Raw genomic sequence first — 56,771 nt, 5'->3', positions numbered from 1 at the left:
TCACCGCCTGCAGCGAGCGCGCGAGGCCGTGCAGGCGCAGGGCGTCGTCGCGCAGCCGACGGGCGACCGCCGCCTGCGGCCGCGGTGCCAGGCTCGCAAGGCGTTCGCGCAGCGCAGCAAGGCGCCGCGCGGGGTGCGTTGCGCGCAGCACGGCATCGGCGTGGCGCAGGCCGGAACGCCATTCGGCGTCGCGCACGCGCCACGCGGCCTGCAGCCGGCGCAGCGCGTCCTGCTGGCGTTGCCCCAGCGCCTGCAGGCGCGCCTGCGGGCGCACGGCGTGCAGGCGCAGCGCGGCGCGGTCGGTGCGCTGCATGGCGTTGCGCAGCTGCTGCAGGTGCAGGGCGCCCAGTCGCTGGTGCAGGCCGCGCAAGCGGGTGCCGACGTCGACGCGGTCGGGCACCAGCAGTTCGGCGGCCACAGATGGCGTCGGTGCGCGCAGGTCGGCGGCGAAGTCGGCCAGGCTGAAGTCGGTCTCATGGCCGACGGCGGACACCACCGGGACCGGCGAGGCGGCGATCGCGCGTGCCAGGGCTTCGTCGTTGAACGCCCAGAGGTCCTCCAGCGAGCCGCCACCGCGCGCCAGCACGAGCACGTCATAGCGGCCGCTCGCCCCCGCGCGCTCGAGCATCGCGCGGATCTGAGCCGCGGCAGCCTCGCCCTGCACGGGAACCGGCAGGACATCCACTTCAACCAGGGGAAAGCGCCGGGCAAGCACGCTGAGGACGTCGCGCACGGCGGCGCCCGAGGGGGAGGTGATCACGGCCAGGCGCCGGGGGTAGGCGGGCAGCGGGCGCTTGCGGGCGTCGTCGAACAGGCCTTCGGCCTGCAGGCGTGCCTTCAGTTCTTCGAAGGCGCGGCGCAGGGCGCCTTCGCCGGCCTCCTCGAGCGAGTCGAGGATCAGCTGGTAGTCGCCACGCGCTTCGTAGAGCGTGAGCCGGCCGCGGGCGATCACCTTCAGGCCGTCACGGGGCTGGAACTTCAGCCATTGGCTCTTGGGGCGGAACAGGGCGCAGCGCACCTGGGCGCGGGCGTCCTTGAGGGTGAAATACAGGTGTCCGGAGGCGGGGCGGGAGACGTTGGCGAGTTCGCCTTCGACCAGCACGACCGGAAAGGCGTCCTCGAGCAGGCTGCGGGCGAGGGTGTTGAGCTGGCTCGGGGTAAGGATGTTTTCGGACGCGGCAGGCATGTGGGCAGGATACCGTGCGCGGGCGGCGGGCCTGGGCACTGTGGGCGGGCTGGCCTTCCGCGGTTTGTGGGAAGAACAGCACCGTTGGCTGACTGGCTGGCTGGCTGGCGGGTTGGTGGGTACTCCGTGGGCTGACCCCCTTTCGGACTGGCGGGTGTTTCCTCGGGGCTTTGGTCGCAGCGGGGGTCTTTAGGCCCACTACGCACCCACCAACCCGCCATGGCGCGCTTCTGGCGGCCGCAGGGAGAGCAAGAGCCGCGCTGCCCCGGCCACGCGGTCCTGCAGCCGCCGGGATGAGGCGGCCAGCGCGACGCTTTCCCCCAAGCCGCAGCGCCGGTGGCAGCGGAGGGTGTACGGGTACGCAGCCGGCCTCAAGGGCCCGCGCTGCGGGACCGCCGCGCAGTACCCGCCCATCTCCCGACCTGCCATGACCCATGCAGCGGAGACCAGCCGGCGGAGTACCCGTACATCCTCCGCCAAGACCAACCAAGTGAAGGCCCCGGAACAATCACGGCGGCAGGGACTAAAATGCCGCAATGAACGCCATTCCCAGCATCCCCCACGCCGGCAGCGCCGGCAGCCTTGAAGAGTGGGCATTCGGCCCGGCGCCGCGGCGCGCCACGCGGCAGGTGCGGGTGGGCAGCGTGCTGGTCGGTGGCGACGCGCCGGTGGTGGTGCAGTCGATGACCAATACCGATACCGCCGATGTCGCGTCCACCACGAAGCAGGTGGCCGAGTTGTGGCGGGCGGGATCGGAGCTGGTTCGGGTCACCGTGAACAATGCCGAGTCGGCGGCGGCGGTGCCGCGGATCGTCGAGAAGCTGGCGATGATGGGCATCGAGGTGCCGATCGTCGGCGACTTCCACTACAACGGTCACCAGCTGCTGGCCGCGGAGCCGGCATGCGCGGAGGCGCTGGCGAAGTACCGCATCAACCCGGGCAACGTCGGCTTCGGCCGCAAGCGCGATACGCAGTTCGCGCAACTCATCGAGTTCGCGATGCAGTACGACAAGCCGGTGCGCATCGGGGTCAACTGGGGTTCGCTGGACCAGGCGCTGGCCGCCGCATTGATGGACGAGAACGCGCTGCGCGCCGAACCCTGGGACGCCGGACGCGTGCTGCGCGAGGCGTTGATCCGATCGGCGCTGGATTCGGCGACGCGTGCGGTTGAGCTGGGCCTGGGCCCCGACAGGATCGTGCTGAGCTGCAAGGTGAGCGGCGTGCAGGAACTGATCGCGGTGTACCGCGACCTGGCGGTGCGCAGCGATTTCGCGTTGCACCTCGGGCTTACCGAGGCCGGCATCGGCAGCAAGGGCATCGTGGCGTCCAGCGCCGCACTCGCGGTGCTGATGCAGGAAGGCATCGGCGACACCATCCGCATCTCGCTCACGCCCGAGCCGGGTGCGCCGCGCACGCAGGAGGTGGTGGTGGCGCAGGAACTGCTGCAGACCATGGGCCTGCGCGCGTTCACGCCGATGGTCACCGCCTGCCCGGGCTGCGGCCGCACCACGTCGGAGTTCTTCCAGGAACTGGCCCAGGTGGTGCAGGAACACGTGCGCGCGAAGATGCCGGAGTGGAAGATCAGCCATCCGGGCGCCGAGCACATGACGCTGGCGGTGATGGGCTGCGTGGTCAACGGGCCGGGCGAGTCGCGGCATGCCGACATCGGCATCTCGCTGCCTGGCACGGGCGAGGCGCCCTCGGCGCCGGTGTTCATCGACGGCGAGAAGGCGCTGACCTTGCGCGGCGGCAACATCGCCGGCGAATTCGTCGACCTGATCGACAGCTACGTCGACCGTCGCTATGGCCGCCCCGCGCACGCCGACTGAGGCGCTCGCCAACCTGTTGTCGGATGCCCGCTTCGGTGCCGGCTTCCTGCAGCGCCATGGCTGGCGGCTGGTGCTGGTGTTCGTGGGCCTGCTGCTGCCGTTGTGGGGCTTCGCGGAACTCGCCGACGAAGTGCTGGAGGGCGAGCCCTTCGCCTTTGACGAGCCGATCCTGCTGTTCGCGCGCGAGGCGGCGGCGGGAGGGCTGGACCAGCTGTTCCTGCTTGCTTCGAAGCTGGGCTACGAGTGGGGCGTGGTGCCGATGGACATCCTGCTCGTGCTCGGCCTGGCGCTGGCGCGGCGGCATCGCGAAGGGCTGTTCGCAGGGGTCGCGCTGCTGGGCTCCGCGCTGCTCAACATGGCCGCCAAGCTGGCTTTCGCGCGCGAGCGCCCGACGTTGTGGGAGGCGATCGCGCCCGAGCACACGTTCAGTTTCCCGAGCGGCCATGCCATGGGTTCGATGACGCTGGCGATGGTACTGGTGCTGCTGTGCTGGCACACGCGCTGGCGCTGGCCGGTGCTGGTGGCGATGCTCGGCTTCGTGCTGCTGGTCGGGCTGTCGCGCGTCTACCTGGGCGTGCATTACCCGTCGGACATCCTCGCGGGCTGGACAGCCGCGCTCGCCTGGACGGCCGCGACCTGGCTGCTTGTCAAGTACGGGGCCGGGCGCGTCGGCAGGAAGGGCTTGCCCCCGCCACTGGAGTGAAGGATGCTCGGCGTCGGTGGACCGTGGCGACATGCACGGCCAGCCGCTGCCGGGGGGCACCACATGGGCCGGGTCGCATCAACACCGGCTGCGTGGACGAGTGTCGAAACACACACGTATCCAGACCACGTTCCAGGGGAGATGACATGACCACGAAGCCAGCAGTGGTGGCGGCAGTCGCCGTCGCCATCGTGGTGTCGGCCGCCGCCGCCGCCACCATCGGAGTGAAATCCAGGCTTGCGACACCCGCGACCACGCAGGCCACGTCCCTCGGGGCCGGGCCCGTCGCGGGCACCGCGGCGCGCGCGCCAAAGGAAGCCGCGGAACCGCACATCGTGCTGTTCAACGAGCCCGCCCTGGCCAGCTACCGCGGCGGTGTGCGCGGAATCGCGGCCCCGGCGCGCAGCGCGGGCGGACGCCTCGACGCCGCCAGCCGCCAGGCCGGTGCCTACGTAGACTACCTGCGCAGCCGCCAGGCCGCGCGCGAGTCCGACATCAGCCGCGCGCTCGGCCGCAGCCTGCAGGTCGGGCATCGCATGCAGCACGCGGTGAACGGCATCGTGGTCACGCTGACGGCTTCGGAGGCGGCGAAGGTGGGCCGCATGCCGGACGTCAGGCTGGTCGAGGGCTATCGCGAGTACGCGCTCGACACCGACACCGGTCCGGGCCATATCGGCGCACCGGCCGTGTGGTCCGGCAGCGCCGCCGGCGGCGCGTTCCAGGGCGAAGGCATGGTGGCCGCGATCCTGGATTCGGGCATCAACTTCGGCAGCCCGTCCTTCGCGGCGGTCGACCCGGCGGACGGCCATGTGCACGTCAACCCGCTCGGCAGCGGCAACTACCTCGGCACCTGCGCACCCGGCGGCGTCGACGCGGGCCGCTGCAACGACAAGCTGATCGGCGGCTACGACTTCGTGTGCGCGGCGCCGGGCAATGCCTGCAGCAATCCGGGTTTCCGCGAGGAGCCTGGCTTCGGCGACACCAACTCGCACGGCAGCCACGTCGCGTCGACGGTCGCCGGCAATCGCCGCGTGGTCGCGATCAGCGGCGCGCAGGCGTCGATCTCGGGTGTCGCGCCGCGTGCCGGCATCGTGGCCTTCGACATCTGCTACACCAACATCTCCACCGGACAGGGCCTGTGCCCGAACGTGTCGGCGGTGGCGGCGATCGACCAGATCGTGATCGACGGCGTCGCCGACGTCATCAACTACTCCATCGGCGGTGGTGCGCAGCCCTGGGGCGAGGCGGTCTCGCTGGCCTTCCTCAACGTGGTGGAAGCGGGCGTGTTCGTGGCGGCCTCGGCCGGCAACAGCGGTCCGGCAGCCGGCACGCTTGGCCACGTGGAGCCATGGGTGTCCTCGACCGCGGCGGCGCGCCACGGGCGCGAGGGCTTCTCGTTCCTGATGCAGGTCACCGGGCCGGGCACCGTGCCCGAGCCGCTGACGGCCATCGAGCTCTCCACCGGCGCCAACGGCGTGGGCCACACCGTGGCGTACCCGGCCAGCACGCCGCTGCGCGTGAGCCCCACCGTCGATGCGGTCGACGACGGCTGCGCGGGTTACCCGGCCGGCACCTTCAACGGTGCGATCGCCGTGGTCCGCCGTGGCGGCTGCAGCTTCACCATCAAGACCAATGCCGCGTCCGCCGCGGGGGCGGTGGCGGTGGTGATCGCCAACAACCTGCCGGAAGTGCTGGTGCCTTCGGTGCCCGACACCACCGTGCCGGCGTTCGGCGTGCCGCAGGCGGTGGGCAACGCGCTGCGTGACTTCAACGCGGCCAACCCGGCGGCCACCGCCACCATCGGCTTTCCGGCGGCGCCGCTGCCCAACACCGCCGATGCGCTGGCCGCTTTCAGCTCGCGCGGCCCGGCAGGCACCTTCAGCCTGATCAAGCCCGACGTCACTGCACCCGGCTACGGCATCCTGGCCGCCGTGTCGGGGACCACGATCAGCGGTTCGGAGAACGCCGTGGGCCTGATGAACGGCACGTCGATGGCGTCTCCGCACCAGGCGGGTGCCGCGGCCCTGGTCCGCCAGGCGCGTCCCGGCTGGAGTGTCTCCGAGGTGAAGTCGGCCCTGGCGATGACCGCCACCACGACGGTCTTCCTCGAAAACGAGGTCACGCCCGCCAACCCGTTCGCGCGGGGTTCGGGCCGGATCCGCGTGGACCAGGCGGTGCGCGCCGGCCTGGTGCTCGATGAGACCGCGTTGAACTACGCCGCGGCCAACCCGGCCACGGGTGGCGATCCCGCCACGCTCAACCTGCCAAGCCTGGCCGACCGCAACTGCGCCGGGGGATGCACGTTCACCCGCACCTTCCGCAACGTCGACGGCCGTACCCAGATCTGGGCGGCAAGCCTGGCTGGCCTGCGTGGGCGCGTGCAGCCAAGCCTCGCGCGCGTGCCGGCCAATGGCAGCGTGACGTTCGTGGTGACCATCGACAGCGGCAACCTGCCGAACAACGGCAGCTGGAGCTTCGGCAACCTGCGCCTGGCGCCCAGTGGCGTGAAGGGTGGCAAGGCGGATCCGGTGCTGAACCTGCCGATCGGCGTGGCGGTGCAGCCGCCGGTACTGGTGCTGCCGGGCGTGGTGCAGGCCAGTGTTGCGGCGGGCGGCCAGGGCTCGGTGACGGTGCCGATGACCAACGCCGGCGGCTCGGCGCTGGCCTGGTCGGCCGACAACACCGGCAATGCGATCAGCAGGCTGGTCGAGACCTGGCGCGGCACGGCCACCAGCGGCTTCCGCGCCAGCCAGTACAGCGACCCGGCATCGGCGGGTGGCTTGCTGGCCCAGTTCTCCAGTGATGACTTCACGGTCGACGCGAGCACGCGCATCACCAGGATCACCGCCGAGGGATTCGTCGTCAGCGGCGTGGCGCTCCCCACGGCGTCGCCGAACCTGCGCTGGAGCATCTACCCGGACGCCGGCGGCATGCCGGCGGGCAACCCGCAGACCAACCCGGGCGCCGCGGTGTGGACGCACTCCAGATCAGCGCTTGCCACGGGCGTGCTGGTCGAGGGTGGACGCATCGGCCTGGACCTGGTGGCGGCCGGCCAGTCCGTCACGCTGGCCCCCGGACGCTACTGGGTGGTGATCAACACCGCCGGCACGTTCGCCAACCGCTGGGCCTGGTACGGCAGCAGCGCCGGGCAAGGTGGCTTTGCCAGCCTCAACGTGGCCGGCGATGGCAGCGGTGCGTGGACCGCCAACGTGGCGTTCCCCTCGCTCGACCTGCAGGTCGACGGCGAGGTGGCGTGTGGCGCCAGTTGGCTGGGCGCGGTCACCCCGGCCTCGGGTTCGCTGGCCGCGGGCGGCTCGCAGTCGCTGGTCGCCACGCTGCTGGGCAACGGCCTGGCGGCGGGCAGCTACTCGGGCTTCGCCTGCGTCGCAAGCAACGACCCGGCGGTGGCGAAGAAGGCGACACGCGTGGCGCTTACCGTCACGCAGTGACCCCGCTCCACGCAGCGTCTTGATGGCAAGGGGCCCGGGAAACCGGGCCCTTTGCTGTTGCGCCAGTCCGCACCGTCACTCGCCTGGCTTGGCCGCCCCGGCCGGGCCGCTGGTCGCGGCGCGTCGCGCCAGCTGCACCTCGCGGTGCGCGATGTAGATGTTGGCGCCCAGGATGATGCCGGCGCCCATCAGGGTCCACTGCGTGGGCGCCTCGCCGAACAGCAGCCAGGCCGCCAGCGCCACCAGCGGCAATTGCATGAAGCTGATCGGCTGCAGCGCCGACACCTCGCCGATCTTCAGTGCCCTGGTCCACAGCAGCTGGCCACCGGTGCCGAATGCACCGAGCAGCAGCAGCCACAGCCAGGTGATGCCCTGCGGCCACTGCCATGCGAACAGCGCCGGCAGCAGCGACATCGGCACCCAGAACACGTAGGTGTAGAAGACGATGGTGTCGGCGGCGTCCACCCGCGACAGCTGCTTGATCTGGATCGCCACCAGCGCCGAAAGCAGGGCGCCGCCCAGCGCCACCAGGCTGCCGGCGCTGAAGGCCTCGCTGCCCGGGCGCACGATCACCAGCACGCCGACCATGCCGATCACCACCGCCGACCAGCGCCGCATGCGCACGGTTTCGCCGAGGATGAACACCGCGGCCACGGTGGCGAGCAGCGGCGTGGCATACGACAGCGCCACCGCCTGCGCCATCGGCAGGTTGCCCAGTGCCCAGAAGCCGCACAGCATCGACGCCACGCCGATCGCGCAGCGCACCAGGTAGCGGGGCAGCTGCGCGGTGCGCGGCAGGCGCCAGCCGCCGCGGAACAGGAACGGCAGCAGGAACAGCAGGCCGAACAGGTTGCGGAAGAACGCGATCTGGGCGGTCGAGAGGTCCGCCGAGGCGATGCGGATCATGACCGCCATGGCGGCGAAGAACGTGGTGCTGCCGAGCATCAGCAGGGCGGCGCGTGACTGCGGGTTGGCGGGCGCGTTGCTCACCACGCGGCGCCGACGATGCGCGGCTCCGGCTCGAGCGCCACGCCGAAGCGCGCCTGCACCGAGGCGGCGATCCGCTGCGCCAGCGCGAGCAGCTGGCCACCGCTGGCAGCGCCATGGTTGACCAGCACCAGGGCGTGGCCGGGTGCCACGCCGGCGTCGCCGTCGCGATGGCCTTTCCAGCCGGCGGCGTCGATCAGCCATGCGGCCGACAGCTTGCGCATGTCGGTGGCGCCGGCCGCGAAACACGGCAGCGCCCGGTGCGCGGCGAGGAGCGCGTCGGCCTGCGTCGCCGGCACGATCGGGTTCTTGAAAAAGCTGCCGGCATTGCCGAGCACGGCGGGATCCGGGAGCTTGCGCCGGCGGATGCGGCACACCGCCTGCGACACGTCGGCCGGGGTGGGCAACGCGATGCCCATGGCTGCGAGCTCTTCGCCGATGCCGGCATAGCCGAGTTCCAGCCGCGGTGTGCGCGACAGCGCGAATTCCACCGCGGTGACGATCCAGCGCGCGCGTTCGCGCTTGAAGCGGCTGTCGCGGTAGGCGAAACCGCAGTCGGCGGGATCGAGCCGCACCAGGCGGCCCGCGTCGCGGTCCCAGGCCTCCACTGCGTGCACGCGGCGATCGATCTCGACGCCGTAGGCGCCGATGTTCTGGATCGGCGCGGCGCCCACCGTGCCCGGGATCAGCGACAGGTTCTCCAACCCCGACAGCCCGAGGGCGAGCGTGTCGCGCACGAACTCGTGCCAGCCGCGACCGGCGCCGGCGCGCACGATGACCGTGTCCCCGTCCCCGTCCCCGTCGATCACGGCGATCGCGCTGTCGCACATGGCCAGGGCAACGCCATCGAGGTTCGCCGCGAACAGCAGGTTGCTGCCACCACCGAGCACCAGCAGTTCGCCGTCGGCGATCCGCGGGTCGGCGAGTACAAGGGGCAGGGCGGCGGCGTCGTCCACCTCGACCAGCCACGCGGCGCGCGCGGGCACGCGGAACGTGGTGCGATCGGCCAGGTCGGCGTCGCGTGTCCAGCGCACGGCGTGCGGGGCGTCGATCGGCGTGGCGCTCACAGGTTGGGCAGGTTTCCGCGGCTGGGGGCTTCCTTGCGGCGGCGGATGGCCTCCACGCACTCGCCGATCAGGCGCGGTCCGCGATACACCAGCCCGGTGTAGAGCTGCACCAGGGTCGCCCCGGCCGCGGTCTTCTTGGCCGCATCGGCGCCGGACATCACTCCGCCAACGCCGATCAGCGGGATGCCGTCGGGCAACCGCGTGCGCAACATGCGCAGCACCGCAGTCGACTTGTTCATCAGCGGCTCGCCGGACAGACCGCCCGCCTGCGCCGCATGCCGATGGCCCTGCACGGCGATGCGCGACACGGTCGTGTTGGTCGCGATCACGCCGTCGACCGAGAGGTCACCAAGCACGCGCGCGGCGGCGTCGATGTCCTCGTCGCTGAGGTCGGGTGCCACCTTCACCAGCAGCGGCACGCGGCGGCCATGGCGCGCGGCCAGCCGCTCCTGCGCCTCGCGCAGCTCGCCGACCAGCCGCCGCAGCGACTGTTCTTCCTGCAGTTCGCGCAGGCCCGCGGTATTGGGCGATGAAATGTTGACCGTCACGTAGTCGGCGAGCGGGTAGACGCGCTCCAGGCAATGCAGGTAGTCGACTGCCGCGGATTCGTTCGGGGTGTCCTTGTTCTTGCCGATGTTGATGCCGAGCAGGCCACCGCGCCGAGTGGCGCGCTCCACGTTGCGCACCAGCGCATCCACGCCGTGGTTGTTGAAGCCCAGCCGGTTGATCAGCGCACGGTACTGCGGCAGCCGGAACATGCGCGGTGCCTGGTTGCCGGGCTGCGGGCGCGGCGTGACCGTACCGATCTCGACGAAGCCGAAGCCCAGCGCGAGCAGCGCATCGATGTGCTCGCCGTTCTTGTCCAGCCCCGCGGCAAGACCCACGGGGTTGGGGAAATCCAGGCCGAAGGCGCGCGTCGGAAACTGACGCGGCCGGGCGCCGAGCACGCGCTGCAGCCGCATGCGGTGCAGCGCCTCCATGGACGCCAGGCCGAGCCGGTGTGCACGTTCCGGCTCGAGTGCGAAGAGGAAAGGCCGTGCCAACCCGTACATCGCGTCCTCAGATATCGAACTTGATGCCCTGGGCCAGCGGCAGCGCGTCCGAGTAGTTGATGGTGTTGGTCTGGCGGCGCATGTAGGCGCGCCAGGCGTCGGAGCCGGACTCGCGCCCGCCGCCGGTTTCCTTCTCGCCGCCGAACGCCCCGCCGATCTCGGCGCCCGAGGTGCCGATGTTGACGTTGGCGATGCCGCAGTCCGAACCGGCCGCCGACAGGAACGCCTCGGCGCGCTTGAGGTTGGTGGTGAAGATCGACGACGACAGGCCCTGCGGCACATCGTTCTGCATGGCGATCGCCTCGTCGAGCTGCGAGTACTTCATCACGTACAGGATCGGCGCGAAGGTCTCGGTCTGCACCACCTCGGCGCTGTTGGCCAGGCCGGTGATGATGGTCGGCAGCACGAAGAAGCCCTTGCGGTCGGTGAGCGCGGTGCCGCCGCTCTCGACCTTGCCGCCGGCGGCCTTGGCCTGCTCGATCGCCGCCAGGAAGGCGTCGACCGCGGACTGGCTGTTGAGCGGGCCCATCAGGTTGGCGGCATCCGTCGGGTCGCCGATCTTCTTCTCGACCTGCGCGTAGGCGGTCTTCAGCTTGCCCAGCACCTCGTCGAAGATCGACTCGTGGATGAACACGCGGCGGGTGCTGGTGCAGCGCTGGCCGGCGGTGCCGACGGCGCCGAAGGCGATCGCCGGGATGGCGAGCGCGAGGTCCGCGGTCTCGTCGACGATGATCGCGTTGTTGCCGCCCAGTTCCAGCAGCGAGCGGCCCATGCGGCGCGCGACGCGCTCACCGACCTGGCGGCCGACGCGCGTGGAGCCGGTGAAGCTCACCAGCGCGATGCGCTTGTCGTCCACGAAGCGCTCGGCGAGGTCGTTGCCGGCATCGTTGAACAGGAAGAACAGGTCGGGGAAGCCGGCCTTGGCCAGCGCCTCGTTGCAGATGCGCATCGATGCGATCGCCGACAGCGGGGTCTTGCCCGAGGGCTTCCAGATCGAGATGTCGCCACACACCGCCGCGATGAACGAATTCCACGCCCAGACCGCGACCGGGAAGTTGAACGCCGAGATGATGCCGACGATGCCCAGCGGATGCCACTGCTCGTACATGCGGTGGCCCGGGCGCTCGGAATGCATGGTCAGGCCGTACAGCTGGCGCGACAGGCCGACGGCGAAGTCGCCGATGTCGATCATCTCCTGGACCTCGCCATCGCCTTCCGGCTTCGACTTGCCCATTTCGAGCGCGACCAGCGAGCCCAACTGGTCCTTGTGCGCGCGCAGTGCGTCGGCGCACAGGCGGATGGCTTCGCCGCGGCGCGGGGCGGGCGTGGTGCGCCAGACCTTGAAGGCGGCCTGCGCGCGCTCGACGATCAGTTCGTAGTCGGCCTGCGAGGTCGCATTGACCTTGGCCAGCACCTCGCCAGTACTCGGATTGACCGGCTCGAGCACACCGGCATCGGCGGTCTTCGACCATTCGCCGCCACCAAGGAAGGTGCCGGACTCGTGGGCCGACAGGCCGAGGGCGGTGAGGACGGGGTGGGACATGGCAGGCTCCTGCGATCGTGCGCCGCGGCGGCGGGCCCAGGGGCGACCGTCCGTCGATGCGATGAGAGTGGTGCCCCCGGCGCGATTCGAACGCACGACCTTCCCCTTAGGAGGGGGACGCTCTATCCAGCTGAGCTACGGGGGCTGCAACCCGCGATTTTGGCACGCCGCGCACGGTGCCGGCAAAAAGAACGCCCGACCGTTGCCGGTCGGGCGTCTGGAATCGTGGTGGAGCGGAGGGGGATCGAACCCCTGACCTTCGCGATGCGAACGCGACGCTCTCCCAGCTGAGCTACCGCCCCACGATCCGCGGATTCTATACGGTGCTTCCGCCGCTCGGCAAACCCTGCGTGGCGCCGGGGAGCAATGGCGCCAGCGTGGGTACCAGCAGCTCCCGGCGCCAGCCGCCCAGCACCGACCAGTCGCCGTCGTCGAGCAGCGATTCCAGGCGACGCCGCGAGGCGAGCACGCCATCGGGAAGGCCGAGTTCGGCGCTGCGCGCGGCCACGGCGTCCTGCAGGCGGCGCACGGCGGCCTTGTCGCGCTCCTCGGTGCGGATCGGAGGCGCGTCGGCCTCGTCGGCAAGCGGCGTGCCCAGGGCGGTCCAGAGTTCGGCACCCAGCTTGCGCGGCGCCTTGGGGTGGGCATCGAGCAGCTGCTTCAGCGCACCGGTATCCGCGGGATTGGCGCGGGCGATGCCGGCGGCGAGATCGTTGTCCAGCACCCAGGTGCGCGGCCGGTCGTGCTCGCGTGCCCAGGCGTCGCGCCAGCGCAGCAGGCGCAGCAGGCGGCGCTGGCCATCGCCGTCGAGGTATTGCGCGGCGCGGATCGGCAAGTGTGGCCAGCGCTCCAGGGCGTCGCTGCACGCGGTGTCGCGCATGCGCGCGCAGTCCTCTTTCAACCAGTCCATGCGCCCGAGCGCTTCGAGGCGCTCGCGCAGATGGTCATGCAGGGCGAACAGGTGGCGCACGTCATCGGCGGCATAGGCCAGCTGCGCATCGGACAGCGGCCGCCGCAGCCATTCGGAACGCGTCTCGCCCTTGGACAGCGTCACGCCGAGGATCTCCGCCACCAGCTTCTGGTAGCCGGCACCGGCGGCCACCCCGCCGATCGCCGCCGCGACCTGGGTGTCGAACAGGCCCTCGGGCACGGCGTCGCAGGCGCGGCGGAATGCGATCAGGTCCTCGCTGGCGCTGTGCATCACCTTGGTGATCGCGGGATCCAGCAGGATCGGGCGCAGCGCCTCGCAGGTGCCGGGTGCCAGTGTGTCGACCAGCAGGATCTCGTCGTGCACGGCGATCTGCACCAGGGCCAGTTGCGGCCACCAGGTGCGTTCGCGGATGAACTCGGTATCCAGGCCGATGCGGGCGGGGCGTGTTTCGAAGCGGGCGAGCAGGGCGGCCGGCTCGGCAATCCAGGTGAAGTCTTGGTCCATCGGCGCCAGCTTACCGACCACGCGGCATGGTCGGCAAACGCCGTCACAGGCGCCCAGCGGCGCGGGCCGCTGCGCGGATGCGGCCGCTTGCCGTAATCTGGCGCCCGTGAATGCCCCGCGCCCAGCCTCCGCCCGCCCACGTTGCCGTGCGCCCGTCATCGCCCTGGTCACGCTGGCGGTCGCGCTGCTGGCCGCCTGCAACCGCGACGCCGGTGACACCGATACCAACGCCGATGCCGCCGGCGCCGCCACCGGCGATGGCAGCGTCACCATCACGGGTGATGACAGCATCGCCGAGCGCCTGACGTGGCGCGCGCCGCACGTGGACCTGCCTGAAGACGACGAAGACATGGCAGTGACCCGTGCGCGCGCGCAGGCGGCGCTTGAAGCCGGCGACCTCGATGCCGGTCCGGGATCGGCGATACCGCTGTATCTCGCCATCCTGGACCGCGATGGCGACGACCGCACGGCGCGGGCCGGCCTGGATCGCGCGCTGCAGGACCTGCTCGCGCAGGGCGACCAGGCGCTGGCCGGTGCCGGCGACGACATCGCGGCCCTGCGCCGCGCGCAGCAGGTCGCTGCGGTCGCGCGCAGCCTGCGTCCGGCTGACAAGGCGGTGCGCGGGTACCTGGCGAAGGTCGACCGTGCCGAACAGCTGTGGGAGCTCAACCGCACCGCCGAAGGTGAACTGCGCGCCGGGCGGCTCGGCGAAGACGGTGGCGGCGCGCTGGCCCGCGTGCGCGAGGTGCTCGCCCTGTCCAAAGGCCAGCCGCGCGCCATGCAGACCCTGGCCGCGGTCGAGAGTGCGCTGATCCGGCGCGCCGAAGACGCCGCGGCGAAGGGCGATTTCGACGCCGCCGAGGCCTGGCTTGCGCATGCGTCCAAGGTGCGCGAGGGCAGTGCCACGATCCCCGATGCGCGCGAGCGCGTGGCCACCATGCGCCGTGCGCGCGTGCTGGCCCTGCGCGACGAGGCGATGGCCGCGCTGCATGCCGCCGACGGCATCGAGCGCGCGCGCACCCGCCTGGCGCAGATGCTCACCCTGGCCGCGCCCGGCGATCCGGCGGTGGTCGAGTTGCGCGAGCGCATCGACCTGGCGGTGCACTACGGCAGCTTCCGGCCCGGCCAGCGGTTCACCGATGCCGCCGGCGGTGGACGCGGACCGCAGATGGTGGTGGTGCCGCACGGCGGCTTCACCATGGGTGCCGGAGCCGATGACCGGGATGCGGAAGACAGCGAGCGCCCGAGCCGCAACCTGCGCTTCGATCGCGGCTTCGCGCTGTCACGGCACGAGGTGACCGTGGCGGAGTTCCGCAGGTTCGTCGAGGCCACCGGTCATCGCAGCCGGGCCGAGCGGCGCGGGTTCTCGATGAGCTACGACGAGCGCAGCGGCAACTTCGTGCGCCGCAGCAAGGCTGACTGGCGCACCGATTTTTCAGGCGCGCCCGCCGATGGGGTGTTGCCGGTGGTGCACGTCAGTGCACGCGACGCGCAGGCCTATGCCGACTGGTTGGCATCAGTGACGGGCCAGCGCTACCGTCTGCCGAGCGAGGCGGAATTCGAGTACGCGCTGCGCGCCGGTGGCAGTGGCCAGTACCCGTGGGGCGACGCCGCGCCTCCCCCCGGCGCTGGCAACCTCACCGGGGCCGGCGATCGCTCGCCGGGTGGGCGCAGCTGGAGCAACGCGTTCGCCGATTACGAAGACGGCCACTGGGGTCCCGCGCCGGTGGGGAGTTTCTCGGCAAATGCATTCGGTCTTCACGACCTCGCGGGCAATGTCAGCGAATGGGTCGCCGACTGCTGGCATGACAGCTATCGGCGGGCTCCTGGTGACGGCGCGGCCTGGGTGAATCCGGGTTGCCGCACGCAGGTGGTGCGCGGCGGTGCCTGGGCGAGCTCGCCGGTGCAGACGCGCAGCGCCTGGCGCGCACCGGCACCGGTCGACAACACCAATGCGCGCGTGGGGTTCCGCGTCGCGCGCGACATCTGAAACCAGGGCAGGAGCAAGGCGAATGCGTCAGGACCCGTTGGGACGTCAACAGCAGCGCCAGTCGTCGCCGCGTCGCGGCTTCAATCCCAGGATCCTGATCCTGATCGCTTTCCTCGGCTATGGCGCCTACTACTACTTCTCCAACCAGACCGTCGACCCGGTGACCGGCGAGAAGGTGCTGATCGACAAGTCGCTGTCGATCGAGGACGAAAAGGCGCTGGGCCTGCAGGCCTACGAGGAAATCCTGTCGACCGAACGGCCGGTGGATCCCAACCTGCCGATCGCGCGCGAGATCCGCGAAATCGCGCAGCGGCTGATCGCCAAGGTGCCTGAAGTGGAGGCGGCGCTGGCGGCGGAAAACGGGCAGCAGGCGCCGGGCTTCTCGGCCGGCTTCGAGTGGGACGTCAATGTCATCCAGTCCGAGCAGGCGAATGCCTTCTGCCTCCCCGGCGGCAAGATGGCGGTGTATACGGGCCTGGTGCCGGTGGCGCAGAACGACGATGCGATGGCGGTGGTGATGGGTCACGAGATCGCCCACGCCCTGCTGCGCCACGGTGCGCAGCGCATGGCGCAGCAGAAGCTGACCCAGGTCGGGCAGATGGCGGGCGCGATGAGCGGCATGGACCCGCAGCAGCAGCAGATGGTGATGGCCGCGATGGGTTACGGCTACCTGTTGCCGTACGCGCGCAAGCACGAGACCGAAGCCGACGTGGTCGGCCTGATGCTCGCCGCCGCCGCCTGCTACGACCCGCAGGAAGCGGTGCCGCTGTGGGAGCGCATGAGCGCGTCCAGTGGCGGCGAAGCCCCGCCGGAGTTCTCGTCCACGCATCCCAATCCCGGCACGCGCATCGAGAACCTGCAGTCGCTGATGCCCAAGGCGATGGAATACCAGAAACGCTTCTGCCCGCAGGGCGCGACGGCTGCTCGCTGAGGGAGGTCCGTGGCCAAGCAAGCTGTTGCCCCGGCCGCGTCTATCCGCGTAAATCCGTGGCCAAAAACGCGCTTCCCAGGCCGCTCAGAAACTCATGAACATGCCGCCGTTGACGGGGATGTTGGCGCCGGTGATGTAGCCGGCATCCTCGGCGGCGAGGAAGGCGACGGTGCGGGCGATCTCGTCGGGGCGGCCGAGGCGGCCGACGGGCACCTGGTCGACGATGCCGGCGCGGATGTCTTCGGGGATGGCCATCACCAGCGCGGTTTCGCAATAGCCGGGTGACACCGAGTTGACGGTCACGCCCTTGCGCGCAACTTCGCGCGCCAGGGCCATGGTGAAGCCGTGCATGCCGGCCTTGGCGGCGGCGTAGTTGGTCTGCCCGAACTGGCCCGTCTGCCCGTTCACCGAACTGATGTTGACGATACGGCCATGGCCGCGAGCCGTCATGCCCTCGAGCGCATGGCGGCAGATGTTGAACACGCCATCCAGGTTCACCGACAGCACCGCATCCCAGTGGCTGCGATCCATCTTGCGCAGCGTGCCGTCGCGGGTGATGCCGGCGGCGTTGACCAGCACGTCCAGGCGGCCTTCGCCGGACTCGACGCTGGCCACCAGGGCGCCGCAGGCGTCGAAATCGGTGACATCCAGCGGCATGAAGGCCACGTCCAGCCCGGCGACCGCGGCTTCGAAGGCTTCGACACGTGCGGCATCGCGTCCGAGGTCGGCGGCGATCACGCGCTGGCCCGACGCGGCGAGCGTCCGGCAGATGGCCGTGCCCAGCCCGCCGATGCCGCCAGTGACGACGGCAACGCGTTTCCCCATGGTGGCGCTCACTTGCCGCGTGGCTTCTGGTTGCCGGCGGCGGTGCTGTCGGTCTTGTCCGCCTTGCCGGCCGGCTCTCCGGACGGGCGCGCCACACCGGCGACGAGGCTCTTCTGCAGCTCCTGCCACATCGCCATGTTGCGCTCGGTGAGCTGGTTCATCATCGCCCACGGCGTCTGCCCGAGCATCCCGCCCATCTGCTGGCGGAACTGCTGCTGCTGCTCGAGGAACGTATGCATCGAACGCTCGAGGTAGGTCCCCATGAAGCCCTGCAGGGAATCGCCGTAGAAGCGGATGATCTGGCTGAGCAACTCGGTGGACAGCATCGGCTGCCCGTCCTGCTCGTGCTCGGTGATGATCTGCAGCAGCACCTGGCGGGTCAGGTCGTCGCCGCTCTTGGCGTCGCGGACCTCGAAGTCCTCGCCGTCGACGATCAGCTGCCGGACGTCCTCGATGGTGATGTAGCTCGAGATCTCGGTGTCGTAGAGACGGCGGTTGGGATACTTCTTGATGACGCGCATGGCCATGGAGCAGGCGCTCTGAAAACGGGACTTGCCCGCAGCATGGCGCAGTGCAGCAGGGCTTGCAACCGGCGCCCGGAGGGCGCCGCCGCGTTCACCAGCCCATGTATTGGCCGCCGTTGGCCGAGAGGTTGGCGCCGGTGATCCAGGCGGCTTCGTCAGGCAGGAAGAATGCCACCGCGTAGGCGATTTCATCGGGGCGGCCCAGCCTGCCGGTGGGGATCTGGGCGACGATCTTCTCGCGCACGGCCTCGGGCACCGCCATCACCATGTCGGTGCCGATGTAGCCCGGGGACACGGTGTTGACGGTGATGCCGAACCGCGCGTTTTCCTGCGCCAGCGAAATCGTGAAGCCGTGCATGCCGGCCTTGGCGGCGGCGTAGTTGGCCTGGCCGTACTGGCCCTTCTGGCCGTTGATCGAGCTGATCTGGATGATGCGGCCCCACTTGCGCTCGCGCATGCCCTCGATCACCGCGCGGGTGACGTTGAAGCAGGAGTTGAGGTTGGTGTCGATGACCTCGTTCCAGTGCTCGGCGGTCATCTTGTGGAAGGTGCCGTCGCGGGTGATGCCGGCGTTGTTGACCAGGATGTCGACCGGGCCGAGCTGCGCCTCCACGTCGCGCACCATGGCGGCCGCGTCTTCGGCACTGGACACGTCGCCGCGCGCAAGCGCCACCTCGCAACCCTGGGCACGCATCTCCTGCTGCCACGCCTTCGCGCGCTCCTCGTTGCGGTAGTTGGTGGCCACGCGGTAGCCCGCGTCCGCCAGCCGCTTGCAGATCGCCGTGCCGATGCCGCCGGTCCCGCCGGTCACCAATGCCACCCGTCCTTGCATGTCCGCGCTCCCCGTTGCATGGACGCCCGACGCGTCCGTTGCCGCGGATTCTATGCGCCATCCATTGCGGGGCCGTTGTGCAATGCGGCGATGGCCACCGGCGCCTGCGGGATGCGGGCGGGATCGACCGCCGCCACCGCCGCGGCCAGGAACGGTGCGAGCGCTGCCCGTGGCGGCAACGCGCACGGGTCCTGGCCCAGCGCGCGCCACGCGGCACGCAGCGCCGGCAGCGGGCGGGCGTCATCGACCGGCATCGCGTGCAGCGATTTCGACAGCTTGCGGCCATCGGCGCCGAGCACCAGCGGCAGGTGCAGGTAGCGTGGCCGCGGCAGGCCCAGCGCCTGCTGCAGCAGCAACTGGCGCGGGGTGGAGTCGAGCAGGTCGGCGCCGCGCACGATGTCGGTGATGCCCTGCGCGGCATCGTCGACGACCACGGCAAGCTGGTACGCCCAGGGGCCGTCGGCGCGGCGCAGCACGAAGTCGCCGACCTCGCGCGCGACATCCTGGACGATGCGGCCGTGCGCGCCGTCGTCGAATGCGATGCGCGTGCCGTCGGGCACGCGCAGCCGCATCGCGGGATCGGCACGTCGTGCGCCGGACACGCAGCGGCGGTGGATTCCGCCGCTGGCGACCAGGTCTGCACGGCTGCAGTGGCACTCGAATGCCAGGCCGGCCTCGGCCAGGCGCGCCAGCGCCGCCGCGTACAGCGCCCCGCGCCGCGACTGGTACTCCACCGCGCCATCCGGGTGCAGGCCGAACGCGTCCAGGGTGCGCAGTTGCGCGCGTGCGGCGCCAACCGCCTCGCGCGGCGGGTCGACGTCCTCCACCCGCACCAGCCACTCGCCGCCGGCGCGGCGCGCCAGCAGCCAGCTGCCGAAGGCCACCAGCAGTGAGCCGAAATGCAGGGGGCCGGTGGGCGAGGGTGCGAAGCGGCCGCGGTACGGCGGCCGCGACGGTGGATCGGGTGGCTGGCTGGGCACGGGCGGCAACCTGGGCGTCGGCTTGAATTTAAGCGTGCATGGCCACAATTTGCACGTTATCCCCGCGTCATCCCAGGACACCCGCCATGCTCAAGCGCGTCGCTCTTTTCCTTGCCACCAACCTGGCAGTGCTCGCGCTGCTCAGCATCATCATGTCCGTGTTCGGCATCAACCCGCAGTCGATGGGCGGGTTGCTGGTGATGGCGCTGCTGTTCGGCTTCGGCGGTTCGCTGATCTCGCTGCTGTCGTCGAAGTGGGTGGCCAAGCGCGCCGCCGGGCTGCACGTCATCACCCAGCCGCGCAACGAGACCGAGCGCTGGCTGGTGGACACCGTCGCCCGCCAGGCGCAGGCCGCCGGCATCGGCATGCCCGAAGTGGCCGTGTACGAGGCGCCGGAGATCAACGCCTTCGCGACCGGCGCGAGCCGCAACAACGCGCTGGTCGCGGTGTCGACCGGGCTGCTGCGTTCGATGGACCATGGCGAGGCCGAGGCCGTGCTGGCGCACGAGATCAGCCACGTGGCCAACGGCGACATGGTGACCATGGCGCTGCTGCAGGGGGTGCTGAACACGTTCGTGATCGTGCTTGCGCGGGTGGTCGGGCGCGCGGTGGATGGCTACCTGAGCAATGGCCGGGAAGGCGGCGGCATGGCGTACTACGCCATCGTGTTCGCGCTGGACCTGGTGTTCGGGTTGTTCGCGAGCCTGATCGCGATGTGGTTCTCGCGCCACCGCGAGTTCCGGGCCGACGCGGGCGGCGCCGCGCTCGCGGGGCGCGACAAGATGGTCGCCGCGCTCAGGCGCCTGTCGCTCAACCAGGGCGCCAACACGCTGCCCAAGCAGGTCGCCGCGTTCGGCATCAGCGGCGGCGTGGCCCACGGCCTGCGCCGGCTGATGATGAGCCACCCGCCGCTGGAAGAACGCATCCGTGCGCTCGAAGCCGGCAGCATCGACGGCAAGGCCGCCCTGCAGCAGGGTTTCCTCGCTTGAGCTCACTGCGCTGAGATAGCGGCGGGGCCAGCCGGTGGGAGCTGCGGCGTGGCTGCCCGCGCATGCCGACACGCTTCGCTGGCGTTCCGAGGTGCGCGTGCCGACATGCGCGGACAGCCTTCATGCGCCGCGGCGGCTTGGCGCGAACCTGCAAGATTACGGCGGCTTGTGGATGCGCGCGACATCCCATCAGTTTTCGACGCTGTCCCGTTCTTGCCACTCTCTCACTGCAGCAGGATCACGACGAGGCTGGAGGCTGCAGGCCGCAAGCGCACGCCTCGGAACGCCAGCGAAGCTTGCGGCCTGCAGCCTCCAGCCGGACCGTGGCCTCGCGAAAGTCCCCGTCTTATTCGAAGTCGTAACCCATGTCCGGCCCGGACGGCGCCAGGAAGTGCCCGGACACGTAATCCACCCCGGTGCCGAACAGCACCGACATCGTCGCCGCATCGCTGACGAACTCGGCCATGGTCTGGATGCCGAGCTCGCGGGCCTTGCCGGCGATCTCGCGGACGCGTTGCTGGTTGTCGGGGCTCTTGGCCAGCTCCTCGGTGAAGCCCGGATCGATCTTCAGCATGTTCGGCTTCAGGTGCGCCAGCAGCTGGAACGAATCCAGGCCCGCACCGAAGTGCTCCAGTGCGATCCGGCAGTCGAGGCGTCCGATGGCGGCGGCGAACGCCTGCGCCGCCTTGAGGTGGGTGAACACCTTGGCCTCGGGCAACTCCAGCACCAGGTACTCGCCGGGCACGCCATGGGCAAGCAGCTGCTCGCCGATGAAGCGGGGCAGGCTGTCGTCGGCCAGTGACGCCTGGCTCACCTTGACCAGCAGCGTGGTCGGGCGGCCGGCGCGGATGCGCTCGCCGATCACCTTGATGGTGTGGCCCACCACGTAACGGTCGATCTCCCAGAGCAGACCGTGCTCCTCGGCGATCTGCAGGAAGGTCAGCGGCTTGATCAGTTCGCCGTCGGCACCCTTCAGCCGCAGGAAGGCCTCGTAGACCGCGCCGGTATCGCCCTGCAGGCTGATCACGGGCTGGTAGTGCAGCACGAATCCCTCGTTGTCCAGCGCGTCGCGCAGGCGGGTCACCCAGGCCTGGACGTGCTCTTCCTCGGCGCGGTCGACCGCGCTGGCGTCGAACAGCTCCAGGCGGTTGCCGCCGGTGCCGTTGGCCGACGCGACGCCTTCGGTCGCCTTGGCCAGCACCTGGCTGACGCTGGCGATCTTTTCGCCTACCTGTACGCCGCCAATGCTGGCCGTGATCACGCTGGAGCGCTCGCCGATGTCGAACAGCTCGGCCGCAAAGGCCTCCAGCACGCGCGTGGCGATGGCCTGGGTGCGGGTGTGGTCGCTGTCGCGCAACAGCACCGCAAGCGTGTGCTCGCCGAAGCGCGCGGTGATTGCATCGTCACTCTCGACAGCAATAACCGACTGCAGGCGCGCGCCTACTGCGGCGAGCAGCCCATCGGCGGAATCCAGGCCGATATCGGCGAGCAGGTGCTGGTAGTGGTCGGGCTCGACCAGCAGCAGGCCGTGCTGCGCACTGCCCTGGGAGACCGCGTCGACGGCATCCTCCAGCGCGCGCAGGAACGTCGCCCGGTTGAACAGCCCGGTAGCCTGGTCGCGCTGGCGCAGCTCCTCGATCTCCAGCGCCAGTTCCGGGTCGAACACGTCCTGGCGGCGGAAGATGACCTGCAGGCAGGGTTCGCCCTCGTACTGCGCCTGGGTGAACTCCATGGCCGCGGGAAAGGCGTTGCCGTTGATGTCGCGCGCCTCCAGTTCGTGGCGCGGCGGCGGGGCGTCGCCACGGGCGAGGTCCTTGAGCAGCTGGCGGAAGCCTTCGATGTGCTGCGGCGCGACCATGTCGAGCAGCGACATGCCCTCGACGTCCTCGAAATCGTCGTAGCCGAACATCTCCAGGTAGGCCTGGTTGGCGCGGATGTGCATGCCTTCGTGGATGTAGGCGATCGGCTCGCGCGAGGAGTCGATCAGCGCATCGCAGCGGCGCTCGGTTTCGCGAAGGCGGCCTTCGAGCCGGCGCAGCGCGCGCCGGGCCTCGACATCGGCCCAGGCGTCGCGCACCGCGGCCAGCAGCAGTTGCGGCCGCTCGCGCAGGGTGACCGCGCGCACCCCGGCGGACAGCGCCTCGACATAGCCGGCCTCCTCGATGGCACCGGCCACCACCACCACAGGAAGGTCCTTGCCGCTCGCCAGCACCTGCTGCATCAGTGTCGCGAGCGGCACGGTCACCGACGCCTGTTCGGCGACCACCACGTCGATCGGCTGCCCGGCGATGGTCGTCGCGGACTCCTCCGCCGATGCGGGCCGCAGCGGGCGCACCGCGATGCCGGCATTGCGCAGCGTGCTGACGATGGCTTCGGCCGCTTCGACGCTGTCGTCGACGATCATCAACCGCAGGGCGGCATCCTGGCTCTTGGACATGTGGGTCTCCGTGGTAGCGGCGTTATGCCATGCGCCGACGCCTGGCGTCCACGACAGTGCGCATCAAAGCGCGCGTTTCGAAGCATCGCCGGCGACTTCGCGCACCAGCCGGGGGACAAGATAGCCGGGCAGGCGCGCCACCAGCGCCGCATGCAGTGCGCGGGCGCGCGCGTCATCGACCTCGAAATGTGCGGTGCCGGCGACGCGGTCGAGCTGGTGCAGGTAGTAGGGCAACACGCCGGCATCGAAGCCGCGCTCGCACAGGGTGGCCAGCGCGTCCACCGAATCGTTCACCCCCGCCAGCAGCACCGCCTGGTTGAGCAGGGTGGCCCCGGCGCCGCGCAGCGCGGCCATGGCGGCGTCCACGTTGGCGTCGAATTCGTTGCCGTGGTTGGCGTGCACCACCACGGCCACCGGCCAGGGCAGGGCGGACAGCCACGCCAGCAGGGCGTCATCCACGCGCTCCGGCAGCACCACGGGCAGCCGGGTGTGGATGCGCAGGCGGCGCACGTGGGGCACGGCGCGCAGGCGGTCGGTGACTTCAGCCAGCTTGTGGGTGGCGAGTGCCAGCGGGTCGCCGCCGGACAGGATCACCTCGCTCACCGACGGGTCGGCGGCAATCGCATCGACGGCGGCGGCCCAGCCGCCACTTGCCGCGGTCTCTTCGGCATAGGGGAAGTGGCGGCGGAAACAGTAGCGGCAGTTGATCGCGCAGCTACCGGTGGCCACGAGCAGCGCGCGCCCCTCGTACTTGTGGATCACCCCCCGGGCGACACGGGCGGCGCCGTCGCCGACCGCGTCCAGCCCGAACCCGGGCACCGTGCGCAGCTCGTCGTCCAGCGGCAGGACCTGGCGCAGCAGCGGGTCGTGGCGGTCGCCATGGCGCATGCGGCCGATGAACGCGCGCGGCACCCGCAGCGCGAATGCAGCCAGCGCGGCCTCCGGGACAGCCCCGGCTTCGGCCTCCAGGCCGAGCAGGGCAAGCAGCTCGCGCGGGTCGCGCACCGAGTCGCGCCAGGCCTGCTGCCAACCGCGTGGCTGCATGGGAAGGGGGGCTGCGAGTATCATTTCGCGACATTCTAGCCGCTCGCGCGGCCCACCCCCGCCGAACCCCTGCAGGAGCACGCATGGCCAGCTATGGCATGAACGACGTCAAGAACGGGATGAAGATCCTGGTCAACAATGATCCGGCCGTCATCACCGACACCGAGTACGTCAAGCCGGGCAAGGGCCAGGCGTTCACCCGCGTGAAGTACCGCCTGATCAAGTCGGGCCGCGTGCAGGAAGTCACCATGAAGGCGACCGACTCCATGGAAGCCGCCGACGTGGTCGATACCGACATGCGCTACCTGTATGCCGACGGCGAGTACTGGCACTTCATGGATCCGGAAAACTTCGAGCAGGTGCAGGCCGACAAGGCCGGCATGGGCGGCGCCGAGAAGTGGCTGAAGGGCGAGGAGGATTGCGTGGTGACCCTGTGGAACGGCACGCCGATCCAGGTCACGCCGCCGAACTTCGTCGAGCTCAAGATCGCCGAGACCGATCCCGGCGTGCGCGGCGACACCTCCGGCGGCGGCGGCAAGCCGGCCACGCTGGAAACCGGCGCGGTGGTGCGCGTGCCGCTGTTCGTCAGCCAGGAAGAGGTCATCAAGGTCGACACCCGCTCCGGCGAGTACGTCAGCCGGGTCAAGTGATGACCGCAGCGGACACGCCCGAGGCCTGCGACCTGCTGCTCGAGGCCGGCTTCGTGGTGCCGGTCGAGCCGCACGCGGTGGTGCTGGAGGACCATGCAGTGGCAGTCCGCGACGGCGTGATCGTCGCGGTGCTGCCGGTCGCGGAGGCGCGCCTGCGTTTCCGCGCGGCCGAAACCGTGGCGCGCCCCGGCGCGGTGGTGGTGCCGGGCTTCGTCAATGCCCACACCCACAATCCGATGACCCTGTTGCGCGGGATCGCCGACGACCTGCCGCTCAAGGTGTGGCTGCAGCAGCACATCTGGCCGATCGAGGCCGCGGTGATGGCACCGGACTTCGTCGCCGACGGCATCACGCTCGCCATCGCGGAGATGCTGCGCGGCGGCACCACCTGCGCCAACGAGAACTACTTCTTCCCCGACGTGCAGGCCGCGGTGTACAAGCGCCACGGCTTCCGCGCCCGGGTCGGCCTGCCGGTCATCGACTTCCCCACCGCCTGGGCCAAGAGCGACGACGAGTACTTCGACAAGGCCGGTGAAGTCCACGACCAGTGGCGCGACGATCCGCTGGTGTCGATGGCGTTCGCGCCGCACGCGCCGTACACCGTCAGCGACGCCAACTTCGAGCGCGTACGCATGCTGGCCGACCAGCTCGACGTGCCGGTGCACCTGCACCTGCACGAGACCGCGCAGGAGGTCGAGCAGTCGCTGCGCGAGCACGGCCAGCGTCCGCTGGCGCGGCTCGACCGCCTGGGTCTGGTCAACGACCGTCTGATCGCGGTGCACATGACCCAGCTGACCGATGCCGAGATCCATCTGTGCGCCGCGCGCGGCGTGAGCGTGGTGCATTGCCCCGAGTCCAACCTCAAGCTCGCCTCCGGGTTCTGCCCCGCCTGCGCGCTGGAGCGCGCTGGCGTGAACCTCGCCATCGGCACGGACGGCTGCGCCAGCAACAACGACCTCGACATGGTCTCGGAAACGCGCACCGCGGCGCTGCTGGCCAAGGCGGTGGCGCAGGACGCCGAGGCATTCGACGCGTTCACCGCGCTGCGCGCGGCGACGCTCGGTGGCGCGAAGGCGATGGGCCTCGACCACCTGGTCGGCTCGATCGAGCCCGGCAAGCAGGCCGACCTCGCCTGCATCGAACTCTCCGACCTCGAGACCCAGCCGCTGCACCACGTGGTCTCGCAGCTGGTCTACGCCGCCGGCCGCCACCAGGTGAGCGACGTCTGGATCGCCGGTCGCGCGCGACTGCGCGCCCGCCAGCTGGTCGACATGGACGTGGCCGCCATCACCGCCAACGCACGGCAATGGCGCGAGCGCATTGCCGGCATCGACCGCAGGCAGCCATGACCATGCAGCCCTCATCCGACGCACGCCCCAACTTTCGCCAGTCCGAGCTCGACAAGTTTGCCGCGCTCGCCACCCGCTGGTGGGATCCCGACGGCCCGCAGAAGCCGCTGCACGCACTCAATCCCGTGCGCCTGGCGTATGTGCAGGCGCGTGCACCGTTGCCCGGCCGCCGCGTGCTGGATGTGGGCTGCGGCGGCGGGCTGCTGAGCGAGGCCATGGCGCGCACCGGCGCCGAGGTCACCGCGATCGACCTCGCCGACGAGCTGGTCAAGGTCGCACGCCTGCACGGGCTGGAGTCCGGCCTCAAGGTCGACTACCGGCTGCAGTCGGTGGAAGCGCTGGCCGACGAAATGCCGGGCGCGTTCGATACCGTGACCTGCATGGAAATGCTCGAGCACGTGCCCGACCCGGGCGCCATCCTCGGCGCCTGCGCGCGCCTGCTGAAGCCGGGCGGCCGGCTGTTCGTGTCCACGCTCAACCGCACACCGGCGGCGTTCGCGCTGGCGATCGTCGGCGCCGAGTACATCGCGCGGCTGCTGCCGCGCGGCACCCACCAGTACCGCGACTTCATCAAGCCTTCCGAGCTCGCGGCATGGTTGCGCGGTGTGGGGCTGGAGCTGGAGGACGTCAGCGGCATGGTCTACGAGCCCGGGCGCAACGCGGCGCGGCTGTCGTCGCGCACCGACGTCAACTACCTCGCCTGCGCGCGCAGGCCGGACGCGGCGTGAGCGGAGCTGCGTCGCCGGCCGGGCAGGGCGGCCGCTTCCCGCGCTGCGTGCTGTTCGATCTCGACGGCACCCTGCTCGACAGCGCCCCGGACATGGCCGCCACCCTCAACCGCATGCGCGCCGCGCGCGGGGCGGCACCGATGGAGCTTGCTGACGTGCGCCCGCACGTCTCGCGCGGCGCGCGGGCCATGAGCGCGGCCGCATTCCCCGAGCTGGGCGGAGAAGTCGGGCCGGAGATCGTGCGCGAGTTCCTGGACACCTATGCCATCGAACTCGGTCGCCACGGCGCCGCGTTCGACGGCATCGAGGCCATGCTGGCTGCACTCGAGGCCGATGGCACGTGCTGGGGCATCATCACCAACAAGCCGGAGTACCTGGCGCGCGCGCTGATGCCGTCGCTGGGCTGGGAGACGCGCAGCGCGGTGCTGATCGGCGGCGACAGCCTGGCCGAACGCAAGCCGCACCCGCTGCCGCTGCTGCACGCCGCGGCGCAGCTGGGCTTTGCGCCCGCCGACTGCGTGTACGTGGGCGATGACGAGCGCGACATCCTCGCCGCGCGTGCCGCCGGCATGCGCTCGCTGGTCGCGCTGTGGGGCTACCGCCTGCAGCACGACGACCCGCTCACCTGGCAGGCCGACGCCATGGCCGACGCGCCGCGCGACCTGCTTGATCCGGCGGCCTGGCCGTGAGCATCGATGTGCGCGACGAGGCCGCCGGCTTCGTCGCCAAGTGGCGCACGCGCTGGCCAGAGTGGGCGCTGGCGATGGTGTTCGTACCGGCGGCGCAGCGCGACGTGGTGGAGGCCTGGTTCAGCCTGCTGCAGGAGCTGAGCGACGCGGCCTGGGCCGGCAGCGATCCCACGCCAGGGCTGGCCAAGCTGGCGTGGTGGCAGGAGGAACTGGCAGGTTGGGAGAAGGGCGCGCGCCGGCATCCGCTGGGTGCGGTGCTGCAACCGTGCCAGGCGCCGTGGCGCGCGCTGGGCTTGGCGCTGCCCACGCTGCGCGCCATGCGCGACCAGGACGAACACGACAGCCTGCCGATGGCGTCCATGCCTGCGGACGGCCAGGCTTTCGCCGAGGCGGTTGCCGCCTGCGAGGCAGCGTTGTTCGCCGGCCGCACGGTCGATGCGGGCGCGGTCGCCGCGGTTTTGGCCACGCTGGCCGGCGAGAAGGCGTTGCTGGTCGGCGCGGTCGGTGCCGCCCCCATCCCAGGGGCGACGGCAATGACGGCGCAGCCGGGCACGCGGCCGCGTGGCATCCAGCTCGCGCTGCTGCGGGCGCGCATGGCACATCCCGAACGGGCGGTGCCGCCGCTGCGGGCGCTGCTGGCCGCGTGGCGCGCGGCGCGCCGCGCGGCCTGACCGCGACGCAGCGTTGCAGCGACCGGTTTGCAGCGCCGGGTACAATTGCAAACCGTTCTCGATTGCAGGCACGCCGCTTGACCTCCACCACGCAACCGCAGGCGCTGCCCGACGTCGCCGACGATCTCGCCGCCGCCGCGCGCCCGCTCGACTGGGTCGGCATGCGCAGGATCGCGCTGCCCTTGCGCGTGGCCACGGAGGGTGGCGACTCCATGCTGGTGCCGGCGTCGGCGGACATCGGCGTCAACCTCACCAGTGCGGATACGCGTGGCATCCACATGTCGCGGCTCTACCTGCGCCTGCAGGACACCCTGGCCGCGCAGCCGCTGACGGTGCCGGTGCTCGGCCGGCTGCTGCAGGACTGCATCGACTCGCAGAGCGGGCTGGCCAGTACCGCCCGCCTGACGCTCCGCTACCAGCACCTGCTGCTGCGCCGCGCGTTGGCCAGCGACAACGCCGGCTGGAAGGCCTATCCGGTCGAACTCGACGCCAGCCTGTCCGCTACCGGGATAGAGGTGGTGCTCGCGTTCGGCGTGGACTACTCGAGCACCTGCCCGGCCTCCGCCGCGCTGTCGCGCAAGGCCAACGCCGATCGCTTCGCAGACGATTTCAGCGGGGAGCCGTCACCGTCCGCCCCGGCCGTGCGCGACTGGCTCGCATCCGAGCGCGGACTCGCCGCAACTCCGCACGCGCAGCGCAGCCGCGCCGACGTGCGCGTGATGCTGCGCCCGGGCATCGGCATGCTGCCGCTGCGCGAACTGGTGGACGCGGTCGAAGCGGCGCTTGGCACGCCGGTGCAGACCGCGGTCAAGCGCGAGGACGAACAGGCCTTCGCCCGCGCCAATGCCGCCAACCTGATGTTCTGCGAGGACGCGGCGCGCCGCGTCGCCGCCGCCGTCGCCGCGGATGCGCGCGTCGCGCGCTTCGACATCACCGTGTCGCACTTCGAAAGCCTGCACGCGCACGACGCGGTCGCCCGCGTCAGCGGCGCCGTCGGCTGACGCCCTAGGGGCGTTCCAGCACCAGCAGCGGGTCGACGCGCACGTCGAACCAGTTCATGCCCCAGTGCAGGTGCGGGCCGGTGGCGCGTCCCGTGGCGCCGACGGCGGCAAAGGCCTGGCCCTGCTCGACGCGGTCGCCTTCCGCGACATCGATGCGCGAAAGGTGCAGGAAGTTGGAGCTCACGCCGTGGCCGTGGTCGATCACCACGGTGCCGCCGGTGAGGTAGAGGCCCGGGTCGGCGAACGTCACCACGCCGGCTGCCGGTGCCTTCACCGCGGTGCCGGTGGGCGCGGCGATGTCCATGCCGGAATGCCCTGCGCCTGGCTTGCCGTTGTAGATGCGGCCGCTGCCGAAGCGCCCGCTGATGCGGCCTTCGACCGGACGCTGGAAGCGCCGCGCGAAGTCAGCGCGGTCGTCGTCGCGCACGCGCACCGCGGTGACGCGGGCCTGTTCGCGGCGGATGCGTTCGGCGATCGCCGGCGGCGGCTCGACGGTTTTCGGCGGCACCCCGTTCACGTGTTCCATCGGCCAGTCGCGCGGGGTGACGGCGATGCTCGCGTGCGTGCGGCGGCCGTCGGGTGCGGTCACGCCGACGCGCAGCGGGCCGGCGGCATCGCGGCTAACGCCGAACACCACGCTGCCGTAGCCGGTGGTGCGCAGCACGCGGCCGTCGTAGTCGACGCGGCTGCCCGGCGGCACCTTGCCGATCACCAGCGCGCCCTGCTGCACGCTGGCCGGGAACACGACGCGCGCGTCGGCAGCTGCCGGCGCATCGCTCGAAGCCTGCCGTGCAGCCGCGCCGGGCGCGGCGAGCGCGGACGCGACGCCAACGGCCAGCGCCAGCAGCGCCGGCAGCGCGCCCGCGGGGCGCATCAACGCGCGAACTCCAGGCGCCGCCCCTGTGGCGTGCCCACCAGCGCACTGCCGTCCCACGCCAGCGCGCCATTCACCCAGGTCGACGCGATGCGCGAACGGAACGTGGTGCCCTCGAACGGCGACCAGCCGCATTTCGACAGCACGTCCTCGCGCTTCACGGTGAACGGCCGGTCCTCCACCAGCACCAGGTCGGCGTGGTAGCCCTCGCGCAGGAAGCCGCGATCGGCGACACCGAACAGCTGCGCCGGGGCATGCGCGAACTTCTGCACCACGCGCGCCACATCGAAGTGGCCTTCGCGCACGCATTCCAGCGCCGCGACCAGCGCGTACTGCACCAGCGGCAGGCCGCTCGGCGCGCGCACGTAAGGGTTGTGCTTCTCCTCCCAGGTGTGCGGCGCGTGGTCGGTGGCGAGCACGTCGATCACGTCGTCGGCCAGTGCGCGCAGCAGCGCCGCGCGGTCGGAGGCGTCCTTGATCGCCGGGTTGCACTTGATCTGGTGGCCGAGGCGCGCGTAGTCGGCGCGGTCGAAGCGCAGGAAATGGATGCAGGTCTCGGCGGTGATGCGCTTGCGCAGGCGGCCCGCGGCGTCGACCAGCGGGCCGGCCTCGAACAGGGCCAGCTCGTCGGCAGTGGAGATGTGCAGCACGTGCAGCCGCGTGTCGTGGCGGCGCGCGAGTTCCAGCGCCAGACGCGTGGACTTGATGCAGGCCTCGCGCGAGCGGATGTCGGGGTGCAGCTCAGCGGGGATGTCGTCGCCATACTTCGCCCGTGCAGCGGCCTGCGCCGCCTCGATCATCGGCGTGTCCTCGCAGTGGGTGATGATCGGCACCGGTGTCTCGCGGAAGATCGCGTCGAGCGTGGCTGGGTTGTCGACCAGCATGTTGCCGGTGGATGCGCCCATGAACACCTTCAACCCGGGCGTGGCGCGCGGATCGATGGCGCGCACCGCCTCCAGGTTGTCGTTGCTCGCGCCCATGTAGAAGCCATGGTTGGCGCGGGCGCGGCCGGCGGCGCGCGCGTACTTGTCCTCGAGCGCCGCGGCATCGAGCGTCGGCGGACTGGTATTGGGCATGTCCATGAAGCTGGTCAGGCCACCGGCGACGGCCGCCGCGGATTCGGTGGCCATGTCGGCCTTGTATTCCATGCCGGGTTCGCGGAAATGCACCTGGTCATCGATCATCCCCGGCAGCAAAAGGCGGCCCGAGGCATCGACCACGGTATCGCCATCGCGCGCGGCGAGGCTGGAGCCGATGGCGTCGATGCGCCCCGCGCGGATGCGCAGGTCGGCGTCGAACTCGCGGCCTTCGTTCACCAGCCGGGCGTTGACGATCAGGGTGTCAGTCATCCATTCCGTTCCTTGCGCGCGGTGGCACGGGGTCGTGCCCACCGGGATTGAGTGGGTGGCAGCGGCCAACGCGACGCACCGCGAGCCAGCCGCCGCGCAGTGTCCCGTGGCGGGCCAGGGCCTGCATGGCGTATTCCGAACAGGTCGGCGCGAACCGGCAACGCGGACCGAGCAGCGGGCTGAGCCAGCGTTTGTAACCGCGCAGCAGCGCGATGAGGAGACGATTGATCACGTGGCGCCGACGCAAAGGCCTGCCGCGGTTGCCGCTGCAGTCAGGGCAGGGTATAACACCCCGCTTTCCCGTCCAAGCGCGGGGTGCGGCGCCGGCGTGCATGGAATCCTCACCGCGCTGCAGTCATGTTGGGCGGATTGCCGGCGGCGTTCGCGCCGGCACCCACTTCCCAGTACAAGGATTGCTGACCGTGGCAGTGAAGAAGACAGTCAAGAAGGCCGCCAAGGCCGCCAGGCCCGCGGCAAAGAAGGCCGCGAAGAAGGCTGCCAAGGCCGCGCCCAAGACCCTTGCCGCCAGGAAGCCCGTTGCAAAGAAGCCCGTTGCCGGAAAGGCCGCAAAGCCTGCGGCGAAGAAGGCAGTGAACAAGCCCGCGGCGAAGCCAGCCGCCAAGAAGGCCGTGGCGAAAAAGCCCGTGGCCAAGAAGTCCGTCGCCAAGACGGCCCCCAAGAAGGTTGCTGTGAAGAAGATTGCGAAAACCGTCGCCAAGCCGACGGTAAAGAAGGTCGTGGCCAAGAAGGCCGCGGCAAGAAAGGTCGTGGCGAAGTCCACCGTGGCCAAGGCTGCGCCGAAGAAGGCGATTGCCACGTCATCGCCGGCGGCGAAGAAGATCGTCGCTGCTGCGCCCAAGCCGGCCGCGAAGGCCGCCGCGCCGGTGGCCAGGGCGCCGGCAGGCAAGGCCGTGGCCGGCAAGGTGGCTGTTCCTGCCCAGCCCGTTGCCCAGAAGTCGGCGACCAAGGCGAGTGCCAAGGCCGCGACCAAGGTTGCCCCTGCAGCCAAGCCGGCCCCGGCGCGGCCTGCGGGCAAGGTCGCCGTGGCGATCACCAACCGCCCGCCTGCGGCCCCCGCGCCGAAGACCCGCTACAAGGTCGTGCCCTACAAGACCGATCCGTCCAATGGTCGCCCGATCGTGCCCGAGGGCTACAAGCCGGGTGCCGACGAGGAGTACATGAGCCCGCTGCAGCTGGAGTACTTCCGCAAGCGCCTGGCGGAATGGCGTGCCGACCTGGTGGAGGAATCCAAGCAGACCATCGAGAACCTCAAGGACGAGGTGCGCGACGTCGGTGACGATGCCGAGCGCGCCACGCGCGAAACCGAGAACTCGCTGGAGCTGCGCACCCGCGACCGCTATCGCAAGCTGATCGGCAAGATCGACAGCACGCTCAAGCGCGTGGATTCCGGCGAATACGGCTACAGCGTCGATTCCGGCGAAGAAATCGGCCTGGATCGCCTCGAGGCGCGCCTCACCGCCGAGCGCACGATCGACGAGCAGGAGCGCTGGGAGCACCTGCGCAAGCAGATCGGCGACTGAGCCAGCCCCAAGCTGCGTGGGTCACGAGAGGAGCCCGGCGATGCCGCCGGAGTGCTATGGACCTGACGCCAGCTCGCGCAGGTCCAGTCTGCGCAGTTGCGGCGCGCGCCTGGCGGCGACCGCAGCCACGACCATGGTCACGCAGCCACCCAGCACGACTGCCGGCACCAGCCCGAGCAATCTCGCCATCGAGCCGGCGTAGAACGCGCCGAGCTCGTTGGACGATCCCACGAACAGGCCGTTGATCGACGACACCCGCCCGCGCATCCGGTCGGGCGTCGCCAGCTGCAGGATGGTCGAGCGCAGCACCACCGACACGCCGTCGCACACGCCCGACATCAGCAGGAAGAACGCCGACAGCCAGAACGCGGTCGACAGCCCGAAGCCGATGATGCAGATGCCGAAGCCGGCCACCGCGAAGAGCAGGGTGCGTCCGGCGTTGCGCGTCGGTGGACGTCGCGCCAGCCACACGCCCATCGCCACCGCGCCCAGCGCCGGCGCGCTGCGCAGGATCCCGAGGCCCTCGGGGCCGTAGTGCAGGATTTCCTTGATGAAGGCCGGTGCCAGGGAGATCGCCCCGCCAAACAGCACCGCGAACATGTCCAGCGCCAGCGCGGCCAGCAGGATCTGGTGCGAGAACACGAAGCGCGCCCCTTCGGCGATGCTGGCGAAGATCGGCGCGCCCTGCAGGGTGATCGCCGGCTCGGCCACCTTCAGGCGACCCACGGCCACCGCCGCCAGCAGGGCAAGTCCTGCTGCGGTCGCATAGGCCGCGGACTTGCCGGCCAGGCCCACCACCAACCCGCCTGCCGCCGGCCCCAGCACCAGCGCCGACTGGAACACGATCGAGCCGACGCCTGCACCGCGTGCGAACTGCGCGCGCGGCAGCACGCGCGCGAACAGCGCGTTGTAGACCGGGCCAAGGAACGCACGCACCGCGCCGGTCAGCGCGACCGCGGCGTAGATCCAGCCGACGTGAACCTGGCCGGACACGCCGGCGGCGATCAATGCCAGCGCGATCGGTGTCAGTGCCAGGCCGACGCACGCAAACATGCCAAGCCTGCGCCGCGGCAGGTGGTCCACCAGGTAGCCGGCGAACGGCGCCACGCAGAAGTACGGCACCAGCTCCGCCAGGCCGATCAGGCCGAGCATCCACGGGTCGCGGGTCAGCTCGTAGACATGCCAGCCCACCGTCACCGCGACCATCTGGTACGACAGGATGTTGCAGATCCGGTAGGCCATCAGCCCGCGGAAGGCACGGCTGCGCAGCGGTGCCGGGTGCCCTTGCGCAGCGCGGTCCGTGTCGCCGGGAGGCGTGGCCGCGGCGCCCGCCGTGGTCACGCCTGCGCGCGCTGCGCGGTGTCGCGGATCACGGCCAGCAGCGCGGCCAGCCCGTTGCTGCGGGTCGGCGACAGGTGCTTCGCCAGCCCGATATCGGCGATGTATCCCGGCTCGCTGGCCAGGATCTCGGCAGCGCTGCGGCCGGCGTAGACGCGCAGCGCCAGGAACACCAGGCCGGAGACGATGGCGGAGTCGCTGGCCGCGGCGAACTCAAGCCGCGTGGCGTCGCCGGACGGCACGATCCACACCATCGACTGGCAGCCGAGCAGGCGGTGCTGCTCGGTGCGCAGCGCGTCCGGGAACGGCGGCAGCTTGCGGCCGAGGTCGATCAGGTACTGGTAGCGCTCCGACCAGTCGCTGAAGAACGCGAACTCCTCGCGGATCGCGGCCTGCGCCTCGTCGGCGGTGGCTTCGAGCGGGAACACGGTGTCGTTCATGCGCGTTTCCAGCGTACGCCCTGCGGCGTGTCCTCGAGCAGCACGCCTTCGCCCGCCAACTGATCGCGGATGGCGTCCGCGCGCGTGAAGTCGCGGGCCTGCTTGGCGGCGCCGCGTTCCTCGACCAGCGCCTGGATGCGCGCGTCGTCGTCGCCCGAGGTGCCGCGCCCGAACCACGCCGCCGGTGACTGCTGCAGCAGCCCGAGCACGCGCGCGCCGGCGCGCAGGCTGGCGCCGAGCGTGGCCAGCGCCAGCAGGGGGCCGTCACCCGATGTTTCGCCGTTGCCGATCGCGCTGCGCAGCACGCGCGCATTGCCGGCGATCGCGGCGAGTTCGGCCAGCGCCTGTGGTGTGTTGAGGTCGTCGTCGAGCGCGGCTTCGACGGCGTCGGGGATCGCGACGTCGGGGGCCGTACCTGCCGGCAGCAGCGCATCGATGTCGCGCAGCGTGCCGTACAGCCGGTCCAGGGTGCGCACACTCTGTTCGACCAGCGCATCCGACCAGTCCAGGGGCTGCCGGTAGTGCGCCGACATCAGCGCATGGCGCAGCGCCTCGGGCGGGTGGGCGCGCACCAGGTCGTGGACCTTTTCGATGTTGCCCAGCGACTTCGACATCTTGGCGCCGCCGAAGTTGAGCATGCCGTTGTGCAGCCAGAACCGCGCGAAGGGCTTGCCGCCGTGCGCGCATTCGCTCTGCGCGATCTCGTTCTCGTGGTGCGGGAACTGCAGGTCGACGCCGCCGGCGTGGATGTCGATGGTCTCGCCGAGGTGGGCGGCCGCCATCGCCGAGCATTCGATGTGCCAGCCCGGGCGGCCATGGCCCCAGGGCGAGTCCCAGCCGGGCAGGTCGCCGGTGGAGGGTTTCCACAGCACGAAGTCGCCGGGATCGCGCTTGTACGGCGCGACCTCGACGCGGGCACCGGCCAGCATGTCCTCGAGCTCGCGGCGCGAAAGCTTGCCGTAGGCCTCGAAGCTTGCGACCGCGAACAGCACGTGGCCTTCGACGGCGTAGGCATTGCCGGCGGCAACCAGGCGCTCGACCATGGCGATGATCTGCGGGATGTGGCGCGTGGCCTCGGGCTCGATGTCGGGCGGCGCCACGCCCAGTGCCGCCATGTCCTCGCGGTAGGCGGCGGCAAAGCGGTCGGTGATCGCCGAGATCGGCACGCCCTGTTCCGCGGCGGCGGCATTGATCTTGTCGTCGACGTCGGTGATGTTGCGGGCGTAGTCCAGCCGACCGAAACGGCGGCGCAGCAGCCGCGCCAGCACGTCGAACACCACCGGCCCACGCGCGTTGCCGATGTGCACATAGTTGTAGACCGTGGGCCCGCAGACGTACATCGTCGTGCGCGCAGGATCCACGGGCTGGAAGTCCTCGACCCGCCGGGTCAGGCTGTTGAACAGTCGCAGGGTCATCGCTTCGGCCGCTGTGCAGGCCCCTGATTCTAGCGGCCGCGGCAGGGCCACGACAGCCACGATTCAGCCCTTCTGGCCTGCCAGCCCATACACTGCCGGGACACCATGCACCCCTTCTCGCCTGCCAAGCGGTGCCTGCCGCTGCTCGTCGCCGCCGCTCTAGCGGCCCCCGCGGCGTGGGCGCAGCACACGGTGATCCAGTCGGAGAACGTGCGCTACGAGTACGCCCAGGTGCTGCGCGCCGAGCCCGTCTACCAGACCCTGCGCGCCACCAGCATGGTGGAGCGCTGCGAGCAGTCCTCGATGGTGCAGGACGCCGCCGATGCCGAATCGCGCCGCGGCCTGGCGCGCGTGGTGGGCGCGGTCAAGGATGTGCTCAGTCCGGCGCGCACCGCCGAGGTCGAAGGCGGGGACGCCGACACGCCGGGCTGCCGCATGGTGCCCGTGGAGCGCGAGTTCCGCCGTCCGATCGCCTACGACGTCGATTACGTCCATCGCGGCAGCAAGTACCGCTCGCGGCTGCCGGCCGACCCCGGCAACCGGCTGCGGGTGCGGGTGTCGGTGACCCCGGTGACGCCGGCCGGCAACCAGGACTGAGGCCCCTCCCTTGCACCGCGGGCCACGGCCATGGGACCATTCCGGGTCATGCAGCACACCGCCGCCAACGCCGTCGACATCCTGACCTCCGCCCGCATGGCGGCCGGGATGACCTCGCGCGCGCACCGACCGGACGCCCTCATTCGCGCGGGTTGAGACCGGATCGCCTGTATATCCGTTGTCCAGAGCCCGGCCCGAGCCGGGTTTTTTCGTTTCCAGCCCCATGGACCATGTCATGACCGCCCCGATCAAGCCCGCTCCAATCAAGCCCGCTCCAATCAGGCACTTCCTCAACACCCAGGACTGGAGCCGCGCGGAGCTCGACGCCGTGCTCGCCGACGCCGAACGCATGAAGCGCGACCGCCTCGGCGACGCCTTCAAGGGCAAGTCGATCGCCCTGCTGTTCTTCAATCCCTCGCTGCGCACGCGCACCAGCTTCGAGCTGGGCGCATTCCAGCTCGGCGGCCACGCGGTGGTGCTGCAGCCCGGCAAGGACGCCTGGCCGATCGAGTTCGACCTGGGCACGGTGATGGACGGCGAGGCCGAGGAGCACATCGCCGAGGTCGCACGCGTCCTCAGCCGCTACGTCGACATGATCGGCGTGCGTGCGTTCCCGAAGTTCGTCGACTGGTCGGTGGACCGCGAGGACCGCGTGCTGGCCGGCTTTGCGAAGTACGCCACGGTGCCCGTGATCAACATGGAAACCATCACCCATCCCTGCCAGGAGCTGGCGCATGCGCTGGCGCTGCAGGAGCACTTCGGCACGCGCGACCTGCGCGGCAAGAAGTACGTGCTCACCTGGACCTACCACCCCAAGCCGCTCAACACCGCCGTCGCCAACTCGGCGCTGACCATCGCCACCCGGCTGGGCATGGACGTGACGCTGCTGTGCCCCACGCCGGAGTACGTGCTGGACGAGCGCTACATGGGCTGGGCGGCCGACAACATCGCCGGGAGCGGCGGCTCGCTCACCGTCAGCCACGACATCGACAGCGCCTATGCCGGCGCCGACGTGGTGTACGCCAAGAGTTGGGGCGCGCTGCCGTACTTCGGCAACTGGGCGCCGGAGAAGCCGATCCGCGACCAGTACCGCCACTTCATGGTCGACGAGGCCAAGATGGCGCGCACCAACGATGCCGTCTTCAGCCACTGCCTGCCGCTGCGGCGCAACATCAAGGCCAGCGATGCGGTGATGGATTCGCCGCGCTGCATCGCCGTCGACGAGGCCGGCAACCGCCTGCACGTGCAGAAGGCGGTGATGGCGGCACTGGCCAGGCAGTAATCCGGCAGCGCGCGCCCGCGCGCACCCTGCGGCACCGACTCCCCCCCACGTCCAGATCGAGCGGCATCCATGAACACCCCCGAGACATCCAGAGACATCGTCCTCGCCTTTTCCGGCGGCCTCGACACCAGCTTCTGCGTGCCGTGGCTGAAGGAGCAGGGCTGGAACGTGCACACCGTGTTCGCCGACACCGGCGGCGTCGACGCCGACGAGCGTGCGTTCATCGAAAAGCGCGCCGCCGAGCTGGGTGTGGCGAGCCATCTGACCATCGACGGCGGCCCCGCGATCTGGGACGGCTTCGTGAAGCCGTTCGTGTGGGCCGGCGAGTGCTATCAGGGCCAGTACCCGCTGCTGGTCTCCGACCGCTACCTGATTGTCGACGCCACCCTGGCGCGCGCGCGCGACCTCGGCACCAACGCCATCGCGCACGGCTGCACCGGCATGGGCAACGACCAGGTGCGTTTCGACCTGGCGGTGAAGGCCTCGGGCGATTTCCGCATCGTGGCGCCGATCCGCGAGATCCAGAAGGAACACACGCAGACGCGTGCCTACGAGCAGGAGTACCTGGCTCAGCGCGGCTTCGGCGTGCGCGCCAAGCAGCGCGCCTACACGATCAACGAGAACCTGCTCGGGCTGACCATGTCCGGCGGCGAGATCGACCGCTGGGAAGCCCCGGGCGAGGGCGCACGCGGCTGGTGCGCGCCGCGCGCGGCGTGGCCCGAGCAGACGCTCAGCGTGGCGCTGCGCTTCGTCAACGGCGAAGCGGTGGCCATGGACGGCGAGGAGATGCGCGGCGAAACGCTGCTGGCGCGCCTCAACACCATGTTTGCGCCGTACGGCGTGGGCCGCGGCATGTACACCGGCGACACCACGATCGGCCTCAAGGGCCGCATCGTGTACGAGGCGCCGGGTCTGACCGCGCTGCTGGTCGCGCACCGCGCGCTCGAGGAAGCGGTGCTCACCAAGCAGCAGAACCGCTTCAAGCCCGACGTGGCGCGCAAGTGGGTGGAACTGGTGTACGAAGGCTTCTTCCATGACCCGCTGAAGACCGACCTCGAGGCGTTCCTGGCCTCGTCGCAGGCGACCGTCAATGGCGAGGTGGTGCTTGAAACGCGCGGTGGCCGCGTCGACGCGGTCGCGGTGCGCTCGCCGCACATCCTCAACGCCAGCGGCGCGACCTATGCGCAGTCGGCCGACTGGGGCGTCGAGGAGGCCGAGGGCTTCATCAAGCTGTTCGGCATGAGCTCCACGCTGTGGGCGGAGGTCAACCGCACGTGAGCCACGTCGGCGACCCGCTGCTGGATGCCGTGCTGCGCCACCTGCGCGCGCTGGTGGCGTTCGACACCCGCAACCCGCCGCGCGCGATCGACAGCGGCGGGATCTTCGACTACATCCGCGCCCAGCTGCCGGATTTCGAGGTGACGGTCAGCGACCACGGCGCCGGCGCGGTGTCGCTGTTCGCGCGCCGCGGCCGGCCGGCGCTGCTGTTCAACGTGCACCTGGACACCGTGCCGGATTCGCCGGCATGGACCGCCGACCCGCACGTGCTGCGCGTGGAGGACGGGCGCGCGATCGGCCTCGGCGCCTGCGACATCAAGGGCGCCGCCGCGGCGCTGATCGCCGCGGCGCAGGCCAGCGACGGCGATGCCGCATTCCTGTTTTCCAGCGACGAGGAAGCCAACGACCCGCGCTGCATCGCCGCGTTCCTGGCGTCCGCGCACGGCTTCGACGACGTGCTGGTGGCCGAGCCGACCGGCTGCGAGGCGGTGCTCGCCCACCGCGGCATCGCCGCCGTGCAGCTGCGCTTCCACGGCGAAGCCGGCCACGCCTCGGGCGCGCAGGCGCTCTCGGCCAGCGCCGTGCACAAGGCCATGCGCTGGGGCGTGGACGCGCTGGCGCTCGCCGAAGGCGAGGCGCACCAGCGTTTCGGCGGCCTGACCGGCCTGCGCTTCAACATCGGCCGCGTCGAAGGCGGCATCAAGGCCAACGTGATCGCGCCCGCGGCCGAGGTGCGCTTCGGCTTCCGCCCGCTGCCGTCGCAGGACATGGACGTGCTGCACGCGCGGTTCGCCGCGCTGGCCGCGGAAGGCAGCGAGTACCTCGCCACGTTCTTCGGACCGTCGCTGCCCGCCGGTGACGTGTCCGCCGCCGAGGAGCGCCGCCTGGCCGCGCGCGACCTCGCCGACGGGCTTGGCCTGCCGATCGGCAACGCCGTGGATTTCTGGACCGAGGCCTCGCTGTTCTCGGCCGCCGGCCTCAACGCCATCGTCTTCGGGCCCGGGCAGATCGCCCAGGCGCATACCGCCGACGAATGGGTTTCGCTCGACCAGCTCGCACGCTACGCCGGCGCCGTGCACGCCATCTTCTCGAAGGCCACATGAACGCAACGCCCGCCATGCAGAACGTCCACCGCCAGACCCGGCAGACCATCGTCCGCCTGCTGTCCGGCATGGGCAGCGCCAAGGAAATCAGCCAGTACCTGAAGCGCTTCTCGCAGCTCGATGCCGCGCGCTTCGCGGTGGTGAAGGTGGGCGGCGCGGTGCTGCGCGACCAGCTCGACGAGCTGGTGTCGTCGCTGGCGTTCCTGCAGCAGGTCGGCCTGACGCCGATCGTGCTGCACGGGGCCGGGCCGCAGCTCGACGAGGCCATGCGCGAGGCGGGCATCGACAAGCGCGTGGTCGACAACCTGCGCTATACCGATGCCGAAGGGCTGGCCATCGTGCGCCGCGTGATGCGCGAGGAGAACCTGCGCCTGGTGGAGGCGCTGCAGGCCGAGGGCGTGCGTGCCACGTCGATCCAGTCCGGCGTGTTCGAGTGCGCGTTCCTCGACCGCGAGCGCTACGGGCTGGTCGGCAAGGTGGCGCGCGTCGACACCGATGGCGTGGCGGCGGCCATCAAGGCCGGCTCGATTCCGGTGATCGCCTCGCTCGGCGAGACCGCGCAAGGCCAGATCGTCAACGTCAATGCCGACTGGGCCGCGAATGAACTGATCAAGACGCTGCAGCCGTACAAGATCGTGTTCCTCACCGGCACCGGTGGCCTGCTCGGCGCCGATGGCGAGGTGATCGACTCGATCAACCTCAGCACCGAATACGACGAGTTGCTGGCCCAGCCCTGGCTGCACTCCGGCATGCGGGTGAAGATCGAGCAGATCCACGACCTGCTGATGGCGCTGCCGCATTCGTCGTCGGTGTCGATCACCCGACCCGGCGAGCTCGCCAAGGAACTGTTCACCCACAAGGGCTCCGGCACCCTGGTGCGGCGCGGCGAGCGCGTGCTGCGCGCGGAGCGCTGGGACCAGCTGGACCTGCCGCGGCTGCGCACGCTGATCGAGTCGGCGTTCGCACGTACGCTGGCCGTTGACTACTTCGATCGCACGCCGCTGCTGCGCGCCTACGTCAGCGAGCACTACCGCACCGCGGTGATCCTCACCGAAGTGGATGGCGTGCCGTACCTCGACAAGTTCGCGGTGCTCGACGACGCGCAGGGCGAAGGCCTCGGGCGCGCGGTGTGGCAGGTGATGCGCGAGGAAACCCCGCGCCTGTTCTGGCGCTCGCGCCACGACAACGCCGTCAACATCTTCTACTACGCCGAGTCCGACGGCTGCTACAAGCAGGCGAAGTGGAAAGTGTTCTGGTACGGCCTGCAGGCGTTCCCCGACATCGAGCGCGCGGTGGCGCATTGCGCGGTGCGCCAGCCGACGCTGCTTGATCCTGCGCCGGGTGCGGCAGCGGCGGTGCAGCATGGTTAAGTCGGTCGGCATCGTTGGCGCGCGCGGCCACACCGGCGCCGAGCTGATCCGCCTGCTCGCCGCGCACCCGGGTTTCGAGCTCGCGTTCGTGTCCTCGCGCGAACTCGACGGCCAGCCGGTGTCGGCGCACGTACCCGAGTATCGCGGCGAACTGCGCTACGCCAACATCGCGCACGAATCGCTTGGCGGATACGCCGTGGACGCCTGCGTGCTGGCGCTGCCCAACGGCAAGTCGGATGCCTGCGTCGCCGGCCTGGCCGGGCAGGGTGCCGACCCGGTGATCGTGGACCTGTCGGCCGACCATCGCTTCGACGACGCCTGGTATTACGGGCTGCCGGAACTGACCCGGAGCACGTATGCCGGGCAGCGGCGCATCGCCAACCCGGGCTGCTACGCCAGCGCCATGCAGTTCGCCATCGCGCCGATGCTCGACCAGCTCGAAGGTCCCGTGCAGTGTTTCGGCGTGTCCGGATTCTCCGGCGCCGGCACCTCGCCGTCCGACCGCAACGATCCCGGCAAGCTGCGCGACAACCTGATGCCCTACGCGCTGGTGGATCACCTGCACGAGCGCGAGGTCACCCGCCAGCTTGGCGCGCCGGTCGAGTTCATGCCGCACGTGGCGCCGCACTTCCGCGGCATCACGCTCACCGCCAACCTGCACCTGCGCGCACCGGTGACGCTGGAAGCGGTGCGCGCGCGCTACCACGCCCGCTATGCCGGCGAGCCGCTGCTGCGGGTGGTGGATGACGCGCCGTGGGTGAGCGCGATCGCCGGCCGCCACGGCGTGGAGGTCGGCGGCTTCACGCTGTCGGCCGACGGCCGCCGCCTGGTGGTGGTGGCCACGCTCGACAACCTGCTCAAGGGCGCCGCCACGCAGGCGCTGCAGAACCTCAACCTCGCCTTCGGCTATCCCGAGACGCAAGGCATTCCGCTCGACTGATCCCGCTGGAACCGACATGTCCGACCTTCTGTGGCAAAAGCCCGGCGTCAGCGTCGACACCGCGATCCAGGCCTTTTTGGCCGGCGACGACGTGGTGCTGGACCGCGAGTTCTTCCTGAACGACATCGAGGCCAGCCGCGCGCACGCGCAGGGCCTCGCGCGCATCGCCATCCTGGCCAATGACGAATTGGCCGGCATCGAGCGCGAACTGGATGCGCTGGCAGGCGATTTCAGCGCCGGCCGCTTCGTGCTCGACGACCGCTACGAGGACGGCCACTCGGCGATCGAGGCGCGCCTCACCGAGCGCCTTGGCGACGCCGGTCGCCGCATCCACACCGGGCGCAGCCGCAATGACCAGGTGCTGGTGGCGACGCGGCTGTGGCTGAAGGCGCAGCTGGCGCGCACGCAGGCGCTGTGCGTGGAGGTCGCGGGCATCGCGCTCGACCGCGCCGCGGCAGAGCGCGACGTGCCGCTGCCCGGCTACACGCACCTGCAGCGCGCCGTGGTGTCGTCGCTGGGCATGTGGTGGTCGTCGTGGGCGGAGGCGTTCATCGACAACGCGGCGCGCGCGCGCGACACCCTGGCCTGGATCGACGCCAATCCGCTCGGCAGCGCGGCGGGCTACGGCGTGAACCTGCCGCTCGACCGCGACCACACCACCGCTGCGCTCGGCTTCGGGCGCATGCAGGTGGCGGCGACCTACGCGCAGCTGTCGCGCGGCAAGTTCGAAATGGCGGCGCTGGAAGCGCTGTCGAGCGCCATGCTCGACCTGCGCCGGCTGGCGTGGGACCTGAGCCTGTTCACCGCGGCCGAGTTCGGTTTCGTGGCGCTGCCGGCGCAGTACACCACCGGCAGCTCGATCATGCCCAACAAGCGCAATCCGGACGTCATCGAGCTGATGCGCGCGACCTACGCCAGCGTGGCCGCGGCGCGCTGCGAGATCGAGCAGCTGCTTTCGCTGCCGTCCGGCTACCACCGCGACCTGCAGCTGTCGAAGGGCGCGCTGTTCCATGGCTTCGGCAAGGGCCTGCAGGCGTTGGCGCTGCTGCCGGACCTGCTGCGCAACCTCGACTGGAACACCGACCGCATGCGCGCCGCGCTGGAGCCGTCGATGTACGCCACCGACCTCGCCGTCGACATGGCGCGCGCGGGCGTGCCGTTCCGCGATGCCTATCGAGCGGCCGCGGATCCGGCGCGTTGGGCCGAAGGCGATCCGGCTGCCAGCCTGGCCGCGCGGGTATCGCCGGGGGCCGCGGGTGACCTGTGCCTGGAGGAATTGCGCGCGCGGCTGCAAGCACTCCAATGAGCATGGCCCCGCGGAAGCGGCGCACGCGCGCGACGGCGCGCCCGCTCAGCCTGGCCCTGCAGGGTGGCGGCGCCCATGGCGCGTTCACCTGGGGCGTGCTCGATGCCCTGCTCGAGGACGGCCGCTTCGACCCGTGCGGCGCCAGCGGCACCAGCGCCGGCGCCATGAACGCGGTCGTGCTTGCGCATGGCCTGCTGGAAGGTGGCCGTGATGGCGCGCGTGAAGCGCTGTCTCGCTTCTGGAGCGCGGTGGGCGGCAATGCGTCGCTGCTGCACGTCGGCGCCGGTGCAAGCAATGGCCGGCCCTCGCCGATGGCTTCGCTGATGCTGCAGTGGAGTGGTTTCCTCGCACCTGCGCAGTTCAATCCCATGGGCTACGACCCGCTGCGCGACATCGTCGAGGCACAGGTCGATTTCGAACGCCTGCGCGCAGAGCCGGGCTTCGACCTGTTCATTGCCGCGACCCACGCCAATACCGGCCGCCTGCGGCTGTTCCGCACCGCCGAAATCAGCGCCGATGCGGTGCTCGCCTCGGCCTGCCTGCCGGCGCTGTACCAGGCCGTGGAGATCGACGGTGAGCCGTACTGGGACGGTGCCTTCGCCGCCAACCCGCCGGTCTTGCCGCTGCTCGCCGAGTGCAGGGTGGACGACGTGCTGATGGTGCTGCTCAACCCCGCGACCCACGGCGCCACGCCGCGCACCGCGTCCGACATCCGCGACCGCTCGCAGGTGCTGGCGTTCAACGCCGCGTTCCTGGCCGAGATGCGCAGCCTGGTGCGCATGCGCGAGTTCATGCGCCGCTCGATCGTGCCGTGGCTGGTGAAGGAGCATCCGGTCCGCCGCAAGCGCCTGCACCTCATTGCCGACGATGCGCTGATGGCCCGGCTCGACAACGATTCCAGGTCGACCACCAGCCTGCCGTTCCTTGAAACCCTGCGCGACCACGGCCGCAGTTGCGCACAGGCGTGGCTTGCCGGCGACGCGATTTCGGTTGGCAAGCGTTCGACGGTGGATGTCGCCGGCTTCCGGTAAGCGTCGGCACCTGGCGTATGCCGGGTGGTTCGGCAGCGTCAGGCAGTGGTGGCACGCTGCCAGGCATCCTCAAGATAGCGGGGCTTGCAGGCCTGCCAGGCACCCAGCAGCATCACCACGGCACTTGCGGCGAGCATGGCGAAGGGCCAGGCCCAGCTGCCGGTGGCCTCATGCAGCAGCCCGAACAGCAGCGGGCCCAGGCAGGCCAGCGTGTAACCCATGCCTTGGGTGAAGCCGGACAGCGCGGCGGATCCGGCCGGCGTGCGCGTCCGCTTGTTGAGCAGAGTCAGCGCCAGCGGGAAGGTGCAGCCGCCGAGGCCAAGCAGGGACACCCAGATGAGCGGGACGGCCATCGGAGCAAGCAGCAGGCCCACGTAAGCCACCACCTGGCAGGCGGCGCAGGCGAGGACGATCGGGAAGGGGTTGCGCATGCGCACCGCGATCGCCGGCATCACCAGCGCGCCAAACAGGCCCAGGCCTGCGAACAGGGCGACCATCGCGCCGCCGAAGGCCGGGCTGGCGCCGGCGTCGGTCAGCAGCTTGGGCAGCCAGGTGAACAGGGCGTAGGTCATCAGCGAGGTCATGCCGAACATCAGCGCCATGCCCCAGCCGATCGCGGTGCGCCAGGTGCGCACGCGCGGGGGCGGGGCGGCGAGTTCGGGGGCGCCGTCGCCGGGCAGCACGGCGCGGTCGTGGACGCGTGCCAGCGCGGAATCGGCGCGGCGCTCGATCCACAGCACGCCCAGCCAGGGCAGCATCGCCGCCACCGCGACCAGGGCCCATGCACCCAGGGAAATGCGCCAGCCCACCGCGGCGGCCACCGGGACGGCCAGCAGCGCCGGTAGGATCGTGCCCATCTGCAGCACCGCGATGTACAGCGTGCTGACCACGCCGATGCGCGTGGCGAAGTAGCGCTTGACCAGTGGCGGCAGCACCACGTTGCCAATGCCGGCGCCGGCCAGGGCCACCACCGAGCCGGCGATCAGCACCGGAGTACCGGGCGCGAATGAGCGCAGCACGAGCCCGGCCGCGGCCAGCGCCATGGCCAGCAATACCGTGCGCTCCAGGCCCGCGCGATGCGCGATGGCCGGGGTAGCCACCCCGAACACCGCGAAGGCGGCGCTCGGCAGCATGCCCAGCACGCCCGCCATGGTGGCGCCGAAGGCGAACTCGCGGCCCAGGACGTCCAGCAGCGGCGTGATGGAGGTGACGGCGGTGCGCAGGTTGAACGCGGACAGCACGATCCCGGCGAGCACCAGCGCCGCGCCCGCGCCGAGGGCGGGTGTGGACGATGCCCGGGCCGCTGCTGTACGCATGGGGGAGGGAACTCCAGGAGGCCGCGCGCGGCGCGGAAACGAAAAGACCGGCCGATGGGGCCGGTCTTCGCTTGCTATCACCGAGTGGTCGGGGAGACAGGATTCGAACCTGCGACTTCTACGTCCCGAACGTAGCGCTCTACCAGGCTGAGCTACACCCCGAGTCGGTGAGCCGCGCATTTTAGGAGTCGCGGACGCGAAGGGCAAGCCCCTTCTCGTCGGCCGTGCCGGGGATGCGCCCGCAGTCGCTAGAATGCGGGGCTCACCGGTCCACCTTGTCCCCGGAGTTTCCCGCCTTGATCAAGCCACGCACGCCCCCGGGCGTCATGGAGCTGCTGCCCCGCGACCAGATCGCCTTCCAGCGCATGCTCGACACCATACGCGGCACCTTCGAGCGCTTCGGCTTCCTGCCGGTGGAAACCCCGGTGTTCGAGCTGTCCGAGGTCCTGCTGACCAAGACCGGCGGCGAGACCGAGCGCCAGGTGTATTTCGTGCAGTCCACCGGTGCGCTGGGCAAGGCGGCCGAGGCCGGCGGTGCCGAGGGCGTGCCGGAGATGGCGCTGCGCTTCGACCTGACCGTGCCGCTGGCCCGCTACGTGGCCGAACACGAACACGACCTCGCGTTCCCGTTCCGCCGCTACCAGATGCAGCGCGTGTACCGCGGCGAGCGCGCCCAGCGCGGCCGTTTCCGCGAGTTCTACCAGTGCGACATCGACGTGATCGGCAAGGACACGCTGTCGCCGCGCTTCGACGCCGAGATCCCGGCGGTGATCCATGCGGTGTTCGAAGCGCTGGGCATCGGCGCGTTCACCATCCAGCTCAACCATCGCAAGCTGCTGCGCGGCTACTTCGAGGGCCTGGGCATCGAAGGCGACCGCCAGGCGGCGGTGCTGCGCGAGATCGACAAGCTCGACAAGCGTGGCGAAGACGCAGTGCGTGCGACGCTCGAAGGCGAGGGCTTTGGAATTGCTGCGGACGTCGTGGAACGGCTGATGGCGTTCTCGCGCGTGCGCTCCACGGGCCACGACGACGCGCTGGCGCGGCTCGATGCGCTCGGTGCCGGCACCGCGCTGTTCGAGGAAGGCCGCGACGAGCTGCGTGCGCTGCTCGGCACGCTGAAGGCAATGGGTGTGCCCGAGGCGCGTTACGCGATCAACCTGTCGATCGCGCGCGGCCTGGATTACTACACCGGAATGGTCTACGAGACCGTGCTCGACGAAAACCCGGGTATCGGCTCGATCTGCTCGGGCGGACGCTACGAAGATCTCGCCGGCCACTACACCAAGTCGAAACTGCCCGGCGTCGGCATCTCGATCGGGTTGACGCGGCTGTTCTGGCAGCTTCGCGAGGCAGGGCTGGTCACCACGGCGGAGAGTTCGGTGGATGCGCTGGTCACGCTGTTCGACGACACGGGACTGGAACATGCACTGGCGTTGTCGCAGCGCCTGCGCGCGGCCGGCCTGAACGTCGAAACGCAGCTGGAGCCGCGCAAGCTCGCCAAGCAGATGCAGTACGCCGACCGCGCCGGCATCCGCTTCGTGGTGATCCGCGGCGACAACGAGGCCGAGCGCGGCGTGGTGGCGGTCAAGGACCTCCGCCGTGGCGAACAGTTCGAGGTCGCGGAAGCCGAGCTGGCGCGGACGCTGCTGGTGGAGCGCGAACAATGGAAGGTGCAGCGTGGGCAGTGACGTGATCCGCCTGGATGGGCTGTCGCTGACGCGCGCGCAGCTGGTGGCGGTGGCGCGTGGCGCCAGCGTCGCGCTGGATGAGTCCGCATTGACCGCCGTCGCCCGTGCCGCCGATTTCCTCGCCGAGCAGGTACGCCGCGAGGAGCCGATCTATGGCGTGTCGACCGGCTTCGGCAGCAACGCCGACAAGCTGCTCGGTGCGCATCCGCTGCGCGACGAGCTGCCGGGCGCCAGGCCATCCGGCCGCTCGCTGCACGAGGAGCTGCAGCACAACCTGATCATCACCCACGCGGTGAACGTCGGTGAGCCGCTGGCCGCCGACGTGGTGCGCGCGATGCTGTGCATCCGCATCAACACCCTGCTGCGCGGGCACTCCGGCATCCGCGTCGGCACGCTGCAGGCCATGGCCGCGATGCTCAACGCCGGCATCGTGCCGGTGGTGCCGGCCCTTGGCTCGGTGGGTGCCTCGGGCGACCTGTCGCCGCTGTCGCACCTGGCGATCGTGCTGCTTGGCGGTGGCGAGGCCTTCGTCGAAGGCGAGCGCATGGCCGGTGCCGAGGCGCTGCGCCGCGCCGGCCTGGCGCCGCTGCAGCTGTCGTACAAGGAAGGCCTGGCGCTCAACAACGGCACCGCGCAGATGCTGGCGACGGGCGTGCTGGCGGTGGCGCAGCTCGAAGACCTGCTCGACACCGCGGACCTCGCCGCAGCGATGACCATCGATGCCTTCGCCGGGCGTCTGGGCGCGTTCGCCGAGGACGTGCATGCGCTGCGCCCGCATCCGGGCCAGGTGGCGGCCGCCGCGCAGCTGCGCGCGCTGCTTGAAGGCTCCACGCTGGCCGACATCCCGTACCACCTCGTGCCGCGTTTCCGGCAGTGGCTGCCGTCGAGTTGGGACGATGCCGAGGCGCAGGCGCTCAATTTCGACATCGGATGGGACTGGGTGCCGCTGGGCCAGCGGCATGGCCGCGAAAAGTTCTACGACCGCTTCCGCCCGTTCCGCGGCGGCAAGAAGCACCAGCCGCAGGACAGCTATTCGCTGCGCTGCGTTCCACAGGTGCACGGCGCGGTGCGCGATGCGGTTGCACAGGCCGCGCGCGTGCTCGAGGTCGAGCTCAATTCGGTCACCGACAACCCGCTGGTGTTCCCGGACAAGGTCGCCGAGCACGTCGAGGAGCAGGTGATCTCCGCCGGGCACTTCCACGGCATGCCGCTCGCGCTGGCGATGAGCTACGTCAAGGCCGCGATCCCGGTGCTGGCCTCGATCTCCGAGCGCCGCCTCAACAAGCTGGTCGACCCGGCCACCAATGACGGCCTGCCGGCGTTCCTGATCGGCAACGAGGACGGCACCGAATCCGGCTTCATGATCGTGCAGTACACCGCCGCCGCGATCGTCAACGACCTCGCCAGCCGCGCCATGCCGACCAGCGTGTATTCCATCCCGACCTCGGCCAACGCCGAGGACCACGTGTCGATGGGCGCCAACGAGGCCCGCCACGTGCTGGCCATGGGCGCCGACCTCGGCAAGGTGCTCGCGCTCGAGCTGTACACCGCAGCGCAGGCGTTGGACCTGCGGCGCGGCATGATCAATGCCGCCCGTGACCTGGCGCGGCGCGTCGACGCATCGGCGTTTGCCGCGAAGGTGCAGGCCGGCGCATTGCCGGATGCCGCGGCGCAGGCGAAGTTCATCGCCGAGGTCGACGGCCTGCGCGGCGAGCTCGCGGCCGCGGAGGCGTTCCACCCCGGCAAGTCCGTGGCGGCGGCGCATGCCGTGATCCGCGCGCGCATCCCGTTCCTCCACCGCGACCGCGCGCTGGATGGCGAAGTCGCCGCCGCAGTGAAACTGGTGGAAGAGGGCGCGCTGTTGGGCGCCATCCCGCGCACCGGCGCCAGGGCTTGAACCTGCCGCTGCACTTCGGCTGGATCGGCGCGTTCGAAGCGGGACTGATCGCACTGCTGGTCGGGGTGCTGGCCTACGCGCTCTTCCACTCCATCGGCGTGCGCCAGCGCTGGACGCCCGGCCACGCCATCGGCTGGGCCTGCCTGTCGGCGGTGGTCATCGGCGCCGGCATCGACATCTGGCACCTGTTCTACCTGGGCGTGGTTAAGCTGGAGTCGCCGGTGTATGCGCGCATCGCACTCGCCAGGATCCACGACCCCAACGGCCTCGGCACCCGCGTGCTGATGGAGATGGTGGGGGCGATCTGTGGCGTGGCGCTGGCCTGGATCGTGGCCGAGCGGCGCGGCAGGTAGCCAAACGTGGCGCCCGAGACCGTCCCGCCGCAGGCCGTGTAGGGGATTTCCCGAACTGCGGAACAGCCCACGTCCCGCGCCCCGGATGGCGCTAGACTCGGCGCGTGCAAGGAAGCACGCCATGGCACCCGACTCCGCCGCAATGGCGCGAGGGTGGGCCTATTAATACCGGCACAAGGAAGGAACATGAAGCATTTCCTCGCAGTCGCCTTTCTCTCGCTGCTTGCGATACCGGCGCGGAGTCAGGATCCTCCCAAGCTTCAGCTTACGTGTGATGCATCTGCATCACTTCTGGATCTCCGGGTCAATGTGCCTGCAATCGCCCCCAGGCAAAATGTCGAGAGTGAAGAAATCGATATCTCCTCATTGGTCGTGTTCGAACCCGGGGATGGGCATCAAAACGTTCGCCGGACAGGCACGCGAACGGAAAGCAGGATCTGTGGAAGCCTGCTTGTCCGGATCAGTGCGGGTTACTACAACGCCAACCCGCAGGGCGAGCGTGGCGCTGCAGACGACTACCCCTTGATTGAGGTTGAGAGCGGCGGAAGACTTCTGCTGGGTCCTGTTGCGCTCGGGGTCTGCGAAGCCGGTAGCGCCCGCCAGGATGCCTTCGCGAAGTGCCCAGAAGAGTGGGCGACGGAGGTGCGCATCCGTGCGAGGTCAGAAGGCGGCCACGACGTGGAATTGCAGCACGTCTATGGCGAGCGCAGATTCATGCCGCCCAACTAGTAAGGTCTTGTAGGTGTTGACAACCCAGGACAGGGCGGGGGGCAAGGATTGCCGTGGAATACATAGAAATCACGCAAGCAGAGTACAAGAGGCTCGCAGCGAATCTGATCATGCATACCGAGGCGTTCGAGGCGCGTGCGTATGATCTTCGAGATGGCGCTGCAACCATCGGGTTCGGCTATACGTTCAACAGAGCCAACAACGTTGAGCTTTGGGAACGAGCGAACATCCAGCTGGACGAAACGCAACGTCGGCATCTGGAGCGGATTGATGCCGCCACGACCAACGCAGAGCGAACCAGGTTGGGCCTCCGGTTTGCTCGCGCACTAACGCGCGAAGAAGCCCGCGATCTCCTGGAGCTGGCATCGATCCCGGAGTACGAAGATCCGGCGAACAGCCTAGGCATGCCGTATTCAAAGGAAAGAGCCGTTCTGGTATCTGTCACCTATAACCGCGGACAACATGCCGTCAGGACCCGAATGGAAGGGTTTGCCGAGGCGATTCGTGAGGGAGATCGCGCTGAGGCCTGGTACCAGCTCCGCTACAACAGCTGGGGGTCGAACCCGGGCGCAGAACGTGGCTTGCGCAAGCGACGAGGCATGGAAGCGGCGATCTTTGGACTGTACGACGACCCCGCGAATATCAGTCCCGAAGAGGCGCTCAGCGTCTATGGCATGTTCCAGCTGCACCGCGACAGCATCAGGGCGCTGGAGTCGGCGTGGGGCGTCAGCTTCGAAGGTGTGCCAAGCCGGCTCGACGTAATCGGTCTGGCGAATAGAGACTACAGGGAACTGCTTCTCGAGTCTGGCCCGGTGCCGACAATCAATGCTGCGCTGGAGCCGGCCAAGCGCGCCTTGCTGCATGGGTTGCGCGGCGAGTTCCCAGAAGTTGCTGACCGTCTTGACGCCGGGATCCTGGATGCCACTGCAATTCATGTAGATCCTGGTCGCCAACTTCGTCTCGGAGATCGGCTTACCGTGGCGCAGAGAAATTCGACATCAGAACGCGTCGACACCGATCGCGCCCATGCCCTCGATGGCACAGTGGCGCGCGCCGGTGTGGAGGTCGGCAGGAACGACTTGCTGCTTGGCATGGGGGGTGACGACACTTTGGTCGGCGGCCGCGGCCATGACATTCTGATCGGCGGGGCGGATCAGGATCAGTTGCTGGGGGGAGTTGGTTTCGATACCTATCTGGTTGATAGCGGCGACGTGGTCAGGGACGAAGATGGGCTTGGTCAAGTTCATTGGGATGGCAAGACGCTGGGCGGTGGTGCGCAAGCGCCGGCAGACCCGGAGGGTATCTACCGGAGCAGCGACGGCTGTCATACCTACCAGCTCGATGGCACTGATCTACTCGTGACGCTGCAGGGTGGCGCGGCGATTCGTGTAGCAGGTTTCGACAACGGGAATCTCGGGATCAGTCTGGATCCCGGTAACGGGCAGGATGTCGCAGACCTCGTCATGTATCACGAGGTTGACGAGCAGTTGTCGGCAGCGAATGCTGAGCGCGAAATTGCAGAGCCGGCCTCCAAGCTCGAGCAAGTCACCGCCGACGTGTTGCGCGACCTCCGGTGCGCCGGCATGACCGGGGTGACCCATGTCCGGGCCAGTGTCGGGTGCTCCGCCGGCAAATCCAATCCCGAAGCCAGGCTCGTCGCCTGGCAGGGAGACCCTCGCGATCCCGCTACGCGCTGGAGCGTGACGTCGGTGCAGGATGTCGCTGGCGTCGATGTGGACGAGATCCTCCGACAGTGCAATCGCTCTGTCGACAGGCCGGGGCAATCGCCGGAGCTTGCTTCCCTTCAACAAGTGGCACCCCGGCACGCTGGGCCCGGAGCCCCCTAGGCAGCCCTCCGGTCGCTCCCCGCAATAGCCAATGAACGAGCGGGCTTGCGCCGCCTCGAGCGCTGTGCATAATGTACTAACGCATTAACACGCTGGAACAATGAAGCAACGCCCGCTCACACTGTCGAGGAAGGACGCCGATGCCGGATTCCAGGCACTGGCGGAGGCGCTCGCCGCGCTCGACAACCCGTCGGACGTGGCGGCGTTCCTGCGCGACCTGTGCACTCCGGCCGAGCTGGAGGCCATGTCCGATCGCTGGCGCGTGGTGCCGCTGCTGCTTGAAGGCGTGCCGTATCGCGAGATCCACGAACGCACCATGGTCAGCGTGACCACCGTCGGGCGCGTCGCCCGCACGCTGGAGCAGGGCGAAGGCGGCTATGCCGCGGCCGTGCGTCGCCAGTTTCCCCGCCTCGCCGAATCCCACTGAAGGCCCCCGCCATGAGTCCTCCCGTCGCCGCGCCGCGCCGCGATCGATTGCGCATCGCCATCCAGAAATCCGGTCGCCTCGGCGAGCCGGCGCGCGCGCTGCTCGCGTCCTGCGGGCTGTCGTGGCGCGAGAGCCGCGACCGCCTGTTCTGCTACGGCGAGTCGCTGCCGGTGGACCTGCTGCTGGTGCGTGACGACGACATTCCCGGTCTGCTCGCCGACGGCGTCTGCGACTACGGCATCGTCGGGCGCAACGTGCTGGACGAATACTCGGCCGAGCGCGCGGCGCGGGGCGGCGCTGCGGCGGCGCGCGAGCTGCGGGCGCTGGGCTTCGGTGGCTGCCGGCTCGATATCGCGCTGCCGGAAGGCCAGGCATGGGACGGGCCTGCGCAGCTCGAAGGTGCGCGCATCGCCACCAGTTACCCGGCGTTGCTGCGCCAGTGGCTGCAGGCGAATGGTGTGTCCGCTTCGGTGGTCACGCTGTCGGGGTCGGTCGAGATCGCGCCGCGGCTGGGGCAGGCGGATGCGATCTGTGACCTGGTGTCCAGCGGCGCGACGCTGTCGGCAAACCAGCTGGTGCCGGTGGCGACGTTGCTGCGCAGCGAGGCGGTGCTTGCCGGGCCGCCGCAACCGTTCACCGACGCCCGCGCCGACCTCGCGCAGTTGCTGCTGCGCAGGCTGGATGGCGTGCTGAAGATCCGCGACAGCCGGCTGTTGCTGTTCCAGGCGCCGCGCAGTGCGATGCCGGGGCTGATGAAGCTGCTGCCGGACGCCGAGCCGCCGACGGTGCTGCAGGTCGATGGCGCCGACAGCCTGTCGCTGCAGGCGCTGTGCCATGGCGCGATGACCTGGCAGCGGCTGGAAGACCTGAAATCCGCCGGCGCCAGCGGCCTGATGGTGCTGCCGGTCGAGAGGACGCTGGCATGAGGCGACTGCGCTGGTCCACGCTGGATGCCGATGCGCGCAGCACAGCGCTGCGCCGGCCCACGCAGGCAACGTCGGACGCGACCGCGCGCTCAGTCGCGGCCATCATCGAGCAGGTGCGGCTGCGTGCCGACGCGGCCCTGACGGAGTACGCACGCCAGTTCGACGGTGTCGATCTGGAGGCGTTGGCGGTGGGCGACGACGAGTTCCTCGCCGCGCAGGCGCATGTCTCCGATGCCCTTCGCGGTGCGATGACCGCGGCAAAGGCACGCATCGAAACCTTCCACCGCGCCGGCATGCAGGGCGACTACGCCGTGGAGACCGCGCCGGGCGTCACCTGCGAGCGCGTCGTGCGGCCGATCCGCCGCGTCGGCCTGTACGTGCCCGCCGGCAGCGCGCCACTGCCGTCCACCGCGCTGATGCTCGGCGTGCCCGCAAGCCTCGCCGGTTGCGCGGACATCGTGCTGTGCACCCCGCCACGCGCCGACGGCAGCGCCGATCCGGCGGTGCTGGTGGCGGCCGCTCTGTGTGGCATCACCCGGGTCTTCAAGATCGGCGGCGCGCAGGCGATCGCGGCGATGGCCTGCGGCACGGCGAGCGTGCCGTCGTGCGACAAGGTGTTCGGGCCGGGCAACGCCTACGTCACCGAGGCCAAGCGCCAGGTGGCGCAGGCCGGCCTGGCGGCGATCGACATGCCCGCGGGGCCGTCGGAGGTGCTGGTGATCGCGGATGCCGGTGCCGATGCCGCGTGGGTCGCGGCCGACCTGTTGTCGCAGGCGGAGCACGGGCCGGATTCGCAGGTGCTGCTGCTGTCGGACAGCGAGGCGTTGCTCGAGCGCGTGGGTGTCGAACTCGAGGCGCAGTTGGCCGCGTTGCCGCGTGCGGCGATCGCGCGCGAGGCGCTGTCGGCGTCGCGACTGGTGCTGGTGGACACGCTCGACGAGGCGTTCGCGATCAGCAACGACTACGCGCCGGAGCACCTGATCCTGGCGTTGCGCGCGCCGCGCGACTGGCTCGATCGGGTCGCGGCCGCAGGCTCGGTGTTCCTGGGTGACCACACCCCCGAAGCGCTCGGCGACTACTGCAGCGGTACCAACCACGTGCTGCCGACCGGCGGCGCGGCGGCGGCCTGGAGCGGGGTGAGCGTGGCCAGCTTCCAGAACTTCGTGAGCGTGCAGTCTGCGACCGCCGCGGGCATCGCCGCGATCGGTCCGGACGCGGTCGTGCTGGCGGAAGCCGAAGGCCTCGAGGCGCACGCCAACGCGGTGCGTCTGCGGCTGCAGGCGCCACGGCAGGCATGCGCATGAGCGCGGCCATCGACCTGCTGCGCCCGGACCTGCGCGGATTCGCGGGCTATCGCTCCGCGCGCGGTGAAGTGGCGCGCGGCGATGTCTGGCTCAATGCCAATGAAAGCGCGTGGCCGAACCCCGGCGATGCCGGCGGCGGCACCAACCGCTACCCGGAGCCGCAGCCCGCCACACTGCGCGCCGCGCTGGCTTCGCTGTACGGCTGCGAGCCCGACCAGTTGCTGGTCGGCCGCGGCAGCGACGAGGCGATCGACCTGCTGGTGCGCGCGCTGTGCCGCGCCGGCATCGACGCGGTGCTGGCCACGCCGCCGGTGTTCGGCATGTATGCGGTCAGCGCGCGGCTGCAGGGAGCGCCGTTGATCGAGGTGCCGCTGCGCGACGCCGATGCCGGATTCGAGCTGGATGCCGATGCCCTGGTCGCCGCGGCCGTGCAGGGCAACGCGCGGATCGTGTTCCTGTGCTCGCCATCCAACCCGACGGGCGGCGCGATCCCGCTCGCGCTCGTTGCCGACATCGCGGCGCGGCTCGCCGGCCGCGCGCTGGTGGTGGTCGACGAGGCCTACGCGGAGTTCGACACCCAGGCGTCGGCGACCACGCTGCTGGCCAGCTGCGCCAACCTGGCCGTGCTGCGCACGCTGTCCAAGGCGCATGCGCTTGCGGCGGCGCGGATCGGCTGCGTGATCGCGGATGCCGACCTCATCGCCGCGCTGCGCGCCTGCCAGGCACCCTATCCGGTGCCGGCACCGTGTGCGGCGCTGGCCCTGGCGGCGCTGGCGCCGGACGCGCTGGCCACCACCCGCGCACGCGTGGACCTGGTGGTCGCCGAGCGCGAACGCATGCGCCTTGCGCTGGCCGGCCTGCCCGGCGTGCGCCGGGTGTATCCGTCGGCCGGCAACTTCCTGCTGCTGCGCTTCGCCGATGCCGGCGCCGCGCTCGCCGCGCTGCAGGCGGCCGGCGTGGTGGTGCGCGACCAGCGCGCTGTCGCCGGCCTTGACGATGCGCTGCGCATCACCATCGGCACGGCGGCCGAGAACGACCGCGTATTGGCCGCGCTGGGCGCGGCGGGGAGCACACCATGACTCCGATCCTGTTCGTCGACCGCGACGGCACGCTCATCGAGGAGCCCGACGACCTGCAGATCGACGGCCTGCACAAGCTGCGCTTCTGCCGCGACGTGGTGCCGGCCCTGCTGCGCCTGCGCGATGCCGGCTACCAGTTCGTCATCGTCAGCAACCAGGATGGGCTGGGCACCGACGCCTTCCCGCAGGAGCACTTCGACGCGCCGCAGGCGCTGATGATGCAGGTGTTCGAGAGCCAGGGCATCGTCTTCCGCGACGTGCTCATCGACAGCAGCATGCCGGCCGACAACGCGCCCACGCGCAAGCCGGGCCTTGGCATGGTGATGCCTTACCTCAAGGACCGCGGCATCGACTGGGCGCGTTCGGCGGTGGTCGGCGACCGCGAGACGGACATGCAGTTCGCGGCAAACCTCGGCATCCGCGGCTTCCACCTGCGCACGGCGAGGTTTG

50 protein-coding genes and 3 tRNA genes (2 of these 53 running past the window's edge) are annotated in these 56,771 nt (G+C 70.3%); 31 read left to right on the top strand and 22 right to left on the bottom strand.

What is annotated here, in order from left to right:
- Positions 1–1,186: the 5' portion of an exodeoxyribonuclease VII large subunit gene (gene xseA, locus IDM46_RS08885; RefSeq protein WP_182820514.1), read on the bottom strand. It extends 158 nt beyond the left edge of the window; only the first 1,186 of its 1,344 coding nucleotides appear in the window; it begins with the start codon at positions 1,184–1,186; the stop codon falls past the left edge of the window.
- Between the two features lie 536 nt (positions 1,187–1,722).
- Between xseA and ispG the strand changes: the two genes are divergently transcribed.
- The 3 genes from ispG (at position 1,723) to IDM46_RS08870 (ending at position 7,167) form a co-directional block, all read left to right on the top strand.
- Positions 1,723–3,015, top strand: a complete 1,293-nt coding sequence (ispG, locus tag IDM46_RS08880; RefSeq protein ID WP_185115506.1) for a flavodoxin-dependent (E)-4-hydroxy-3-methylbut-2-enyl-diphosphate synthase — start codon at positions 1,723–1,725, stop codon at positions 3,013–3,015.
- On the top strand, positions 2,990–3,718 hold the full coding sequence (locus IDM46_RS08875) for a phosphatase PAP2 family protein (RefSeq protein ID WP_185115505.1): 729 nt from the start codon (positions 2,990–2,992) through the stop codon (positions 3,716–3,718). Before ispG ends, IDM46_RS08875 begins: the two co-directional genes overlap by 26 nt.
- A gap of 146 nt (positions 3,719–3,864) precedes the next feature.
- Positions 3,865–7,167 (top strand): S8 family serine peptidase, encoded by a 3,303-nt coding sequence (locus IDM46_RS08870; RefSeq protein WP_185115504.1) that lies wholly within the window; start codon positions 3,865–3,867, stop codon positions 7,165–7,167.
- Between the two features lie 75 nt (positions 7,168–7,242).
- Here the strand turns inward: IDM46_RS08870 and IDM46_RS08865 are convergent, their stop codons facing one another.
- The 7 genes from IDM46_RS08865 to rnd all read right to left on the bottom strand — a co-directional run bounded on the left by IDM46_RS08865 (position 7,243) and on the right by rnd (position 13,251).
- Complete coding sequence (locus IDM46_RS08865) at positions 7,243–8,112, bottom strand: DMT family transporter (RefSeq protein WP_185115591.1); 870 nt, start codon at positions 8,110–8,112, stop codon at positions 7,243–7,245.
- A 41-nt stretch (positions 8,113–8,153) separates the two neighbouring features.
- Positions 8,154–9,188: a UDP-N-acetylmuramate dehydrogenase gene (gene murB / locus IDM46_RS08860; RefSeq protein WP_223878066.1), complete on the bottom strand. Its 1,035-nt coding sequence runs from the start codon at positions 9,186–9,188 to the stop codon at positions 8,154–8,156.
- A 29-nt stretch (positions 9,189–9,217) separates the two neighbouring features.
- Positions 9,218–10,273: a quinone-dependent dihydroorotate dehydrogenase gene (locus tag IDM46_RS08855; protein WP_182820519.1), complete on the bottom strand. Its 1,056-nt coding sequence runs from the start codon at positions 10,271–10,273 to the stop codon at positions 9,218–9,220.
- A 7-nt stretch (positions 10,274–10,280) separates the two neighbouring features.
- Positions 10,281–11,816 (bottom strand): aldehyde dehydrogenase family protein, encoded by a 1,536-nt coding sequence (locus tag IDM46_RS08850; protein ID WP_182820520.1) that lies wholly within the window; start codon positions 11,814–11,816, stop codon positions 10,281–10,283.
- 68 nt (positions 11,817–11,884) lie between these two features.
- Positions 11,885–11,961: transfer RNA gene (locus IDM46_RS08845), tRNA-Arg, on the bottom strand.
- A gap of 81 nt (positions 11,962–12,042) precedes the next feature.
- Positions 12,043–12,118 (bottom strand) — tRNA-Ala (locus IDM46_RS08840).
- A 14-nt stretch (positions 12,119–12,132) separates the two neighbouring features.
- Entirely contained in the window at positions 12,133–13,251 is a 1,119-nt protein-coding gene (gene rnd, locus IDM46_RS08835) for a ribonuclease D (RefSeq protein WP_185115502.1), read from the bottom strand.
- 106 nt (positions 13,252–13,357) lie between these two features.
- Here rnd and IDM46_RS08830 point away from each other — a divergent pair, with 106 nt between their 5' ends.
- A complete protein-coding gene (locus tag IDM46_RS08830) occupies positions 13,358–15,241 on the top strand; it encodes an SUMF1/EgtB/PvdO family nonheme iron enzyme (protein ID WP_223877945.1) in 1,884 nt (627 codons plus the stop codon).
- Between the two features lie 22 nt (positions 15,242–15,263).
- Entirely contained in the window at positions 15,264–16,172 is a 909-nt protein-coding gene (locus IDM46_RS08825) for a M48 family metallopeptidase (RefSeq protein ID WP_182820523.1), read from the top strand.
- A gap of 84 nt (positions 16,173–16,256) precedes the next feature.
- On the opposite strand, the gene phbB is transcribed toward IDM46_RS08825, so the two are convergent.
- The 4 genes from phbB to gluQRS form a co-directional block, all read right to left on the bottom strand.
- Entirely contained in the window at positions 16,257–16,997 is a 741-nt protein-coding gene (gene phbB, locus IDM46_RS08820) for an acetoacetyl-CoA reductase (protein WP_182820524.1), read from the bottom strand.
- Positions 16,998–17,005: 8 nt separating this feature from the next.
- Positions 17,006–17,524, bottom strand: coding sequence for a polyhydroxyalkanoate synthesis repressor PhaR (gene phaR / locus IDM46_RS08815; protein ID WP_185115500.1), 519 nt, complete (start codon positions 17,522–17,524; stop codon positions 17,006–17,008).
- An 88-nt stretch (positions 17,525–17,612) separates the two neighbouring features.
- A complete protein-coding gene (locus IDM46_RS08810) occupies positions 17,613–18,353 on the bottom strand; it encodes a beta-ketoacyl-ACP reductase (protein ID WP_182820526.1) in 741 nt (246 codons plus the stop codon).
- A 50-nt stretch (positions 18,354–18,403) separates the two neighbouring features.
- Positions 18,404–19,333: a tRNA glutamyl-Q(34) synthetase GluQRS gene (gene gluQRS, locus IDM46_RS08805; RefSeq protein WP_182820527.1), complete on the bottom strand. Its 930-nt coding sequence runs from the start codon at positions 19,331–19,333 to the stop codon at positions 18,404–18,406.
- A gap of 86 nt (positions 19,334–19,419) precedes the next feature.
- Here gluQRS and htpX point away from each other — a divergent pair, with 86 nt between their 5' ends.
- A complete protein-coding gene (gene htpX, locus IDM46_RS08800) occupies positions 19,420–20,322 on the top strand; it encodes a protease HtpX (RefSeq protein WP_185115499.1) in 903 nt (300 codons plus the stop codon).
- Positions 20,323–20,668: 346 nt separating this feature from the next.
- On the opposite strand, the gene IDM46_RS08795 is transcribed toward htpX, so the two are convergent.
- Positions 20,669–22,759, bottom strand: a complete 2,091-nt coding sequence (locus IDM46_RS08795) for an EAL domain-containing protein (protein ID WP_185115498.1) — start codon at positions 22,757–22,759, stop codon at positions 20,669–20,671.
- A gap of 63 nt (positions 22,760–22,822) precedes the next feature.
- The gene (epmB, locus tag IDM46_RS08790) at positions 22,823–23,827 is read right to left on the bottom strand and encodes an EF-P beta-lysylation protein EpmB (protein WP_185115497.1); all 1,005 of its coding nucleotides are present in this window, start codon (positions 23,825–23,827) and stop codon (positions 22,823–22,825) included.
- A 59-nt stretch (positions 23,828–23,886) separates the two neighbouring features.
- On the opposite strand from epmB, the gene efp reads away from it, so the two are divergent.
- From efp to folE2, 6 genes are all read left to right on the top strand, one after another.
- Positions 23,887–24,453 carry an elongation factor P gene (efp, locus tag IDM46_RS08785; protein ID WP_182820531.1) on the top strand — a complete coding sequence of 189 codons (567 nt, stop codon included), beginning with the start codon at positions 23,887–23,889 and terminating at the stop codon, positions 24,451–24,453.
- Positions 24,453–25,802 (top strand): TRZ/ATZ family hydrolase, encoded by a 1,350-nt coding sequence (locus tag IDM46_RS08780; protein ID WP_185115496.1) that lies wholly within the window; start codon positions 24,453–24,455, stop codon positions 25,800–25,802. Before efp ends, IDM46_RS08780 begins: the two co-directional genes overlap by 1 nt.
- Positions 25,803–25,804: 2 nt before the next feature.
- Positions 25,805–26,530 (top strand): bifunctional 2-polyprenyl-6-hydroxyphenol methylase/3-demethylubiquinol 3-O-methyltransferase UbiG, encoded by a 726-nt coding sequence (gene ubiG / locus IDM46_RS08775; RefSeq protein WP_185115590.1) that lies wholly within the window; start codon positions 25,805–25,807, stop codon positions 26,528–26,530.
- Positions 26,527–27,219 carry a phosphoglycolate phosphatase gene (gene gph, locus IDM46_RS08770; protein WP_185115495.1) on the top strand — a complete coding sequence of 231 codons (693 nt, stop codon included), beginning with the start codon at positions 26,527–26,529 and terminating at the stop codon, positions 27,217–27,219. The genes ubiG and gph overlap by 4 nt, the downstream gene beginning before the upstream one ends.
- The gene (locus tag IDM46_RS08765; RefSeq protein WP_185115494.1) at positions 27,216–27,890 is read left to right on the top strand and encodes a phytoene/squalene synthase family protein; all 675 of its coding nucleotides are present in this window, start codon (positions 27,216–27,218) and stop codon (positions 27,888–27,890) included. The genes gph and IDM46_RS08765 overlap by 4 nt, the downstream gene beginning before the upstream one ends.
- Before the next feature lie 77 nt (positions 27,891–27,967).
- Positions 27,968–28,891 carry a GTP cyclohydrolase FolE2 gene (folE2, locus tag IDM46_RS08760; RefSeq protein ID WP_185115493.1) on the top strand — a complete coding sequence of 308 codons (924 nt, stop codon included), beginning with the start codon at positions 27,968–27,970 and terminating at the stop codon, positions 28,889–28,891.
- Positions 28,892–28,895: 4 nt separating this feature from the next.
- Here folE2 and IDM46_RS08755 read toward each other — a convergent pair whose 3' ends face one another.
- From IDM46_RS08755 to yidD, 3 genes are read right to left on the bottom strand one after another with little or no spacing between them, the layout of a single operon-like run.
- A complete protein-coding gene (locus IDM46_RS08755) occupies positions 28,896–29,765 on the bottom strand; it encodes a M23 family metallopeptidase (RefSeq protein ID WP_185115492.1) in 870 nt (289 codons plus the stop codon).
- Complete coding sequence (locus tag IDM46_RS08750; RefSeq protein ID WP_185115491.1) at positions 29,765–31,114, bottom strand: dihydroorotase; 1,350 nt, start codon at positions 31,112–31,114, stop codon at positions 29,765–29,767. The genes IDM46_RS08755 and IDM46_RS08750 overlap by 1 nt, the downstream gene beginning before the upstream one ends.
- The gene (gene yidD / locus IDM46_RS08745; RefSeq protein ID WP_223877944.1) at positions 31,107–31,346 is read right to left on the bottom strand and encodes a membrane protein insertion efficiency factor YidD; all 240 of its coding nucleotides are present in this window, start codon (positions 31,344–31,346) and stop codon (positions 31,107–31,109) included. The genes IDM46_RS08750 and yidD overlap by 8 nt, the downstream gene beginning before the upstream one ends.
- 190 nt (positions 31,347–31,536) lie before the next feature.
- Here yidD and dksA point away from each other — a divergent pair, with 190 nt between their 5' ends.
- Positions 31,537–32,655, top strand: coding sequence for an RNA polymerase-binding protein DksA (dksA, locus tag IDM46_RS08740; protein ID WP_223877943.1), 1,119 nt, complete (start codon positions 31,537–31,539; stop codon positions 32,653–32,655).
- Positions 32,656–32,709: 54 nt separating this feature from the next.
- Here the strand turns inward: dksA and IDM46_RS08735 are convergent, their stop codons facing one another.
- From IDM46_RS08735 to cysS, 3 genes are all read right to left on the bottom strand, one after another.
- Positions 32,710–33,924, bottom strand: coding sequence for an MFS transporter (locus tag IDM46_RS08735; RefSeq protein WP_255492284.1), 1,215 nt, complete (start codon positions 33,922–33,924; stop codon positions 32,710–32,712).
- A gap of 68 nt (positions 33,925–33,992) precedes the next feature.
- Entirely contained in the window at positions 33,993–34,433 is a 441-nt protein-coding gene (locus tag IDM46_RS08730) for a SufE family protein (RefSeq protein ID WP_182820539.1), read from the bottom strand.
- A complete protein-coding gene (gene cysS, locus IDM46_RS08725; RefSeq protein WP_185115489.1) occupies positions 34,430–35,848 on the bottom strand; it encodes a cysteine--tRNA ligase in 1,419 nt (472 codons plus the stop codon). Before cysS ends, IDM46_RS08730 begins: the two co-directional genes overlap by 4 nt.
- A 105-nt stretch (positions 35,849–35,953) precedes the next feature.
- On the opposite strand from cysS, the gene IDM46_RS08720 reads away from it, so the two are divergent.
- The 8 genes from IDM46_RS08720 (at position 35,954) to IDM46_RS08685 (ending at position 44,755) form a co-directional block, all read left to right on the top strand.
- Positions 35,954–36,445, top strand: a complete 492-nt coding sequence (locus IDM46_RS08720; protein WP_182820541.1) for a hypothetical protein — start codon at positions 35,954–35,956, stop codon at positions 36,443–36,445.
- A gap of 235 nt (positions 36,446–36,680) precedes the next feature.
- On the top strand, positions 36,681–37,727 hold the full coding sequence (locus tag IDM46_RS08715) for an N-acetylornithine carbamoyltransferase (RefSeq protein WP_185115488.1): 1,047 nt from the start codon (positions 36,681–36,683) through the stop codon (positions 37,725–37,727).
- Between the two features lie 69 nt (positions 37,728–37,796).
- Positions 37,797–39,005 carry an argininosuccinate synthase gene (locus IDM46_RS08710; protein WP_185115487.1) on the top strand — a complete coding sequence of 403 codons (1,209 nt, stop codon included), beginning with the start codon at positions 37,797–37,799 and terminating at the stop codon, positions 39,003–39,005.
- A 17-nt stretch (positions 39,006–39,022) separates the two neighbouring features.
- Positions 39,023–40,108 (top strand): acetylornithine deacetylase, encoded by a 1,086-nt coding sequence (locus IDM46_RS08705; protein WP_185115588.1) that lies wholly within the window; start codon positions 39,023–39,025, stop codon positions 40,106–40,108.
- The gene (locus tag IDM46_RS08700) at positions 40,105–41,478 is read left to right on the top strand and encodes an acetylglutamate kinase (protein ID WP_185115486.1); all 1,374 of its coding nucleotides are present in this window, start codon (positions 40,105–40,107) and stop codon (positions 41,476–41,478) included. The genes IDM46_RS08705 and IDM46_RS08700 overlap by 4 nt, the downstream gene beginning before the upstream one ends.
- Complete coding sequence (gene argC / locus IDM46_RS08695; RefSeq protein ID WP_185115485.1) at positions 41,471–42,418, top strand: N-acetyl-gamma-glutamyl-phosphate reductase; 948 nt, start codon at positions 41,471–41,473, stop codon at positions 42,416–42,418. The genes IDM46_RS08700 and argC overlap by 8 nt, the downstream gene beginning before the upstream one ends.
- 16 nt (positions 42,419–42,434) lie before the next feature.
- A complete protein-coding gene (gene argH, locus IDM46_RS08690) occupies positions 42,435–43,724 on the top strand; it encodes an argininosuccinate lyase (RefSeq protein ID WP_185115484.1) in 1,290 nt (429 codons plus the stop codon).
- Positions 43,725–43,726: 2 nt separating this feature from the next.
- A complete protein-coding gene (locus tag IDM46_RS08685; RefSeq protein WP_185115483.1) occupies positions 43,727–44,755 on the top strand; it encodes a patatin-like phospholipase family protein in 1,029 nt (342 codons plus the stop codon).
- 38 nt (positions 44,756–44,793) lie between these two features.
- On the opposite strand, the gene IDM46_RS08680 is transcribed toward IDM46_RS08685, so the two are convergent.
- The gene (locus IDM46_RS08680) at positions 44,794–46,071 is read right to left on the bottom strand and encodes an MFS transporter (protein WP_182820548.1); all 1,278 of its coding nucleotides are present in this window, start codon (positions 46,069–46,071) and stop codon (positions 44,794–44,796) included.
- 85 nt (positions 46,072–46,156) lie between these two features.
- Positions 46,157–46,233, bottom strand: a tRNA-Pro gene (locus tag IDM46_RS08675).
- Between the two features lie 134 nt (positions 46,234–46,367).
- Between IDM46_RS08675 and hisS the strand changes: the two genes are divergently transcribed.
- The 10 genes from hisS to hisB form a co-directional block, all read left to right on the top strand.
- The gene (gene hisS, locus IDM46_RS08670; RefSeq protein WP_185115482.1) at positions 46,368–47,759 is read left to right on the top strand and encodes a histidine--tRNA ligase; all 1,392 of its coding nucleotides are present in this window, start codon (positions 46,368–46,370) and stop codon (positions 47,757–47,759) included.
- On the top strand, positions 47,749–49,656 hold the full coding sequence (locus tag IDM46_RS08665) for an aromatic amino acid lyase (protein ID WP_185115481.1): 1,908 nt from the start codon (positions 47,749–47,751) through the stop codon (positions 49,654–49,656). The genes hisS and IDM46_RS08665 overlap by 11 nt, the downstream gene beginning before the upstream one ends.
- On the top strand, positions 49,653–50,009 hold the full coding sequence (locus IDM46_RS08660; protein ID WP_185115480.1) for a hypothetical protein: 357 nt from the start codon (positions 49,653–49,655) through the stop codon (positions 50,007–50,009). The genes IDM46_RS08665 and IDM46_RS08660 overlap by 4 nt, the downstream gene beginning before the upstream one ends.
- A 186-nt stretch (positions 50,010–50,195) precedes the next feature.
- Positions 50,196–50,738 carry a hypothetical protein gene (locus IDM46_RS08655; RefSeq protein WP_182820552.1) on the top strand — a complete coding sequence of 181 codons (543 nt, stop codon included), beginning with the start codon at positions 50,196–50,198 and terminating at the stop codon, positions 50,736–50,738.
- Positions 50,739–50,791: 53 nt separating this feature from the next.
- Positions 50,792–52,585, top strand: coding sequence for an XVIPCD domain-containing protein (locus IDM46_RS08650; RefSeq protein WP_223877941.1), 1,794 nt, complete (start codon positions 50,792–50,794; stop codon positions 52,583–52,585).
- 100 nt (positions 52,586–52,685) lie between these two features.
- On the top strand, positions 52,686–53,012 hold the full coding sequence (locus IDM46_RS08645) for a YerC/YecD family TrpR-related protein (protein WP_182820553.1): 327 nt from the start codon (positions 52,686–52,688) through the stop codon (positions 53,010–53,012).
- Positions 53,013–53,023: 11 nt separating this feature from the next.
- A complete protein-coding gene (hisG, locus tag IDM46_RS08640) occupies positions 53,024–53,938 on the top strand; it encodes an ATP phosphoribosyltransferase (protein ID WP_182820554.1) in 915 nt (304 codons plus the stop codon).
- Positions 53,935–55,242, top strand: a complete 1,308-nt coding sequence (gene hisD, locus IDM46_RS08635; RefSeq protein WP_182820555.1) for a histidinol dehydrogenase — start codon at positions 53,935–53,937, stop codon at positions 55,240–55,242. The genes hisG and hisD overlap by 4 nt, the downstream gene beginning before the upstream one ends.
- Positions 55,239–56,321 carry a histidinol-phosphate transaminase gene (gene hisC, locus IDM46_RS08630; protein ID WP_182820556.1) on the top strand — a complete coding sequence of 361 codons (1,083 nt, stop codon included), beginning with the start codon at positions 55,239–55,241 and terminating at the stop codon, positions 56,319–56,321. Before hisD ends, hisC begins: the two co-directional genes overlap by 4 nt.
- Positions 56,318–56,771: the start of a bifunctional histidinol-phosphatase/imidazoleglycerol-phosphate dehydratase HisB gene (hisB, locus tag IDM46_RS08625; protein ID WP_185115479.1), read on the top strand. It continues 620 nt past the right edge of the window; only the first 454 of its 1,074 coding nucleotides appear in the window; it begins with the start codon at positions 56,318–56,320; its stop codon lies beyond the right edge, outside the window. Before hisC ends, hisB begins: the two co-directional genes overlap by 4 nt.

Source organism: Luteimonas sp. MC1825 (assembly GCF_014764385.1).
Taxonomy (GTDB): Bacteria; Pseudomonadota; Gammaproteobacteria; order Xanthomonadales; family Xanthomonadaceae; genus Luteimonas.
The sequence above is the reverse complement of the archived record's forward strand: the minus strand, read 5'-3'. Positions and strand labels throughout refer to the sequence as shown.

Excerpts from the sequence above, each read along its gene's own strand:
- rnd (WP_185115502.1), bottom strand. The coding sequence starts at position 13,251 with ATGGACCAAGACTTCACCTGGATTGCCGAGCCGGCCGCCCTGCTCGCC.
- IDM46_RS08865 (WP_185115591.1), bottom strand. The coding sequence starts at position 8,112 with ATGCTCGGCAGCACCACGTTCTTCGCCGCCATGGCGGTCATGATCCGC.
- IDM46_RS08850 (WP_182820520.1), bottom strand. The coding sequence starts at position 11,816 with ATGTCCCACCCCGTCCTCACCGCCCTCGGCCTGTCGGCCCACGAGTCC.
- IDM46_RS08680 (WP_182820548.1), bottom strand. The coding sequence starts at position 46,071 with ATGCGTACAGCAGCGGCCCGGGCATCGTCCACACCCGCCCTCGGCGCG.
- phbB (WP_182820524.1), bottom strand. The coding sequence starts at position 16,997 with ATGGGGAAACGCGTTGCCGTCGTCACTGGCGGCATCGGCGGGCTGGGC.
- IDM46_RS08855 (WP_182820519.1), bottom strand. The coding sequence starts at position 10,273 with ATGTACGGGTTGGCACGGCCTTTCCTCTTCGCACTCGAGCCGGAACGT.
- cysS (WP_185115489.1), bottom strand. The coding sequence starts at position 35,848 with ATGACCCTGCGACTGTTCAACAGCCTGACCCGGCGGGTCGAGGACTTC.
- htpX (WP_185115499.1), top strand. The coding sequence starts at position 19,420 with ATGCTCAAGCGCGTCGCTCTTTTCCTTGCCACCAACCTGGCAGTGCTC.
- IDM46_RS08825 (WP_182820523.1), top strand. The coding sequence starts at position 15,264 with ATGCGTCAGGACCCGTTGGGACGTCAACAGCAGCGCCAGTCGTCGCCG.
- IDM46_RS08730 (WP_182820539.1), bottom strand. The coding sequence starts at position 34,433 with ATGAACGACACCGTGTTCCCGCTCGAAGCCACCGCCGACGAGGCGCAG.
- IDM46_RS08870 (WP_185115504.1), top strand. The coding sequence starts at position 3,865 with ATGACCACGAAGCCAGCAGTGGTGGCGGCAGTCGCCGTCGCCATCGTG.
- IDM46_RS08715 (WP_185115488.1), top strand. The coding sequence starts at position 36,681 with ATGACCGCCCCGATCAAGCCCGCTCCAATCAAGCCCGCTCCAATCAGG.
- IDM46_RS08750 (WP_185115491.1), bottom strand. The coding sequence starts at position 31,114 with ATGACTGACACCCTGATCGTCAACGCCCGGCTGGTGAACGAAGGCCGC.
- IDM46_RS08780 (WP_185115496.1), top strand. The coding sequence starts at position 24,453 with ATGACCGCAGCGGACACGCCCGAGGCCTGCGACCTGCTGCTCGAGGCC.
- ubiG (WP_185115590.1), top strand. The coding sequence starts at position 25,805 with ATGCAGCCCTCATCCGACGCACGCCCCAACTTTCGCCAGTCCGAGCTC.
- IDM46_RS08795 (WP_185115498.1), bottom strand. The coding sequence starts at position 22,759 with ATGTCCAAGAGCCAGGATGCCGCCCTGCGGTTGATGATCGTCGACGAC.
- IDM46_RS08645 (WP_182820553.1), top strand. The coding sequence starts at position 52,686 with ATGAAGCAACGCCCGCTCACACTGTCGAGGAAGGACGCCGATGCCGGA.
- ispG (WP_185115506.1), top strand. The coding sequence starts at position 1,723 with ATGAACGCCATTCCCAGCATCCCCCACGCCGGCAGCGCCGGCAGCCTT.
- hisG (WP_182820554.1), top strand. The coding sequence starts at position 53,024 with ATGAGTCCTCCCGTCGCCGCGCCGCGCCGCGATCGATTGCGCATCGCC.
- IDM46_RS08755 (WP_185115492.1), bottom strand. The coding sequence starts at position 29,765 with ATGCGCCCCGCGGGCGCGCTGCCGGCGCTGCTGGCGCTGGCCGTTGGC.
- argH (WP_185115484.1), top strand. The coding sequence starts at position 42,435 with ATGTCCGACCTTCTGTGGCAAAAGCCCGGCGTCAGCGTCGACACCGCG.
- efp (WP_182820531.1), top strand. The coding sequence starts at position 23,887 with ATGGCCAGCTATGGCATGAACGACGTCAAGAACGGGATGAAGATCCTG.
- IDM46_RS08700 (WP_185115486.1), top strand. The coding sequence starts at position 40,105 with ATGAACGCAACGCCCGCCATGCAGAACGTCCACCGCCAGACCCGGCAG.
- IDM46_RS08685 (WP_185115483.1), top strand. The coding sequence starts at position 43,727 with ATGGCCCCGCGGAAGCGGCGCACGCGCGCGACGGCGCGCCCGCTCAGC.
- IDM46_RS08810 (WP_182820526.1), bottom strand. The coding sequence starts at position 18,353 with ATGCAAGGACGGGTGGCATTGGTGACCGGCGGGACCGGCGGCATCGGC.
- argC (WP_185115485.1), top strand. The coding sequence starts at position 41,471 with ATGGTTAAGTCGGTCGGCATCGTTGGCGCGCGCGGCCACACCGGCGCC.
- IDM46_RS08655 (WP_182820552.1), top strand. The coding sequence starts at position 50,196 with ATGAAGCATTTCCTCGCAGTCGCCTTTCTCTCGCTGCTTGCGATACCG.
- IDM46_RS08710 (WP_185115487.1), top strand. The coding sequence starts at position 37,797 with ATGAACACCCCCGAGACATCCAGAGACATCGTCCTCGCCTTTTCCGGC.
- epmB (WP_185115497.1), bottom strand. The coding sequence starts at position 23,827 with ATGATACTCGCAGCCCCCCTTCCCATGCAGCCACGCGGTTGGCAGCAG.
- hisD (WP_182820555.1), top strand. The coding sequence starts at position 53,935 with ATGAGGCGACTGCGCTGGTCCACGCTGGATGCCGATGCGCGCAGCACA.
- hisC (WP_182820556.1), top strand. The coding sequence starts at position 55,239 with ATGAGCGCGGCCATCGACCTGCTGCGCCCGGACCTGCGCGGATTCGCG.
- phaR (WP_185115500.1), bottom strand. The coding sequence starts at position 17,524 with ATGGCCATGCGCGTCATCAAGAAGTATCCCAACCGCCGTCTCTACGAC.
- IDM46_RS08720 (WP_182820541.1), top strand. The coding sequence starts at position 35,954 with ATGCACCCCTTCTCGCCTGCCAAGCGGTGCCTGCCGCTGCTCGTCGCC.
- IDM46_RS08875 (WP_185115505.1), top strand. The coding sequence starts at position 2,990 with ATGGCCGCCCCGCGCACGCCGACTGAGGCGCTCGCCAACCTGTTGTCG.